Origin of the sequence: Halalkalicoccus sp. NIPERK01 (assembly GCF_030287405.1) — an archaeon.
Lineage (GTDB): Archaea > Halobacteriota > Halobacteria > Halobacteriales > Halalkalicoccaceae > Halalkalicoccus.
Map to the genome: position 1 here is coordinate 69340 of NZ_JASVVV010000004.1, position 52666 is coordinate 122005.

Genomic DNA, 52666 nt, shown 5'->3' on the forward strand with positions numbered 1-52666 from the left:
GCGGGTACTCCTCGTCGGCGGGTTCGGGAACTCCGTGAGGAGTGCCGACCGAGAAACGCGCTCTCCCCGAGGGTGTCTCGAAGCTCCAGCCGTCGTCCTCGTGGTAGCGATAGCCGCCCGCGCTCGTTGCATTGGGGGCGGGCCACCGGACCGCGAGTTCGGCCTCCAGACGGGGATAGCTGATCCCCGAGAGGTCGGCGGGCGTCCCGCGGGTGAGCGCGGCGAGTTCCTCGAACACCCGTTCTGGATCGAGCGGCGGCCGGTCGAAGCTCTGGGGGGCGAGTTCGCGCCCGATCGCACCCACGATGTCGAGGTCGGATCGGACCCCGCTGGGCAGGTCGGTCGCGGCGCGCACCCGCGAGACCGTCCGCTCCATGTTCGTCGCCGTTCCCTCCGATTCGCCCCACGTCGCCGCCGGCAGGACCACGTCGGCCAGTCGCGTCGTCTCCGTCTCGAAGGCGTCCTGTGCGACGAGGAACGTGTCCGAAAAGGCTTCGCGGGCGCTCGCGGCGTCGGGAAGCCCGGCGACGGGGTTGGTCGCGACCGCGTAACACAGCTCCACCTCCCTGTCGGCCATCGCTTCGGCGATCCCGACCGGTCCCGGTCCGGAGTCGTCGGGCAGCCTCTCGACGGGGACGTTCCACGCCTCGGCGACGACCTCGCGGTGGCCAGGATCGGAGAACTCGCGGTGGCCGGGCCACGTCCCCTTCGAGGAGCAGACCCGCGTCCCCATCGAGTTAGCCTGCCCCGTCAGCGAGAACGGGCCCGCGCCCTCGCCCATGTTCCCGGTGGCGAGACACAGGTCGATCAACGCGCCCACGGTGTCGGTCCCCTGCGTGCTCTGGTTGACGCCCATCCCCCAGTAGACGAGCGTGCGTTCCTCGAAGGCCGCCGCGAGCGTTTCACACTCTTCGAGCGAGACACCGGCTGTGGCGGCCGCCTCGCGCTTTGTCGGCAGACCGGCGACGAGGTCCGCGAAGCCCTCGGTGTGTTCGGCGACGAACTCCCGATCGATCCGGTCGGTCTCGATCAGCCGGGCGAGCACCGCCCGCGCGAGCGCGAGATCCGTCCCGGGCTCGGGCGCGACGTGGGCGTCGGCGTGGTCGGCGCTCTCGCTCTCGACGGGGTCGACCACGATCACCCTCCCGTCTGCGTTCCGGATCCACCGGAAGAGGACCGGATGGGCGACCGCGGGGTTGGCCCCCCAGATCAGGTGGACGTCGGCGTGGGGGATGTCGTCGTACGTCGGCGGCGGGGCGTCGGAGCCGAACGCGTCGTAGTAGGCGGTGACGGCGCTCGCCATACACAGCGTGGTGTTGGCGTCGTAGCGGCGGGTACCGACCGCCCCGCGAGCGAGCTTTCCCAGCAGGTAGGCCGCCTCGTTGGTCTGCTGGCCGCTTCCCAACACGGCGACCCGGTCGGGATTCCGCGCCCGGGCCTCGGCGAGGCGCTCCGCGACGATTCCCAAGCCAGTGTCCCAACTCGTCGGCATCAGCTCGCCGTCCTTTCTGACGAGCGGCCGGGTGAGCCACTCGCCGTCCGGCTCCGCGGTCTCGCGTAGGCCGCGCCCGCAGGCCAGCCCCCCGCTCGTCGGATGGGCGGGGTCGCCGCTGATACCCGCGAGGCCGTATCCCCTGTCGGCCCCGTGCTGGAGGTGGCCACAGCCGACCGCACACCGCATGCAGGTCGTCGGAACCGGCTCGCTCATCCGACAATCACTGGCCGATCGTCCAGTTCTAACTGAGTACTGCGAATGTTCATCGTTCCTATTCGTATAGAGAGGAACATCAGCGGAAAAGTATACCCCTTCAACGGTACGATCGTCCTAGAAGTCCTAGGACCTCCGGATCGCCGGAGTGGAAGGCGGATCTCAACTACGCGGGCTCGATCGCGACGATCGCGTCGTGGGGGACGTAGGCGACCTGCTCGCCCGCCTCGTCGTAGAGCGCGACGCCGTAGACCAGTTCCTCGAACCCGTAGCACTCGACGCGTTCCCTGTCCTCCCCCTCGAAGTCGGTCGTGTAGGTCGCGACCAGCGGCGTCTCCGAGAGGGTCGGCCCTCCCTCCCGGAGGGCCGCGAGTTCCCGCTCGATCTCGCGGATCCGGGTCTGGTAGCGCTTTCCCCGTCCGCTCCGCTCACGGCCGCGTTTCGTGTCGGGCATACCTTCCAGTACGGCGGACGAGGGCTTAACCGTCGAGGTAGGCCACCGCCTCCCCGTCGGGCGCGCGCTCGAACGAGCGGCGAGCGCGCCCGACCGCGCCGGAGTCCGTCGTCGGCGGGATGGCGTCCCGACCGTACACGAACCGGAATCCGACCGGCCGGCCGAGGGGAGCGTGTTTTTGGCCCCCTGTCACGTCTCCCCCACATGGAGGTGAACTGTGCGGGCTGTGCGGGCTGCTGTATCGACTGGCGCGCGCTCTCGCCGGTCGAGGGCGACCACGAACGGCGTGGCCCCCGCGAGCCGCTCGACGATGCCTACAACCTCGTTCCGCTCACCCGCGACGACGTCCGGGACTTGGTCGAAAACGGGCTGGGGGACGCCATGACCCCGCGCCTCTGGGAGGGCGACTCGGACGTCGACGTCGACGGAACGACGCTGGCGGCGGTCGACGGGAAGCCCGCCTTCTTCGTCGGGCTACGAAAGCCGCCCAAACCCGTCTCCCCGTTCGATACCGCGCCCGGGTGGCTCCCGACGTGTGCCTTCCTCGATCCCACGACGCTGCAGTGTCGGATCCACGACTCGGAGACCTACCCCGAGGAGTGTGCGGAGTACCCCGGCCACAACCTCGCGCTGGCGGTCGAAACCGAGTGCGAGCGCGTCGAGGCGGCCTTCGGCGGCGAGCGCCTGCTCGACGACGGGGTCCCCGAGGGGCTCTCGGGGCTGCTGTTGGGCCCGCAGGCGATCGGCCAGAAGGTGTTCGTCCACCCCGATCCCGACGAACTGGGTGGCGTGATCGAGCGCCTGCGGGCGGGGCGGGCGACCGACGCCGACCGCGCGGAGTTCGTCGCGTGGGCGCTGGCTTCCTCGCCGGGGACGACGGACCACGACCCGAAGACCTACGAATGGGGCAAAGCGCGGGTTCTCGAAACGAGTTCGTGGGTCGGCGAGTCGATCGCCGAGTGGGAGGCGAGATCGGGAGACGACCCGGACCCGACGGCAGCCCGCGAGGTCGAGGAGGCACGCGGCGCGCCGGAAACGCCCGGCTGGGACGGGTGACGGGATGGGGGCTTCCGACGGCCGGCCCACAGTATAAGGACCGCCCGCCCGACGTTTCGGTATGCACGTGCTGGTGACGGGCGCGACCGGGTTCGTCGGCGAGCGACTGGTGGAGCCGCTGCTTTCGGCGGGCCACGAGGTCCGGGTGTTCGTCCGCGACGCCGCCGACTACCGTGGGCCGCGGGGGGTCGACGTCTACGAGGGCGACCTCCTCGAACCCGAGACGATCCCCCCGGCGCTTTCGGGGATCGACGCGGTCTACTACCTCGTCCACTCGATGGGCGGCGGCGGCGAGTTCGAGGAGATGGACAGAAAGCTCGCCGCGAACGTCCGCGACGCGGTCAGCGACGCCGGGATCGAGCGGGTGATCTACCTCGGCGGGCTGGGCGACGAGCGCGACGAACTCTCGGGGCACCTGCGCTCGCGCCGGGAGGTCGAGTACGTCCTCGCGGAGGGGAGCTACGACCTGACGGCGCTTCGGGCGGCGGTCATCATCGGCGACGAGAGCGCGAGCTTCGAGCTGATCGAACAGCTCGCCGCCCGGCTCCCGGTGATGATCACCCCGCGGTGGGTCCGCACCGACTGCCAGCCTATCGCCATCGACGACGTGATCGCCTATCTGGTGGGCGTCCTTGAGGTTCCCGAGACCGTGGGCGGGACGTTCGAGATCGGCGGGCCCGACGTGGAGACCTACCAGTCGATGCTGCAGGTCACCTCGGAACTGCTCGGAAAGCGCCTCCACATCATCCCGGTCCCCGTGTTGACGCCGAGACTGTCTGCGTACTGGGTCAGTCTCGTCACGGACGTCGACCGGGACGTCGCCCACGCGCTCGCGGCGGGGCTGAAGAACCCCGTCGTCGTCACCGACGACCGGATCCGCGACCACCTCCCCATCGAGCTGACGCCCTTCGAGACGGCGGTCTCGCGCGCGCTCGGGATCGAGTAGATGGACCCGGAGTTCGGCGAGACGTGGACCTACGAGAGCATCGTCAGCGCCCTCCCGGGGATCGACCTCTCGGATCGGGTGGCCGTCGCGTTCCAGTTCGGGCTCTTCGAACTGGGGGTGCTCGTCTTCGCGGCGGTCTACGACGCGTGGTCGGCCGCCCTCGCGGGGACGGCCGCGGTCGTCGTCGCCGCGGGCGGCAGCGTCGCCATGCTACGGATGGGTACGCTCGTCCGGTCGGTTCGGGTCTCGCCCGCCTACCGAAAGATGCTGTTCGGATCGAGCATCGAGGTCGTTCTCAGCGTTCTCGCCTTCATCGCGCTCGTGACCTACCTGCTCGTGGTCGATCCCCGCCAGTCGCAGACGCCGCTGTTGAACGGCCTGTTTGGTCCCGAGCCGCCGACGGTGCTGGTGTACTTCACGCTGCTTCTGTGCTGGGACCTCTGTTACCGCATCGGGACGAGCTGGTGGGTCGGCGTCGTCTCGCTGTGGCGCGCGATCCGCTATCCGGTCGATCCCGAAACGGCGTCGACGCTCGGACGGGTCGACCGGCTCAACGTCGGGTTCGGCCTGCTACAGGTGATTCTCGTCCCGTTCGTCGTCGACCACCCGTCGCTGCTCGCCGCCCTCGCGGGGCATATCCTCGCGGTGGTGACGTTCTCGGGGCTGTCGTACCTGATCGCCAGAAGGCGCTAGCTCGATTTGATTCGCCGGAACTGATCGAGGAGGGCTTCCGCGGAGTCGCCGGAGTCGAACTCGAGTGTTCCCTTATACTCGGAGCGGTCGTCGTCGAAGTCCGTGTCGACGGTCGCGTTCTTCTTCTCTCGGCGCTCGTGTTCGTCTTCGTCGTATGCACCCATTGACATTGCGAACCACACTCAACCTTGGAAACCCCGGATAATCAATGTAACGGATAATCACACGGACGTGGGTCGGAACGCTAAACCGGACCGGCCCCCTGAGAGGGGGTGTGGCCCGCCCGCTTCGCTTTCGACGCTCCCTCCAGTCGTGGTCGGTAGAGCGCCTCCATCGAGACCTGTTTCGCCCGCTCGACGACGCCCTCGGCGCGCGCTGTTCAACCCCGTGGTACCGGCCGCCCGGCGGGTACGAGGCCCGCCGCTTCGACATGGACAACGGCGATACGGCGCTGTTCATCTGGGACGACGAGGAGGCCTACTGGCTCGGCAACACCCAGACGCCGGAGGCGCTCTGGCGCACCGAGAAGTACACGTTCGACGAGGTCCCCTACCCCGTCGCGCGGTGGGCACAGCGCGAACTGCTCGCCGAACTCCACGAGGCCGAACCGTGGCTCGCCGCCTACCCCCACCTCTCGTGGTTCTTCCTCCCCGTGTTCTGCTCGAAGGACGGCCGCGACACCACGCGGGCGTTCTTCCGGGACCACGCCGCGGGCTTCCCCGACGCCACCCGCGAGGAGGCCTGCGGGTTCTACGAGGCGCTGCTCCACACGGGCGTCCTCGACGAGTACCGCTACGTCATGGCGAGCAAACTCGGGACCAGCGACCGCCTCGACCCCGTCCGCATGAGCGCGACGATGAGCGAGTTCACCGTCGCCCACCTCCTCACACGGGCGGGCTACGAGATCACCCCGGAGATCGAGGTGACGACCGGCCACTCGATCGACTACCGGGCCGAGAAGGACGGAACCGGAACCCTCGTCGAGGTGACCCGGCCCCTGCCGCCGACGCGGCGGGCGGCGAACACGGCGGTCGCGGCCGTCAAGGAGACGGCCCGGACGAAGACATCGGGCCAACTCGCGAAACACGGCGGCGGGATCACGCTCTTCGTCGACTGTTCGTCGTTTCGCGACGACGAGTGGGCGCGGGTCCGGGGCGAGAAACCGTCGGTCGGCCACCGCCCCGCGGTGGTGTTTCGGGCCCGTCCCGACGGACGGATCGAGGCCTACGGCAAGGGTTCGCCCCCGGTAGAACTCGACGACGTCGAGTGGTTCTAGAACGAGACCGGGACGTGGCCGTTGGTTCCGGGCGGTTCGGGGTCCCGGTCGGTGTAGCCGACGCGGCCGATCGCCTCGCTGCCCATCCCGGCGTAGACCGCGTACCGGGCCTCCTCCGCGCTCTCGAACGTCTCCTCGCCGGCCACGCTCAGGACCTCGCCGACCGTCTGCGAGCCGCCGGCCAGTTCGAGGGTCTGCTCACCGTAGCGCTCGATCAGTTCGCGGGTCGTCGCCGGGTAGCTGTGGTCGTCGAACAGCGCGTCGGTGCTGGTGTAACACATCGTACCCCTACCTGGATGAACGATGATTATAACGATTGTCCATAAACGACCTTTGACTCCTCTAGGCGTATAATGCACAAGGACTTCGACCGAGGAACCGTAGGGGAGGTATGGTGTACGCCGACCTCCACGTCCACACGACCGCCTCCGACGGCGCGATGGCGCTCGTCTCCGTGCCCGCGGCGGCCCGTGTGGCGGGCGTAGAGGTCGTCGCGATAACCGATCACGACCGGGTCCACCCCGGCCTCGAGGCACCCCTGACCGAACGCGAGGGCGTGACCCTCGTCCGGGGGATCGAACTCCGGGTCGACTCCCCGAAGGGGGCGGTCGACCTGCTGGGCTACGGCGTGCGCGAGACCCCCGCCCTGGAGGGGCTGGTCGAGCGGATCCAGACCAGCCGGATCGAGCGCGGCGGCGAGATCATCCGCCGGGTCGAGGACCGGTTGGGGATCGAACTCGACCTCGAACCCGCCCGGGGCCTGGGCCGGCCACACATCGCGCGCGCCATCGCGGAACACCCCGAGTCGGGGTACGACTACGAGAGGGCGTTCGCGGAGTTGATCGGGGCGAACGGCCCGTGTTACGTCCCGCGAGAGATCCCCGACTTCGAGCGGGGCGTCGCGGCGCTGCGCGAGTCGTGTGCGCTCGTCGGCCTCGCCCATCCCTTCAGATACCCCGATCCGGAACGCGCCCTCTCGCTGACCGCTCGCCTCGACTGCGTCGAGCGGTGGTACCCCTACGGACGGCCCGTCGACACCGACCTCGTAGACCGGGTGATCGAGGAGAACGGGCTGCTCCCGATGGGGGGCAGCGACGCCCACGACGACCGGCTGGGACGCGCCGGATTGGACGAGTCGACCTACAGAGCGGTCGAAAAGCGGCTGTCGTAAACGGAGCCTTCAACCGTGTGCGATTCCTACGAGAGGTATGCGCTGTCACTACTGCGACCGCGATGCGGCCGTCAGCGCGGAGTCGGACGGGGTGCGGGTCGGTCTCTGTGAGGACCACTTCCAGGAGCGACTCGAGGAACTCGCCGAGTCCGAGGAACTCGCCGAGCTACAACAACGCCTCGACGTCGACCGCGAGCGCTAGCCCGGCCGGACGACGCTCCCGCCGCGAGCGCGACTTCTTCCCGCCGGTCCGGGTCCTCGCTCCCTCTCTCGACTTTCTCGTGAGTCCGGTCGAACGCCGGATCGAGCGCCACGGCCCGCGACGAACGTCGAGGGGCCGGCGGCGCGATTCCGCAGGTCTATGTCGGCCGGCCGCGACCGCAGGGGTATGGCGCTTTCGCTGCCGCCGAACGGCCTCGGCTCGCCCGGTCCCCGAAGAGACGACCCCGACGCAGCCCGCGGAGAGAGCGAACGAGACGGCCGACGGAGCGAGCACGGGGGCGTACCGTGGTAGTGGCGGTTCGCGCCCCGCCGCGGCTCGTCTACGACGACGACTGCGGGTTCTGTACGTGGTGTGCCGAGTACGCCGACTCCAGGGGCGTGTTCGAACTCGTCGGCTTTTCCGAACTGACGCCCGACCAGCGCGCCCGGCTCCCCCGCGGGTACGAGGGCTGTGCCCACCTGCTGACGGACGACGCCGTCTTCTCGTGTGGCCACGCCGTCGAGGAGATCCTCGCGCGCCTCGGGCCACGCGAACGCACCGCGATCAAGCTCTTTCGACTGCTCCCGGGCCACGAACGCCTCAGGGAGCCGCTCTATCGAACGCTCGCCGACCGCCGGGCGCTGTGGGGACGGGTCGTCCGGGGATAGCGTCGCCTCGCGGGCGATCGCGATCAGCGGAGACGTACCGCGTCAGTCGATCGGTTCGACCGATTCGGCCAGCGTCACGATATTCGCTTCCTCGTCCGTGATCCGCCGTGGATGGCCGCCGAGCAACACCACCAGATCGTCGTCGGTTTCGGCGACGCCGAGGTGGAGACGGACGTCGATGGGCTGGCCCTCCAGTTCCGTTTCGGCCTCGAACGTCGAGAGATCGACGTCCTCGTCGAGGACGCTGATGACCTCCGTACTGATCTCGTCGCGGATCGTCACCTCGCCGTACCGTGATTGGAACTCCTCGGCGAGCTCCCGGTTGTCCATGTCCTCGATCGGATTGAACGTCCGACCGCCGACCTCGGCCTTCGGCGTCGAAGCGACGACGAACAGGGCGCTACGCTGGGAGCCGAGTGGACCCATGTCGATCGCTTTGTCGTACTTCGAGACGACGGTGTCGGCTCTGACCTCGCGGGAGACACCGCCCACTTCGAACTCCTTCGTAAACGGCACCGTCTCGGTGGTCCGATGGTCGTAGCCGGTGTCCTCCACCGCGGTCTCACTCGCGCGGATTTCGGTCGCCTCGAAGGTCAGCGGGCCATCGCCGGTCGCGGCCTCCATGCAGCCGGCAGTGGCGGCGGCCGTTCCCGCTACGAGCCCGCCGAACGCGCGTCGTGTCATCTTCATGTCTTTTAATACCCTCTCCCTAAACATATATATTTTTATGTTTTTGGAATGGTGTTTCAGGCCGGCCGTTCCGCGTCGAACGAACGACCGGAGAGAATCGCACGTGAGGGTGGGTCGGTTGCCGGGGGCGTACGATTCGCGCGCGACCTCGAACTGCCGTCGTTCACTCGAACGCGGCGATTCCCGTCAGATCCTGGCCCAGGATGAGGGTGTGGATGTCGTGGGTGCCCTCGTAGGTGTAGACCGTCTCCATGTTCGCCATGTGGCGCATCGGCGAGTAGTCGGTCGTGATCCCGTTGCCCCCGAGCATCTCCCTCGCGACCCGCGCCTGATCGCGGGCCATCCGGACGTTGTTCCGTTTCGCCATCGAGACGTGCTGGGGGCGGAGGTCGCCGCGTTCTTTGAGGTCGGCCAGCCGATGGACGAGCAGTTGGCTCGTCGTGATCTGGGTGGCCATCTCCGCGAGTTTCTCCTGTTGGATCTGGAAGCTCCCGATGGGCTTGCCGAACTGCTCGCGGTCGCTCGCGTACTCGCGGGCGGTCTCGAAGCAGTCCCGGGCCGCGCCGACCGCGCCCCACGCGATGCCGTAGCGCGCCTGCGTGAGACAGGAGAGGGGACCCTTCATGCCCGATACGTTCGGAAGAACGTTCTCCTCGGGGATTCGGACGTCCGAGAGGCCGATCTCGCCGGTGATGGAGGCGCGCATCGAGAGCTTCTCGTCGATCTTGTTCGTGCTGACGCCGTCGCGGTCGGTCTCGACCAGAAAGCCCCGGACGGGCGAGCCCTCCGCAGAGACGTCGCGCGCCCAGACGACCGCCACGTCCGCGACCGGCGAGTTGGTGATCCACGTCTTCGACCCCGAGAGGACGTACTCCTCTCCGTCCTTCTCCGCCCGGGTCTCCATGCTCGCCGGATCCGAACCGTGTTCGGGTTCGGTGAGGCCAAAGCAGCCGATCGCCTCGCCCTCGCCGAGTTTCGGGAGCCACTCCTCCTTCTGCTCGTCGCTCCCGAAGGCGTGGATGGGGTACATCACCAGCGCCCCCTGGACGCTCGCGGCCGAGCGGATCCCCGAGTCGCCGGCCTCGAGTTCCTGCATCAACAGGCCGTAGGCGGTCTCGCTCACCCCCGGGAGGCCGTAGCCCTCGAGGTTGGGGGCGAAAAAGCCCAGTTCGCCCATCTCGGCCATCAGCCCCTCGGGGAAGGTCCCCTCCTCGAAGTGCTGGCCGATCTCGGGTCTGATGCGGTCGTCGACGAACTCGCGGGCCGTATCGCGGATCATCCGCTCCTCGCGCGCGAGGTCGGCCTCCAGTTCCACGTAATCGAGCATGCGTGTGGGTCGACCCCGACCCCCAAAAGCGCTCCCATCCCCGGTGGATCGGCCAACGGTGGTCGTTTCGAGCACGCAAAGGGAAACCGGTGGAAGACGAGAGAGACGAGTCTACCGGAGAGAAGGGGACCGAGACGCGTCCCCGTCAGTCGGCGGCGACGCGTCGGGCGCGGAGTTCGTCGACGTACTCGGTGAAGTTCTCGAAGACGAGTTTCGCCTCGCAGGCGGCGGCGTAGTTCTCCTCGGTGATGCCCGCGAGCACCTCCCGTCGGCGCTCCTCCGTGATGTCCTTGCGTCGGGTGAGCCGTTCTGCGGTGTCGATGTCGTACTCGGGGTGGAACTGGAGGCCGAAGACGCGGCCCTTGCGGAAGCCGTGGTTCGAGTACTCGTTCTCCGCGAGCGCCTCCGCGCCCGGCGGGAGGTCGACCACGGCGTCCGAGTGGGTCGTGAAGGCGAGGAACTCCCGGTCGATCCCCGAGAGGAGCCGCGAGTCGCCGGAGTGGGCGATCCGGTTGTAGCCGATCTCGTAGACGCCCATGTCCTCGACGGTGCCCCCGAGGACGTCCGCGAGCAACTGGTGGCCGTAACAGATCCCGAGGAACGGGAGGTCGCGGTCGATCGCCTCGCCGATCCATTCCTTCAGGGGGGCGATCCACGGCTCGTCCCAGTAGACCGACGAGCGCGAGCCGGTGACGACCGCGCCGTCGTAGTCGAACGAATCGGGGAGCTGTCCGGCGGTGACGTCGAACTCCGTCAGGGAAGCGTCGAGTTCGCGTCGGAAGTTTCGTTTCGTGTTTCTATCGCCGTGTGACGCGTCGAGAACCGCAAGACGTGGAGGACTCACTACCGTGGTTACGTAACCCACGCCAAAAACGGTTGCGAAACGGACAGCTCTCGCCTGATCGACGATGAACCTTTGGCGTCGGCCCCCGTGGCCCGGGACATGGACGCGATCGAACGGGTCGAGGCGGCCTTCGAGACGCACGTCGAGGCGGGCCTCCACCACGGCGCACAGCTCGCGGTCTACCACGAGGGCGACCTCGCCATCGACCTCGCGGGCGGGACGACCGGCCCCGAGGGCGAGGAGACCACTCCCGACCGAAAACACGTCCTCTTCTCGTGTACCAAGCCGTACGCGGCGGTCGCGCTGCACCGCTGTGTCGAGGACGGCCTGCTCGACTACGACGACCGCGTCACGGACCACTGGCCGGGGTTCGCCGAGGGCGGGGAGAAAAGCGAAATCACCGTCCGCCAGGTGCTCTCGCACCAAGCGGGGCTCCACGAGACGGCCTTCGACGCCGAGTTCGAGCGGTGGGCCGACTGGGAGGCGGCCGTCGCCGCGATGGAAGAGGCCGAAACGACGTTCTCGCCGGGCGAGACCGCGGCGTACCACTCGCTCTCGTTCGGGTTCCTCGTCGGCGAACTCGTCCGACGGGCGAGCGGAGTACCGATAGACGAGTTCGTCGACGAGCGCGTCTTTGCCCCCTTGGGAATGGCCGACACCGACCTGGGGATCCCCGAGGGCGAACCCGACACCACCGCGGCGCTCGTGGGTTTCGAACCCGGCGAGCGCGCCCGCGAGACCGGGGCGGGCCTCGACGCGTTCTCGAACGCCGAGGCCGCGGCGCTGTTCGGCGAGGAGTGGCTCCACCGGGCGGTGGTCCCCGCGGCCTCCGCGACGGGCACTGCGAGGGACATGGCGCGATTCTATAGTTGTCTCGCGAACGGCGGCAAGTTGGACGGGACGACGGTTCTGGCGGAGGAAACGGTCGAGGAGATGACCGCAGAGCAGGTCGCAGTCGAGCGTGACGGGACCCTCGGGGTGCCCCGTCGCTACGGGCTGGGGGTCGTCCTCGGGGGCGGCGCGTGGGACAAGTTCGGGACGATATCCCCGAGGCGGGTCTTCGGCCACGGCGGGCTCGGCAGCATCGTCGGCTGGGCCGACCCCGACGAACGGCTGGCGTTCGCCTACGTCACCAACGGGATCCGCGAGGAGTTCGAGCACGCCATGCGAGCGAACGCGCTGGCCGACGCGGTGCGGGTCGCGTTCGCGTGACGGCCGTCCGGTTTTCCGATGGCGGTACGGTCGGTTCGAGCGCTACTGTCGGTCCTCGACCTGTCCCAGTCCCGGAATGGCGACGCGGCGCTCGACGTGGTTCATCGCTCTCGACGCGCTCAACACCAGACAGAGGTAGATCGCGCCCACGGTGATGAACACCGCCGTGTACCGGAAGTTCGAGGAGGCGATCGACTGGGCCCGCCTGAACAGCTCGGGGACGGTGATGAACGCGGCGAGCGAGGAGTACTTGATCAGGTAGACCAGTTCGTTCGTCCAGCCGGGGATCGCGTAGCGAAGCCCCTGCGGGAGCACCACGTATCGGATGCCGCCGAGCTTCGAGAGCCCGACCGAACGGGCGGCGGTCAGCTGGCCGCCCTCGACGCTCTGGAGGGCCGCCCGAATGTACTCGCCCTGATAGGCCGCGCTGTTGATCGTAAAGCCGATGATCGCGACCCAGACGGCCTGACCGGGGATCGCCCCGTAGCCGATGTAGGGCAGTTCGCGGATCCAACTCGAGAGGCCGAGCCCGTAGTACAGCACGAACAGCTGGGCCAGAAGGGGCGTCCCGCGGATCAACTCGGTGTAGACGAGCGCCGCGCGACTCGACCAGCGCCCGTAGACCCGCGCGACGCTCAGCGGGACGGCGATGAGAAAGCCAAGAACCATCCCGCCGACCGTCAGCACGACCGTCAGCCAGATCCCGCTCGCGAAGGTCGGAAGCAGGGAGAGGGCGAAGCCGATCGGTTCGAGTGCGCCCCCGAGGAGCCCGCTCGATTCGAGCCACGCCAGCGGTGGCAGGGGCTCGCCCCGCGGGACGCCCGCGCCCACCCGGACGAGCACCCAGTCGTTGAACCAGCGCACGAGCAACCAGCCCCAGAACAGGACGCCGCCACCGAGGAGCGCCAGCCGGCGAACCGGGTAGCGACCGCCGGTCGCGTGGGCCGCGTCGCCGCTCACCGACCTGCCCTCCCGAACCGGATGGACGAGCCCACGTCAGGCCTCCGGTCCGTCGTCGGTGAGCCGACCGAGAAACGCCTTCGTCCGGTCGCGCTCGGGGCGATCGAAGAGCCGTTTCGGCGGAGCGGTCTCGACGACCCGGCCCTCGTCGAGAAAGGTCACCTGCGAGGCGACCGAGCGGGCAAAGCCCATCTCGTGGGTCGCGACGAGCATCGTCATGCCCTCGTCGGCGAGCCGGCGCATGACTTCGAGTACCTCCCCGACGAGTTCGGGGTCGAGCGCGCTGGTGGGCTCGTCGAACAGCATGAGCTCGGGCTCCATCGCCAGCGCGCGGGCGATCCCCACGCGCTGTTGTTGGCCACCGGAGAGCTCGGCGGGATAGGAGTCGGCCTGTCGTGCGATGCCGACCTGTTCGAGTTGCTCGTCGGCGACCCGGCGGGCGTCCTCCTTGCTCATCCCGCGGACCCGTCGCAGCCCCAACTCGATGTTGCCCCGGGCGGTCAGGTGCGAGAAGAGGTTGAAGTCCTGAAACACCATGCCGACCTTCCGGCGCAGTTCGTCCACGTCGGTGTCGGGGCCGGAAACGAGGTCGCCGTCGAGGTAGATCTCCCCGCCGTCGATCTCGGTGAGGCGGTTGACGCAGCGAAGCAGCGTCGACTTACCGCTCCCGCTGGGGCCGATCAGCACGCCGACGTCGCCCCGGTCCATCGTCAGGCTCACGCCGTCGAGGGCCGTCTCCTCGCCGTAGCGTTTGACCACGTCCTCGATTTCGAGGAGAGAGCGACTCACGCGGTCTCACCCCCGGGAATCGCGTACGCGTCGGCCAGCCGATCGAGCGCGCGGTTCGTCGAGAACGTGAGCACGAAGTAGATCGCGCTCGCGAAGAGGACGATCTCCAGGACGGCGGTCGTCTGCTGGACGAACAGGTCGTAGGAGCGACTCAGCAGTTCTGCGAGTCCGATCGCGAAGGCGATGCTCGTGTCCTTCAGGACGATCGTGAACTCGTTTTGAAAGCCCGGCACGCTCCGGCGCAGCGACTGGGGCACGACGACGTGCCTGATCGCTTTCAGTTGGCTCATGCCCACGGACCGGGCGGCCTCGATCTGGCCCGAATCGACGCTCTGGATCGCACCCCGGAAGATCTGTGACTGGTAGGCCGCGCTCCGGAGCCCGAGCCCGAGGATCGCGGCGAGAAACGCGCTGTCGATCGAGACGACGAAGAACAGCACGATGAGGATGACGAGGATCGGCGTGCCCCGAAGCACGACGCCCGCGGTCGAGACGACGCCCGCGGAGTAGCGCCCGCCGTAGACCTCGATCGCGCCCGCCGGAAACCCCACCAGGAAGCCGAGCAGGACGCTCGCGACCGTCAGGACGATCGTGATCGCGGTCCCGCCGAGCAGGTAGCCCGCGTTCTCGAAGACGAACGCCCAGTCGCCGGCCTGGAGGGGCGTCGCCACGAATGAGAGCCGTTCCATCCGCGATCAGTTGCCGAACCACTCGTCGACGAGTTCGTCGTACCGACCGCTGTCCCGAACGGTCGCGAGCCCGTCGTTGAGCGCGGTCTGGAGCTCCTCTTCGCCCTGACGCAGCCCGAAGCCGTACTGTTCGTTGGTCTCGTGAGTGAACGCGACCGTGACCGCCCGCTCGCTCGCGAACGTTTCCGCGACGGGGACGTCCAGCACGAGCGCGTCGACGTTGCCGTTTTCCAGGTCCTCGACCCCGAGGACGTAGTTGTCGTAGGTGTTGTAATCGCCCTGTGCGATAATCCCCGGCTCGATCAGCTCGCTTTCGACGACCGACTCGCCGGTGGTGCCGCTCTGTGCGCCGACGGTCGCGCCTTCGAGGTCCTCGAGGGACTGCCAGTCGACGCTCGCGTCCTCGCTGACCAGCACCGACTGGTTGGCGTCGTAGTAGGGATCCGAGAAGGCGATCGTCTCCTCGCGGCCGGGCTCGATCGTCATCGCCGCCGCGATCACGTCGATACGGTCGTTCTGGAGCGCGGGGATGAGCGAATCGAACTCGAACTCCTCCCACTCGTCGGCGAGCGTGTAGTCGGTCTCCTCGACGACGGCCGAAAGCAGGTCGACGTCGAACCCGACCAGATCGCCCCCCTCCTTCATCTCGAACGGCGGGAACCCCGGCGCGGTCCCGGCGACGATCTCCGAGTCGTCGCCGCCGCCGAGTCCGCCGAGACAGCCCGCAAGCGAGATCCCGGTAACCGCCCCACCGGTCGTCTTCAAATACGTCCGTCTGTCCATACACTGATGTACGAAGCGGACGTTTATAACTACCTTTCGATGACACCTAGCGCCTTCGATCGCTACTCGGGGATCGATTCGAAAAAGCCCGACAGGCGATCGTTGACGGGGCGAGAGCGCTCGATCCACACCCCGTGGCCCGCCCCCTCGTAAACCTCGCGGGTCGCCTTCGGGAGCCCCTCGGCGAGTAGGCGGGCGTTCTGGACGGGGACGATCCCGTCGTCCTCGCCGTGGAGGACGAGCGCCGGAACTGTCACCTCGTAGAGCCAGTCGCTCGCGTCGAAGGTCTCGAAGGCGGCGTTCTGTGCCTCCCAGCCCGCGCGCGCGGCGTCGCCCGCCGCGCGCCACTCGACGATTCCCTCGATCACGTCGGGGTGCTCGGAGACGAAGTCATCGGAAAGGAGCGCCGAGAGCGAGTCCCGCAGCGCCTCGGGGTCGGTAGGCGGCGCGAACAGCTCCTCCCGGGCCCCCTCGGGCAGGTCCGCTCGCGGCCCGCCGGGGCTCGTCCCGATCAGCGTGAGGCTCCGCGCGCGCCCGTACTCGCGGGCGTACTGGAGCGCGACCATCCCGCCCAGCCCGGCACCGACGAGGTGCACACGAGGGGAGCCGTGATCCGCGAGGACGGCCTCCAGATCGGCAGCGAAGTCCCCGACCAAGTAGGGACCCGGCGGTGCGTCCGAACGGCCGGTCCCCCGCATATCGTAGACGAGGGCCTCGTAGGGACCGGCGAGTGCGGCGTGCTGCCAGCCCCACTGCCACGCGCCGAGTCCGATATCGCCGAGAAATGCCACCGTTTCACCCTCGCAGTCGACTTCGTAGTACAGCGAAACCCCCTCGCGGTGTGCGCTCGCCATCACCGACGGTATCGTCCGGCGCAGGGTAAGGTGCTCGGTCATTGATTCACGAACGATGATCTAAATTTACAATTATTGTAGATAAATCGAGGGATTCGTAACGATATGGTTCCGAGACACGGAAACGATCGAAAATGAGTGTACGAGACGGGGCGGGCCTCGTCGGAGATCGCAACCGATTCGTCGTGATCACCGCCGCGCTGGCCGCGCTGAACGGGCTGTTGTTCGGGTTCGACACCGGCGTCATCTCGGGGGCGCTGTTGTACATCGGTGAGACGTTCCCCGCCTTAGAGGAGTCGGCGTTCCTCGAGGGGGTGGTCGTCAGCGGCGCGCTGGTCGGGGCGGCCATCGGCGCGGCGATCGGCGGCCGACTCGCCGATCGAATCGGTCGGCGGCGGCTGATCATCCTCGGGGCGTGTATATTCTTCGTCGGGTCGCTGGGAATGGCCACGGCCCAGAGCGTCGCGTGGCTCATCGCCGCGCGGGTGTTCAACGGGATCGCGATCGGCTTCGCCTCGATCGTCGGGCCGCTCTATATCTCGGAGATCTCCCCGCCCGAGATCCGCGGCTCGCTCGTCTCGTTCAACCAACTGGCGATCACCAGCGGCATCCTCGTCTCGTACGTGGTGAATTACGCGCTGGCGAGCCAGGGGGCGTGGCGGCTCATGCTCGGGGCGGGGATGATCCCCGCCCTCGTGTTGCTCGCCGGGATGTACTTCATGCCCGAGAGCCCCCGCTGGCTCGTCGAGCAGGGTCGGGAGGAGGAGGCCCGTTCGACGCTCTCGCGGATCAGGAGCGGGGCGGGTCTCGACGAGGAGATCGCCGAGATGAAACGGATGGCGGCCGTCGAGGACGGCGATCTGGGCGAGTTGGTGAAACCGTGGATCCGCCCCGCGATGGTCGTCGGGATCGGCCTCGCGGTCTTTCAGCAGATCACCGGAATTAATACAGTCATCTACTACGCGCCGACCATCCTCGACTCGACCGGGTTCGGGAGCGTCGCCTCGATACTCGCCACCGTCGGCGTCGGCGTCATCAACGTCGCCATGACGGTCGTCGCCATCCTGCTTCTCGACCGGGTGGGCCGTCGGCCGCTGCTGATCGGCGGCATGGTCGGCATGTTCGTCATGCTGATCGTGCTCGGCGGGGCCTTCTACCTGCCCGGGCTGGGCGGCGCGCTCGGGTACGTCGCGACCGGCAGCCTGATGCTCTACGTCGCCTTCTTCGCCATCGGCCTCGGGCCGGTGTTCTGGCTGCTCATCTCGGAGATCTACCCGCTCAACGTCCGCGGGACCGCGATGGGCGTCGCCACGGTCGTCAACTGGCTCGCGAACCTCGCGGTCGCCCAGCTGTTCCCACAGCTGTTCGAGCTGATCGGGCCCGCATTCACGTTCTGGCTGTTCGGCCTGCTGACCGCTGGGGCCGTCGTGTTCTCTCACTACGTCGTCCCCGAGACGAACGGCCGGACCTTAGAGGAGATCGAGGCCGACCTCCGCGAGACGGCGCTGGGAAGCGAGCAGCTATCGATGGCCGAGCGGGCCCGGGAGTCCGAAGCCGACGACTGAGGCGAGAACTAGAAACCGATTCCGATCAGTCGGGCCGCGTTCCCTCCGCTCGTTTCCGCTCAGCCTCGCGTTTCGCCTCCTCGATGAACTCCTCCTTGAACCCCTCGGTGAGGTCGTCTCGGCCCACTCCTCTAAGTCGTCGTTGTCGGTCAACAGCATCCAGAGGCCGACGATCAGGAAGGCGGTGAGGATGCCGGGTGTGGCCATCCAGACGGTGTCTCTAACGAACGCCGGAGAAAGTAGGAAAGACCCATATGTATGTAGATTCTCAGGATTCCCCCCGAAAAACACGGATATTACAAATGGTATACCATATACGATTGAGATAGCCGGATAGAATATGAAACTCAATAACGGTCCACCTCGAGCGAAGATGAACGCGATCGAGAAGTACGCGAAGCAAGCGACTCCGGCGATCGTTGCGGATTGTCGACGAAGAGCGGTCGCTTCGGGTGCTTCGGAAACCGCCACCTCGACACCGCCCATCAAGAGGTCGAGACTCGCGAAATAGACGCCAGCGCAGACGACCACTCCACCGATAGCGGTGAGCCCATGTTCGAATGGTGACTGATCTGCGAACCCGTGGAACGTCGGTGGTATAGTCATTTCAACCGATCACTACGGCAGTGCTTCGATCGCATTTCTTATCTCTTTCTTGATGTTTTCGAGGATATATAGAAGTTCCTGCCGCTTCACGCTCGGTTCGCAGGTCGTGAGTGTATGTTCTATCGCGTCAGCTAGGTTTCGTGCCGCGTCCAATCGGTTGTTCACCGAATGTATCGGTTGACGTTCGTCCTCAAGATCGTCCGAGATCGACTCCAGCCGATGTTGGAGAGTTCGAACCTGATTTCTCAACCCGTTACGTCGTTTCCGACCTTCCATCGAATCGAGCATAATTTCGAAGGATCCTACGAGCCGAGTCGTTTGATCGATGAGATTTCCTTTCGTGAGGACGCGAACAGTGAATCGAAACCGGTCATTCGTCTCCCCGGTTGCCGTAACGAATACGGTGAAATCGCCGCCAGTAGACGGCGATAGCTCGACACGAATTGTGGCGGTCTCGTTTTTGCCGAGACTCTCGAGGACCGAGGGAGTCACCTTTGTCGGTATATCGCTTTCAGTATCGATGACGATCGAATCGGGATGGGAACGACCGATGGTAGAGAGAGTTAACTCCATGCTGCCGACCGCACCTTTCGGAATTTCGATGTCCGGATCACCCCAGACGACCAATAACGGCGGTATTGGAGCGTCTGAAACGTCCGTTTCTAGCGCCGCTATCTTCTCCTTCGACTCTCGATATGCTTCGCTAACGGTATCGACGGATTTGATAAGCGTCGATGACGAATCCTCGCCCTGGACGTACGCGAGTGTCGACCGTTCGAGTTCGATACGCCGCTGTTCGAGTTCGGAGATCGTCTCGCGGTACTCACTCTTTGCATCGTCTCCATCCGAGTCATCTCTCAGTTGATCGAGAAGAACAGCAATCGTGTCGAATCGTCGATGTTCGAAGCGCTGCTGTTCAAGCACCGCGTCGAGACGTTCGGTCGATGCCATAACAGCGATTCGATCGTCGCGTTCGGCCGCTGCTCGTAGCGTGTCGAGTTCATCGGGAATCATCGGCTCACCACCTGTTCGACGGGATCGAGTGCAACGAGCTCGACGACGGCCTCGTCGTGTCGTTTCGCGGTCCAAACAAGAAAGGCAGTTCCGACGAAGGAGATCGAGACAGTCAACGCGAGGGAGATCGTCCCTAGCGCCGCAGCACAGGCCTTCAGTTTTGCTGCGATCACTGTCATGGCAGCACTGACCGCGAGACCAATACCCGTTGCTCCGACACAGATCCCAATTGTGAAAAGACCAAGAGATCCAATAGCAGTCAACAAACTGATTGATCCAGTACGATTTGCTTCATCCTTGGCTCTCCTCATCCCCTTCACGAACGCCAGCTCCGCGTGCCGGATCTCCTCACAGACCTGCTCCGAGGCCGTACCCCGCTCCTCGCTTCATTTCCCACGTAACGAACCGGCGTCGATCCCGTCGGAGACCGTCCCCATCGCGTCCTCGACGGCGACGTTCACCCCCGGGATCCCGACGTCGAGGTCGCCGACCGTCATCTCGGGGTCGAACTGGAACGTCCCGTAGAAGATCCGCTCGATCACGCCGGTGAACCTCTCACGGATCCGTCCCAGCGTCTCGAGCACCTTCTCGGGGAGGAGATCGACCGCGGCCTTGATCGAGGTGGAGAGCAGCTTCTCGCCGATCGCCTCGATGTCCGTTCGGTGCGTTTCGAGCAGGTCGGAGACCCGGCGTTCGATCCCGGCGAGCGCGCGATCCAGCTCCCGGCGTCGCGCGAGCGGGAGCACCGCCCGTCCGGTGATCGCGTCGAGGGTCCGACGCGCCATCGAGGCGATCGTCGAGAGGATCGACGCGATCCGTCGAGCCGCCCATCCCATTCCCCGGAGCGTTCGGCCGGTGATCCGCCCCATGGCCTCGCCTAGCCCGAGGTCGACCGTGGCCCTCGCGATTCGTCGAACGGGTTCGACCCCGCTTTCGGTCGCCGCCGCGGTGACCTCCTCGGCGGCGACCATCCGGTCCAGCGCCCGCTCGTACTGCGTCCTCGTTTGCGCGTCGGCACGGTCGAGCCCGTCGTCCATCCCGTCGAGCAGCCGTTCGGCCCGCCGGTCGATCCGTTCGACGTTCCGGTCGTCGAGTACGCGTCCCGCCTCGGACCGGATCGACTCGATCAGCGTCGTCTTCCTCGCCACGAGCGAGCGGACGCGTTCGCTCGGATCGGGGCCGTTCGTTAGCGTCCGTCCCTCGCCCTCCTCGAGTTCGTAGTGGACCAGCCGCCCGTCGATCGCGGTCGCGTCGTTCACGTGAACCGCTTCGTCGGTGACGACGTACCGGTCGTACTCGACGCGCGTTCGCGTCCCGCTGTAGCGGCCCATGACCCTGAACCGGCTGGCGGCCGTCCAGCCGCGGCCGTGGTAGTAGCTCCGACCGACGCGCCGTCCGTCGACGTACGCCGTGTACGTCCTCGCCCCCGCGTCGAGCACGACGCGGATACGGTGCCACCGACCGTCCTGTAGGTCGCCGCGGTAGACGACGTCGCTCCCGCCGAACGGGTTGCGAAACCACATGCCCCGCCCGGCGACGCCGTTCGTGAACGCTCGAAACCCGCGTGAGGCGCTGTTCTCGTCGTTGAACGCGTAGGCGAGGCCCCGACCGGAGCGATGTCGCCAGTGGAAGTCGATCGTCAGATCCCCCGCCGTTCCGGGGCGAGACCCCACGTCGACGCCGCCGCGGTCCTCGAGTTCCAGCGCGTGCTCGCTGCCGGTCCGCGGGGCGCCCGACGGGCGCCAGGCGTACCGCTCGGAAGCGACCCGCCCGTCGGGTCGGGACTCGGCTTCGTCGGCAGCCGTTCGCGTCGTGGTCCACGACGCGACGGTGACCGTCGCCGCGGGCGCGTCCGCGCTCTCCGCCTGCCTCTCATCGATCGGGTTGCCGTAGTCGTCGACCGGTTCGGACGCGGCGACGGCGTTCACGCCACAGAGCAGGCCTCCCGCACCGAGCGCGCCGCCACAGCGGAGGAACCGCCGTCTGTTCACCATGGTATCGGATGATCGATCCATGGCCCGGGCTGGGCTCGTTCCGGTATGTAAACGTTCGCGCGATTCGTCGACGAGAGGAGGGTCCGGCTACGCGTTCTGTACCTGTCGGAGGATCTCGGGGGCGGATTCGAGCGCCTCGTCGAGTTTCCCGGCGTCGGGACCGCCGCCCTGTGCGAAGTCGGGCGGGCCGCCGCCGCCGCCGCCGACCTGCGCGGCGAGCCGACCGACCACCTCGCCCGCGTTGATCGGGACGCCGTCGGGGACCGCGACGACGAACTTCGCGCCGTCGGCGCCGCTCCCGAGGACGGCGACCTTGCCCTCGCCGACGAGCGCGTTCGCGGTCGCCCGGAGTTCGTCGCTGTCGGCGTCGAGGCGCTGGATCACGACGGTCGCCTCGCCCAGTTCGACCTCCTCGCCCTCGCTCGTCCGAAGCGCGGCGAGTTCCTCCGTGAGCGCCTCGATCTCCTTGCCGCGCGCCTTCCACTCCTCGAAGAAGCGCTCGGCGGTGGCGGGTACCTCCGCGGGCGAGACGTCGAGGACCGCCGCGGCCTCGTACAGCGAGTCCTCGGTCTCCTGGGTGGACTCGATCGCGGCCTCGCCCGCGGCGAAGACCAGCCGTTCGACCCCGTCCTGGATGCGCTCGGTCGTGAGCACCTTGATCGCACCGACGTCGCCGGTCCGCGAGACGTGGGTGCCGCCGCAGGCCTGAACGTCCTCCGCGACGTGGATCAGGCGGATGCGCTCTCCCGGCGGGATCCCGCCCTGATAGAGGTCGAAGCCGTGTTCGGCCTCGGCCTCGTTGCGGTGGGGCCACTCCTCGGTCACGGGGACGTTGTCACGGACGAGTCGGTTCGCGATCCGCTCGATCTCCTTCACCTCGTCCCTGTCGACCCGCTCGTAGTGGCGCACGTCCAGCCGGGCGCTCTCCGTGCCCTTCTGTGCGCCGGCCTGGCGGATGTGCTCGCCGAGCACCTCGCGGGCGGCGTGCCCGACGATGTGGGTCGCGGTGTGGTGGGCCATGAGGCTGCGCCGTCGCTCGGGGTCGATCCGCCCGCGGACGAACGCGCCCTTCTCGGGCTCCTGGCTCACCCGGTGGAGGACCACGCCCTCGCGCTCCTGAACGTCGGTGACGGCGTAGCTGCCGTCGTCGGTCGAGAGCGACCCGTGATCGGCGGGCTGACCGCCGCCCTCGGGGTAGAACATCGTCTGGTCGAGGACGACGTCGTAGCCCTCCGCCCGGTCGATCACGTCGAGGATCACCGCCTCGAACTCCGTTCGGGTCTGGTCCTCGTAGTAGAGCTTCTCCGTGTCCGGCAGGTCCGTGACGCGCTCGTCGCGCTCCTCGACGTCGACCATCGCCTCGCCCGCGTCGTGGCGTCCCGCGACCAGCGAGTAGAAGTCGTCGGGGACCTCCACGACTGCCCCGGCCTCCTCCGCGATCTCCTCGACCATGTCGGGCTGGATGCCGTGCGAATCGTAGAGTTCGATCAGTTCCTCGGCCGGGATCGGCTCGTCGCGTTCGGCGTACTCCTCGGCGAGCCCCTCGACCCGCCGGCCGCCCCGCTCGAGGGTCTCGCGGTACTTCTCGACCTCCGTGCGCACGATGTCGCGGATCGTGTCGCGGTTCTCGTAGTCCAGCCGCTCGGCCTGCATGTCGACGAGTTCGTCGAGCGGGGCGTCGACGCCGACGGTGTCACACAGGCGTTTCGTCCGCCGGAGGACCATTCTGGTCAGGTAGCCCGTCGCGACGTTCGAGGGGACGATGCCGTCGCCGAGCATGTATGCTAGAGTACGGCAGTGGTCCGCGATGGCGTAGACGGCCTCCATGGGCTCCATCAGGGCTTCGAGGCGCTCTACGGGAACGCCGACGCTCCGGGCGATCTCGCCGCGGGCGCTCTCCATGTCCTCGGCCTCGTCGATGTCCATGTGGCCCGCAAGCTTCGAGGCGTCGTGGAGCAACTCGGCCTCCTCGTCGGTGTGTGAAATGCCGGCGTTGTCGGTGAGGAAGTCGATCATCTCGGGGTAGATCGCCTCGTATACGGTAGGAGTTCCCTGGGACACCCACGTCCAGCGCTCCAGCCCGTAGCCCGTGTCGACGATGTAGGTGTCCATCTTCGAGTAGCGGTTGCCGTCCTTGAGTTCGTACTCGCCGTCGGGGTCCTGCTCCATCGACATGAAGACGAGGGTGGCGAGTTCCACCCCCCGGTAGATGACCTCGATGGCGGGTCCGGCGTTTCCGCCGCCGACCCACGGGTCCTCGATGTAGGTGACCTCGCCGGGATCGGCCCCGAGGGAGGTGAAAAAGTCGTCGCAGTACTCGACGGTCTCGTCCTTCCAGTAGACCTCGCCCTGGTACGCGTACTTCTCGGGGTCGTCGAGGTCCTCGCGGGCGTTGAACGCGTGGTGGGCCATCATCTCGAAGGCCATCGTGTGCCGCCCGGTCTTGCCGACGTTGTCGATGTCCTGCATCCGGATACACGGTTGCGAGATACACAGCGGGTTCGCCGGCGGCGGGGTCTTCCCCGAGGTGACGAGCGGCTGGAAGTCGTAAATGGAGGCCTGCGTCAGCAGGACGTCGTCGCGCCAGCGGTTGGCGGCGACGGGGTAGGGCTCGATCCGCTCGTGGTCGTTCTCCTCGAAAAACGAGAGGAAGTTCTCGCGCATCTCCTCCAGGGTGTACTCGCCCTCGAACCCGGGGTTGTCGATGAACGAGTAGTCGACACACGGGGGCTCCCCGCACAGCACCTGCTCGTGATCGCGCGTCCAGAAGTGGGCCCCACACTCCGGACACTCCCGCCTGACGAAGTCGTTCTCCTCGAAGTAGTCGAGGCGGTATTCGGCCTCAAGCGCACTCATGATACCGCTAGTGGCCAATCGGCGCGTAAAACTGTTGCGCAACACCCATCGGAATGGCCCGTCGGCCGGCGTCGGCCGTCAGGCCTCGATCCGGCCGTAGTCGAACCGCTCGCCCAGCGTCGCGAGTTCGTCGAGTGCGTCCTGTTCCTCGCGCATGTTCCGCTCGAGGGTGTCGGCGGCCTCGTCGAGGCCGAGCTGGTCGGCCATCGGGGTGAGGTTGCCGTAGCAGGCGATCTCGTAGTGCTCGGACTTCTGGCCGGCGGCGATGTTGAACCGGTCGAGCGCGCCCTCGCTCGGCTCCTTCTCGACGAACTCCTCGTGGGCCTCGATCATGCCCTCGACGACGGGGTCCTCCGCGGCCTCGGGCTCCCGGCCGACGGCCTCGAAGACCCCCTCGAGGCGCTCGACGTGCGTCTGGGTCTCCTCGCGGTGTTCGGCGAAGGCCTCCGCCAGTTCCTCCTCGCTGGAGGTGCTCTCGAGTTCCCCGAGGGCATCGAGCAGTCGCTGTTCGGTGTAGTAGACGTGCTGTAGCCCCTCGACGAACAGGTCCTCGGTGTTCTCGACTGTCATCGTGATCTCCGCGTGGGACGACACTCGGTATTTCAATAAACGGTCGGCTTGCACATGTGAGGTGGCCGTATTCCCCCGATTCGGCCGACGAAAACGTTGCGACTGACGGGCGAAGGGTTTTGAGAGGTGAACCGGAACGCCGGGGAACTGCCGGACTCCCGCGTCCACGTCTTCATCGAGGGGAACGCCCAGGACGTCCACTTCAGGGACGACGCCCACGAGACCGCCCGCGCCCACGACCTCACCGGCTGGATCCGCAACCTCGACGACGGCCGGGTCGAGGGGGTCTTCGAGGGCTCGGAAGAGGACGTCGAGACGATGGTCGAGTGGTGTCGCGAGGGACCGATCGAGGCCGACGTCGAGGACGTGGAGATCGAAGAGGGACCCCACAGGGCGATCTGGAGGACTTCGAGAAGCGGTAGCTACTCCTCGTCCGCGAGCGCGAGCGAGGCGAGAAACGCCTCCAACTGGATCCGCTCGTTCGCGCCTTCGGTGATGCGATAATCTGTCTCGCCGATCCGATCCAAGGTGCGCACCGCCTCCCGGTCGCTGAGCCCGAGGTCCCACACCGAGCGGTGTAGCTGGTCGATGATGTCGCCGCCCGAAAGCCCCTTGTTCGTGAGGAGGTCCTCCAGGGTGGCTCGCGCACCCGTGAAGTCGCCCGAAAGGGCCTTCGTGACCATCGCCTCGATCTCCTCGGGGCGGGCGGTGGCGGTGATGGTGTAGACGGCGTCCTCGTCGACGGTCTCGCCCATGACCGCGGCGGCCTGCAGCGAGTTGACCGCCCGGCGCATGTCGCCGTCGGCGGCGTACACCAGCGCCTCGACGCCCCCGTCGGTGATCTCGATCTGTTCGGTGTGGGCGATCTCGCGGATCCGCTCGCCGACCGCCGCGTCGTCGATCTGCGTGAACCGGAACACCGCACACCGCGACTGGATCGGGTCGATGATCTTCGAGGAGTAGTTACACGAGAGGATGAACCGCGTATTCGAGGAGAACTGCTCCATCGTTCTCCTGAGCGCCGACTGGGCGTCGGAAGTGTTGTGGGTCAGGATTCCGTTAGCGAGCATGAAGTTTGGCGTTCCCTCCATGCTGATGTTGTACGCCTTCCCACGGTGGCTGTATTCGATCCGGTGGATCTTCGTCGTCTGAACGGTTCGTACTCCGCCATCGGTGACGAGTGCAGGCTCGAATTCGTCCCTCTCGTAGTGTTCGTGATGGGGAAGCGCACTGTCACCAACGACAACGAACGTGTACTCGTCACCGTAGGTTTTCAGGAACTCTTCGACCTTCTCAGGTTGTCCCCACAGCTCAGCGACTCCTTTGACTTCGATCACGGTATCGTCCAACAGGAAGTCGGGGTGGTACACCGAATCGGATAGCTCGAACGTCGGTTCGTACTCATAGTCGATTCCGGCGTCCTGCAACGCCTTTGCGACTTCGTACTCCCAGTCGGACCTGACGAGGTGGCCGAGTTCGTCACTGTGTCTGATATTTCCACCGGTGGGTTCGTGTCCGTTCAGGGCTTCCGAGACTTTCTGTACGACTTCAGGGTCGCGCATCGGGTTGTTGTCTCCAGTGATATCACAGACCGGGTACTCACAGTTCTCGGTGCTCTTTTGAATGAGCGTTGTCTTCTCGTCGTCGTCCAGACCGGCCCACCACTCGGAGGCGGAATTCCCGATGTCTTTTTTGACGGTTTCGGGGTCAGCATCGACAACCCACTCCTCCCAGGGGGTCCCGGACCGCATCTCGCTGATCCCTTTGCGGACCCGTTCGACGGTCTCTTCGTCCATTTCCCAGACGTGAACACCATGGAACTCGCCCCCGTAGTTCGGATTATTTTCACCATTCAATCGCCCGTCTGAAAGTGTCTCGACGATTTTTTCCCGGCGCTCGTCCGACCACTCCGTCCCGTACATCGGGTTCCCCTCATCCCTCATCTCACGACTGTGACCCTCGTTCTTGCAGTCGACGGAACAGAACCGCCCTGCAGTCCAGGCGTCACAGATCTCGCACCGTGACACGCCTACGTCGTCTTTGAAATCCACGATCTCGTCCCCTGGCGACAAGTCTCGTAGCTCCTTCTCGACGAGTCTCCCATTCTCACCAACCACGAAGAACGGATGGGTGAGGCTTGCGAGAATCGTTCGGTCGTCCTCGAGTTCGATCTCGAAGAAGTCTGCAACGCCGGAATCTACGAGGCTGCCCATGTCGGACTGTATCTCGTTCGTCTCGAAATCGACGGACGGGATCGGTTCACCATCGTCACTTACCTCCTCTATCGGTTTCACTTCCGGTGATGACGGATACCCGGCGACGACTTCCGTTCCGGGTGGCACGCACAACGAATCGGCCTCGTCGAGGAAGATGATTCTGTAGGAATAGCCCCCGAAGCTCGCGCGCGCGAACTCCTTGATCCGCCCCCTGACGACGTCGATCCCCCGGTCGTCCGAGGCGTTGAGTTCGAGGAAGTTATCGCGCCAGTCCTCGCCGTAGACCTCGCGGGCGATGGCGGTCGCACACGTCGTCTTCCCCACGCCCGCGGGGCCCGAAAACAACAGGTTGGGAAGGTCGTCGCGCTCGACGTACCGCTCCAGACGGCTGGTGATCTCCTCCTGGCCGATCACCTCGCCCAGACTCCGGGGCCGGTACTTCTCGACCCAGATCTCGTCGCGGCCGGGTCCCGCCGTCTCTGTCTCGCTCATACCCGATGCACGCGCCCCGGCCGTGATAAACTCCCCGAGACGGCGGACGGCGCCGGACGTCCCGTCGTCGGTCACCTATTTGGCAAATGGCGACGACGGGTCGGGCATGGAACGGGCGTTCACGGTACTGCTGGTTCTGGTGGTCGTGACGGGCCTCTGTTCGGGAGTCGCCGCCGCGGGGGAGACCCGGTCGGGGGAGACGGTCGTCGTCGGGGAGGGCGAGACCGTCGAGGGCGACCTGACCACGTTCGCGGGCGCGGTCGTCGTACAGGGGACGGTCGACGGCGACCTGACCGCCTTCGGCGGCGACGTGCTGATCGAGGGCGAGGTGACGGGCGACGCGGAGGCGTTCGCGGGCACCGTCCGCATCGCCGGCGACGTGGGCGGCGAGGTGAGCACCGCGGCCGGCAACGTCGTCGTGGGCGAGGGCGCGAGCGTCGGCGCGCTCTCGGCCGCCGGAGGGAGCGTCACCATCGACGGCACCGTCGCGGGCGACGCCGAGGCCGCCGCCGGCAGCGTCAGCCTCGGCCCCGCCGCCGTCGTCGAGGGCGACCTGACCTACGGCGAGGAGCTGACCCGCCATCCCGACGCGCGGGTCGCCGGAACCGTCAGCCAGGGGCCGACCGCGACGCCCGCTCCCGTCGGCGAGATCCCGGCGATCCCGTGGTGGGTCGGTCGGCTCTACTGGCTCGTCGTGAACCTCCTGCTCGGCGCCGCCCTGCTCGTCGTCGCGCCCGCCTTCTCCGAGGGGGTCGCCGCCACCGCCCGCGAGGAGGCGCTCGAAAGCGGCGGCGTCGGCCTGCTCGCGCTCGTGGGGACGCCGATCGCGCTCGTCCTGCTCGCGATCACGGTCGTCGGGATCCCGCTGTCGATCGCCGGGGCGTTCGTGTTCGTCCTCGTGCTCTGGGTCGCGAGCGTCTACGGCGGCCTCGCGGTGGGGCGGTGGCTGCTCTCGCTCGCGGCCGTCGAGAACCGCTGGGCCGCGCTGGTCGTCGGGCTGGTCGCCGTCGCGCTCGCCGGCCTCGTCCCGATCCTCGGTGGGGTCGTCGGGTTCGTCGTGCTCGTCCTCGGGTTGGGCGCGCTCGTGCTCGCGGTCCACGGGTGGTATACCGACCGGGAGGCGCGACACGCCGAACGGGCCGCCTGATACCGTCGGTCACACCGCCGTGAATCGGCCGGTGGCAGAGCGCGAGTCACTCGCGCGGTGGCCCGTCACATCAGGGACGTGCCGTTGAACGTCCCACGACCGACAGTATGACGACACCCTGAAACCCACCGCGCGGATAGTCGGGGCATGGACGTCACCGTCGAGGTCGTCGGCGAGGGCACGCACGACCTCACCCTCCAGGAACCCACCTACGCGGACCTGCTCTCGGAACTCGACCTCAGCCCCCACGAGGTGTCGGTGATGGTCGACGGCCGGCCCGTCCCGGAGGACCAACCGGTCGAGGCCGACCGGGTACGGGTGCTCCGGCTGATCACGGGCGGATGATCCGGGAGGCCCGCGGGGACGAGATTGAGGCCGTGCTGCGGGTGCTCGAGGGTGCGCTGTTGGAGGTCGACCCCGCCGAGGTGCGCGAGGCGATCGGCAGGGGCGACGTGCTGGTCGCCCGCGAGGAGGGCCACGTCCGCGGCGCGCTCGTGCTCGACGGGAACCACGTCGAGGCGATCGCGGTCACGCGCCCCCACAGGGCGACGGGGATCGGCTCGGCGCTGATCGAACGGGCCGCCGAACGCGGGCCGCTCTCGGCCGGTTTCCGCCCCGCCGTCCGACCGTTCTACGAGTCGCTGGGGTTCGAGATCGAGTGCGTGGAGGGTTCGGAAGGTGATGAAACGCGGTGTCGGGGCCGGCTCGCGGGTCAGGACTCGTAGGCCATGTCGAAGAAGGCGACCTCTAGGTCGACGGTCCGGGAGAACAGTTCGGCCACCCGACGCTGTCGGCGCGCCGAGAGTTCCGGACCGTACGTATCGAATTGCTCGCGCAGCCACTCGACGTAGGCCTCGAACTCCTCGACGGTGTGGATCTCGATCCACTCGTCGAGATACCAGCGCTCGGGCCCGCGGTCGGCGACGTGGCGCGCCCAGTCGAGGTAGACCCACTCGGCGGCGAGCGTAGTGGAAAGGGTCTCCTCGTAGCCGCCCTCGTGGGCCGCCCGGAGCACGAAGTCCGTGAAGGCCCGCGTCGTCGGTTCGAGGGGCGGCTCGCGCCACTCCGCCTCGGGGACGCCCAGTTCCGCGAACGCCCGCTCGAAGTAGTCGTTCTCGCTCCCCGTGAGCACCGAGAGCTGTTCGCTCAACCGGCGCATCTCGTCCATCGAGGGGGCCTGCGCGACCGCGAGCGCGGTCGTCCGCGCGCCGAGTTCGAGGAAGGCGTAGTCCTGGACGAGGTAGCGCCGGAAGACGGCCTCGTCGAGGGTGTCGTCGCCCAGTTCCGCGACGAATCGGTGGCGCGTCGCCTCGGTCCACGCGGGTTCGGATCGCTCGCGGAGCCACTCGCTGAACCGGGCGTCCCCGCGCCCGTCGGCGTACTCCTCGAAGCGCGCTGGGGTCGCGTCGGGTTCGTCTCCCATGGGAGAACGGGGCGCGCGAATCGCCATATAACCGGGCGGTGGCGCTACCGCCGGGCGTCGTCCACGAGCTCCCGGCCCGACTCGAGCAACGCCTCGACGCGGGCCTCGCTTTCGGCCTCCGCGTAGACCCGGAGTTTCGGCTCGGTCCCGCTCGGACGGACCAACAGCCATGCGCCGCTCTCGAGCAGGAGTTTGAACCCGTCGGCGGTGTTCACGTCCTCGACGCGCTCGTCGGCGACCGAATCGGGAATGGCCTCCGAGAGCGAATCCAGGGTGTGAGCCTTCTCCGCGTCGGGGCAGTCGACGCTCACCCGCGACTGGTGGATCTCGCCGAGTTCGTCGAGGAGTCGGTCCACACGGGCGTCGAGCGACTCCTCGCTATGGGCCGCCGCGGCGAGCAGCGCGAGCAACACGCCGTCCTTCTCTCGGACGTGGCCTCGCATCGAAAAACCGCCCGACTCCTCGCCGCCCATCAGCGCGTCGTGCTCGGCCATCGCGTCGGCGACCCACTTGAAGCCGACGGGCACCTCGATCGCCTCCTCGCCGTGGGCCGCTGCGATCCGGTCGATCAGGAAGGTGGTCGAGACGGTTCTGATGGCCGGTCCCGAGTCGGTTTCGAGCAGGTAGTCGTAGAGCGCCGCGTAGAGCAGGTTGGCGTTCAGGAGGCCGCGCTCGGGCGTGACCACCGCGATCCGGTCGGCGTCGCCGTCGTTCGCCACCCCGAGGTCGGCCTCGCCCCCGGTGACGCGCTCGACCAGTTCGTCGAGGTTCTCGCGCGTGGGTTCGGGCGAGACGCCGCCGAAGGCCGGATCGGCCTCACAGCGCAGGCGGGCTACCTTGGCGCCCGCCCGCTCGAGCAGCGCGTCGGTGACGCCGCGGCCGCTGCCGTGGATCGCGTCGTAGGCGACCCGGAGGTCGAGGTCCGCCTCCACCAGATCGAGGGCGTGGTCGGCGTGACTCCCGGCGAAGTCGACCTCGCGCACCGTGCCCCACTCGGCCTCGGGCAGGGGGTCGGGTTCGGCGAGGCTCGCCTCGATGGCGTCGGTGACCTCGGGGAGCGCGGGGGCCCCATCGGACGGGATGAACTTCACGCCGTTGTACTCCGGCGGGTTGTGCGATGCGGTGATCATCAGCCCGCCAGCGAGGTCGCGCTCGACGATCGCCCACGAGAGGAGTGGAGTAGGTCGGTCGCGCTCGGGCATCACGACGTCGAAGCCGTTCGCACACAGCACGCGCGCGAGTTCCTCGGCGAAGCCCCGCGAGGACTCGCGGGCGTCGTAGCAGATCCCGACCGGGCCGGCGAGGCCCTCGCTATCGAGGTACGTGGCGACGGCCTGCCCGACCATCCGGACCCGAGGCGCGGTGAACGTATCGAGGGTCGCCCGCCAGCCGTCGGTCCCGAAGCGAATCTCGTCCATACCCGAAAGTCACGGTCGAGGGGGAAAAATCGGCGGGTCTTCGGTGGCGTTTTCCTTCCTCGTCCCCTCGTTCGGGCATGAAATCCCCACGCGTCGTCGCGGTGGCCGGTAGCCTCCGGGACGGCAGCTACACCCGCCTCGCCCTCGGTCACGCCCTCGACGCCGCCCGCGAGGCCGGCGCGTCCGTGGAACTCCTCGACCTCCGGGAGTACGACCTCCCGGTCTACGATCCCGACGCCGGGGAGGTCGCCGACGCCGAGCGGCTGATGGCCGAGATCCGCGAGGCCGACGCCGTCCTCCTCGGGACCCCGGTCTACCACGGCACGATCTCCGCGGCGCTGAAGAACGCGCTGGATTACTGCGGGTTCGACGAGTTCGAGGACACCACGACCGGCCTGCTCGCGGTCGCGGGCGGCGGGACCTACGGTCCGACCCTCGAACACCTCCGCGCGAGCGTCCGCGCGGTCCACGGCTGGACGCTCCCCCACGAGGTGGGCATCCGCAACGCGAGCGAGCAGTTCGACGAGCGCGGAGAGTTCCTCGACGCGTCGCTCGAGGAGCGCGTCCGGAAACTGGGCCGACAGGCCGTCGAGTACGCCTTCATCGACCCCGAGCCGATCACCGAACACACGGTTCAGTAGTCGACCAGCCGCTCCTTCTCCGCCCGCGAGAACCGTTTGATCGCGTACTCGCGGGCCATCGCCGCCGACCGGCTCGCGAACGATTCGGTGTAGAGAAGCGTGACCGGCGTCCGGCCCCGGGTGTACTTCGCGCCGTCGCCCGCGTTGTGTTCCGCGAGGCGGCGCTCGACGTCGGTGGTGTAGCCGGTATACAAACTGCCGTCGGCACATTCGAGGACGTAGACGTGGTGGGTCATCGGAAAGGGCTTCGCGTGGTGGTTTGGTTACGGTACGGGTAGCCGCAGGGCGAAGTTATGCGTTTCGCGCACGGAGCCTCGCGGCCTCCGCTATCCCCGCGTTCGCCGAACAGCTCGGACAGGCGAAGATGCGCCCGTGTTCGTCGGCGAACACGCGCTCGAACCGCTCGGAGACGTGCGCTTCGCAGTGGTCACAGTGTGGCATCGCGTTCATCCCGGCAGGACCGCCGTGCCGGTAGGTAGCACTATGGGAGGAGCCGATAAATACTCTTTCCAAAATCAGTCCGTAATTCGGTATTCGACAACATTAGTTCACGATCCGTGAAGACGAAGGGATGAGAGGAAAACTAGAGGTTCGGGAGACGGCGTTTCGGTTGTGGATCCGCGAACTACTCCCGGGCGTCGGCGACCGCTCGGGCGATCAGCCCCGCCTGTGTGCCCGCGACGAAGCCCGCGTCGACGTTGACAACCGACAGGGTGGTACACGACTGGAGCATCCCCCGTAGCGCCGCGTCGCCGTCGCCGCCGAACCCGTAGCCGCTGGAGACCGGCAGCCCGATCACGGGCGTGGAGACGAGGCCGGCGACGACCGTCGGAAGCGCCCCCTCGCGGCCGGCGGCGACGACGAGCACGTCCATCCCGCGCAGGCGGGGGAGCTGGTCGACGATCCGGGTGAGGTTCGCCACGCCCACGTCGTCGACGCGCTCGACGCTCGCGCCGATTTCGCGGGCGATCACCGCCGCCTCGCTCGCCGGCAGTCGGTCTGCGGTCCCCCCGGTGACGATCCCTACCGTGGCACCGATCTCGGGGGGTTCGAACCCCGGTTCGTGGGCGACGAGGCAGCGCGCGCGCTCGTGGTACGTCGCGTTCCCGTCGAGGGCCGATTCGAGGTCCGCGGCGTCCTCGCTCCCGATCCGCGTGACGATCGCCCGTCCGGTCGTCTCGAGGGCGGTCCCTGCGAGCACGGTGATCTCCTCGACGGTCTTCCCGGGGGCGAAGATCCCCTCGGGGACGCCGCGCCTGCGCTCGCGGGCGGCGTCGAACCGGCCGGCGTCGGTGGTCGCGTAGCCTGCGAGGCGCGCCTGCGCCTCCTCCGGGCTTAATTCGCCGGAAGAGACGTCTTCAAGAATGTCTCGAAGTCCCATATTCGGGGGGTAGACCCCCAGCTATTCCTATTCATCGCCTTCAGAACGCGCCGATTTACGAAAGCTTATAAAGGCGGCCGGAAAAGGGCCGTTCGTATGGCAGACCTGATCGTCAAAGCCGCCGTAAAGGAAGCACTGTCCGACCACAACGTCTCCTCCGACTTCTACGACGCGCTCGACGAGGAAGTCGAGGAGCTCCTCAACGACGCGGCGCGACGCGCCGAGGACAACGACCGGAAGACGGTCCAGCCCCGCGACCTGTAGGGCCGACTGCCACGCCTTCCTCAGTATTTTTCGCACCGATCAGCGGCGGCGCTCCTCGACGCCCTCCTCCGTGCCGACGAACACGGCGTCGGCCAGCCCGACGAACAGGCCGTGTTCGAGGGCGCCCGGAATCGACGCCAGATCGCCCGCGAGGTCGGCGGGCTCGTCGATCCGTCCGAAATCACAGTCGAGCACGAGGTTGCCGTTGTCGGTGACGACGGGGCCGTCCTTTCGCTCGGCGGCCCTGAGGGCGGGTTCGCCGCCCAGCCCTTCGATCGCCTCGGCGACGGGGCGGCGCGCCGAGGGCAGGACTTCGAGCGGAACCGGGCGATCGAGGGTCTTGCCCTCCTTCGAGGGATCGGCGACGATTACCAGCCGATCGGCGGCGCCGTCGACCAGTTTTTCCCGAGTGTGAGCCGCGCCGCCGCCCTTGATCAGGTCGAACCCCGCGACCTGATCCGCGCCGTCGATGGCCAGATCGGGAAGCGCGTCGTCGAGGGTCGCGAGTTCGATCCCCGCCTCGCGGGCGAGGTCCGCGGACCCATAGGAGGTGGGGATCCCCCGAATCTCCAGTCCGTCCTCGACCCGCCGGCCGAGCGCGCGGATCGCGTGGGCCGCCGTCGAGCCGGTGCCGAGGCCGACGACCTCCCCGTCCTCCGCGAGTTCGGCGGCCCGCTCGCCCGCCCTGCGTTTCGCCTCCTCGCCCCCGCCGGTGGTCTTCATGCGCGTGCGGTCGCTCCCCGAGGAAAAAAGCGTTTCAATCGGGGTCGTGATCCGATCGCACGAGCGCCGGCCGGGTTCGGAATCGAAAGCGTTCGCGGGCGGATCGGGGGTGGCTCGCTCGGCCTCGGAGACGGAGGCGGAGACGCGTTCTCAGGAGACGCGCGAAGACGGCCGGCTCGAACGCCGAGGAGGGCGTTCTCCGCCGACGCCGTCGGCATCGGATTCCGAAGCGAGCCCGGCCGAGAGGGCCGGCTATCGCAACCGAAATCGAGGAAACACACGCCGTCGTATCGCTACGTGCGATGGCACTCACCGAGATCGAACACCTCGACGACGAGATGGCGGAGTGCATGGACAACTGCCTCGACGCCGCACAGGCCTGCGAGTGGTGTGCCGACGCCTGTGCCGACGAGGGCGAGGGGATGGCCCGCTGCATCCGGCTGTGTCGGGACGTCGCGGACATCGCGACGCTTCACGCCCGGTTCATGGCGCGCGATTCGGGCTACCACGCGGCGCTCGCCGGGATCTGTGCCGACGCCTGCGAGGAGTGCGCCGACGAGTGCGAACAGCACGACCACGAGCACTGTCAGGTCTGTGCGGAGGTCCTGCGCGAGTGCGCCGAGACCTGCCGCTCGATGGCCGCCTGAGACGGGCCGTCGTCGGTACGACAAGAGTCATAGCGCTCGCGACCGCTCTAGTTTTTCGTGGACGCCAGCCCGGACGAGCCAGCGGTGGTCCTCGACGACGTGACCAAGACCTACCGGATGGGCGAGCCCATCGACGCGCTCTCGTCGGTGTCGCTGTCGATCCCGCGGGGCTCGTACACCGCGATCATGGGCCCGAGCGGGTCGGGAAAGAGCACGCTGATGAACCTCGTGGGCTGTCTCGACCGGCCCACCGACGGGCGGGTGCTGGTCGACGGGCGGGACGTCGGCGCGATGAGCGACCGCGAGCGGACGGCCCTGCGGGGGCGAACGGTCGGGTTCGTCTTCCAGACGTTCAACCTCATGGCGCGCCTGTCGGCGCTCGAGAACGTCGCCCTGCCGCTGGTCTTTCAGGGGGTGGGACGGCGCGAACGCCACGCTCGCGCGCGCGAACTGCTGGATCGGGTCGGCCTCGCCGAGCGGGCGGACCACCGTCCCAACCAGCTCTCGGGCGGCCAGCGCCAGCGCGTCGCCATCGCCCGCGCGCTCGTGGCCGATCCGGCGATCGTGCTGGCGGACGAGCCCACCGGAAACCTCGACACCGCGACCGGGAACGACGTGCTGGCGCTCTTTCAAGAACTCTACGAAGAGGGGCGGACGGTGGTGCTCGTGACCCACGAGCGCGACGTGGCCGAACGCGCCGACCGGATCGTCCACGTCGTCGACGGCGAACTGGAGGGGATCGAGGCGGTCGCCGGCGCGAGGCGGGAGGCGTGAACCCCCGAGAGGCGCTCTCGATGAGCCTGCGGGCGATCAGGGGCCACCCCCTCAGGTCGGGGCTGACGGCGCTGGGCGTGTTGATCGGCGTCGCCGCCGTGATCGTCTTCGTGATCCTCGGGGCGAGCCTCCAGGCGGCGGTGATCGGCGAGGTCGGCGGCGAGGACGCCGAGCGAATCTACGTCTGGAACGGCCCCGAGGACGCGCAGGGCCCGCCCGGCGCCGGCGCGCGTGCCGTGTTCACCGAGGACGACATCGACCGACTGCACGCGATCGAGGGCGTCGACGGGGTGGCCCCCTACGCCTCGGTCGACGCGAACGGGTTCGAACACGGGGGCGATACGATCGCGGGCGGCGACGCCGTCGCCACCGGTCCCGAGTACTTCACCGACGACGCGATCGCCGAGGGCCGGGCGTTCGAGTCCGGCGAGAACGAGGTCGTTCTGACGCCGCTCGCCGCGGAGGCGTTCGAGGAAGACGTCGCCGTCGGGGACCGGGTGACGATCACGTTCGATGACGGCTCCGAGGCCGAGATGACCGTCGTCGGGATCCTCGACGGGTCGGGGCCCCGGAGCCCGTTCGACGGGTTCGGCGAGGACGCCCGCGTCTACGTTCCCGCCGATCCGTTTCACGGAACGACGACCGAGACCGCCGACGGCGACCAGCGCGTCTACCCGTACGTGGTCGTGACCGCCGACAGCCCGAAGAGCGTCGACGGCGTCGAGGAGGCGGTCAGGACCTATCTAGAAGACGAATCGGACGCGAGCGAGGCGCTCCCGGCGACGTTCGTCGTCGAGACCCAGACCAACGAGGACCTCCTCGAACAGGTGAACGACCTGCTCGCGACGCTGACGGGCTTCATCACGGGGGTCGCGCTCATCTCGCTGCTCGTCGGGTCGATCGGGATCGCCAACGTCATGCTCGTCAGCGTCACCGAGCGCACCCGCGAGATCGGGATCATGAAGACCGTCGGCGCCCGGAACCGCGACGTCCTCCAGCTGTTCCTGACCGAGGCCGCCATCCTCGGGATGCTGGGTGCGGCGGCGGGCGCGCTCGTCGGGTTCGCGGGCGGCTACGTGGCGACGCGCCTCCTCGAGTTCCCGTTCGTCGCGCCGCTCGAGTGGGCGGTCGTCGCGGTCGTCACCGGCGTCCTCGTGGGGGCGCTCGCCGGGCTCTACCCGGCGTGGAACGCCGCCCGGACCGACCCGATCGACGCGCTTCGCTACGAGTGATCGCGGGTCACTCGAGGCGGTCGAGGATCGCCCCGGGATCGTACGCCAGCGAGAGCTGTCGCGAGCGGCCCCGGCCCTCCATCCCGTCGTAGGAGGTCTCGACGATCCCGAGCCGGTCGAGTTTGTTGACAATCTCCGAGTAGCGGGTGTAGCCCAGATCCGTCTCCTCGGCGAACGCCTCGTAGACGTCGCCCGCCTGCTCGCCGTCGTGGTCGACCAACACGCGAACCAGCGCCGCCTCGCTTCCCGAGAGCCCCCGCAGGCTGCGCGAGAGGTGGACGTACTTCGACTGCTCGTAGGCCTCCTCGACGTCCTCCGTGGTGACCGTGCGGCTCGCGCGCATCTCGGCGTTCAGTCCCGCCCGGCGAAGCAGGTCGATTCCCACACGTAAATCGCCGCTCTCGGCGGTGAGCTCGGCGACCCGGTCGAGCACCGTCGGGGAGACGACGCCGTCGTGAAAGCCGCGGTCGACGCGTTCGGCGAGGATGTCGACGATCTCGCCGGCGTCGTACACCGGAAAGTAGACCTCCTCGGGGCGGAAGACGCTCTGCACCCGCGAATCGAGCTCCTCGATCGTGTCGAGCGCCAGATCCGAGGAGACGACGATCACGCCGATCCGCGTTCCGGGGTGGGCCTCGTGGGCACGCAACAGGGAGTAGAGGGTATCCGAGGCCTCGTTCTCGTAGAAGAGGTAGTTCACGTCGTCCAAGGCGACCACGAGCACCTCCTCTGCCTCGACGAGCCTGTCTGCGACCTGGCCGAACAGCTTCTTGAACGACACCCCGCTAGAGGGCGGTTCGTACTCGAAGATCCCCTCGAACAGTCTGGAAAACACCGCGTATCGGGTCGAGTCGACCTGGCAGTTGACGTGGACGGTTCGCACGCCCGAGTGCCCCGAGAGCTCGGCGAACAGCTTCTGTACCGCCGTGGTCTTGCCGGTGCCGGGCGGGCCCTGGACGAGCGCGTTCAGCGGGCGCGAGCCCCGCACGGCGGGCCGCAGGGCGTACTGGAGGCTTTGTAACTGCGTATCGCGGTGCTCGAACGTCTCGGGCAGGTAGTCGATCTCGAAGACGCGTTCGTCCCGGAAGACGGACTCGTCCCACGACAGCATCCCCTCCTCGGAGTCGTCGACCATCACTTTCACCACGCTCGCCGGCCTATTTAACCGTTCGCCACGGCTTATTCCCCACGCCACGAGGGCGGCGCGAGGTCGAGGGAGAACACGACGAGAACGTAGCACACGCCGACGACGAGCGCGACGAGGAGTTCCTGCCAGAGCTCCGTGATCCCGGCGGCGCGTGCGAAAAACAGCGCGAGGTAGGCGAGGCCGACCACCGCGGCGAAGTGGAGGACCTCGTAGAGGGTGCCCTCCCGGTTCATGACTCGAACTTCCCGAGCAGGCGGTCGTAGATGGCCGTCCCCTCCTCGCGGGCGAGTTTCTCGACGATCAGCTCCGGCGTCGACCGGGCGAGATGATCCCGCACCGGCGAGCGGTTCACCACCAGGTCGCCGTCCACCAGTCCGACCGCCTCGATCCCGTCGACGCGGATCTCGCAGTCCGCAGCGGTGCGGATCTCGCGGGCGAGATGGGAGACGAAGATCGCCGTGGTATCGGTCTCACAGAGCGCCTCGAGGATGCCGGCGATGATCTTCGCGCTCGCGCCGGGTTCGGTGATGCTCTCGAGTTCGTCGACCAGCACCAGCCGTCCCTCGCCCCCCGAGGCGAGGCCGGCGAACTCCTTGACGGTGCCCTCGAACGCCCCCGCGTCGAGCGTGCCCTGGGTCTTCGCGTGGTAGTGGACCTCCGAGAACCGTTCGAGGCGGACGCGATCGGCGGGGACGGGGAGGCCCATCTGCGCGAGGATCACGACGGCGCAGACCAGATCCAGCGTCGAGGTCTTCCCGCCGCTGTTTACCCCCGAGAGCAGCGTCACCCCCGAGACCGAGTAGTCGACGGGCTCGATCGCCTCGAGGGGTTCGGAAAGCAGCGGCGAGCGCCCGCCCTCGATCTCGATTCCCACCCCGGAAAAGTCGGGCATTGTACAGTCGAACTCGCGGGAGAAGCGCGAGAGCGCGAGTTCGACGTCCAGGTCGAGGGCGGCCCGGACCAGCGCCTCGGCCGGTTCGCGCAGGTCCGCGAGGTCGGCGGCGAGTTCGCGCTTCCCCCGCATCGCCCGGCGCTCCTTCGCGGCGACCAGTTCCTCGCGCAGGCGACCCACCACGCTCTCGTCGTGCTCGACCGGAAACGTCGGCTCCTCGGGGAAGGCGTCCCGAGCGATCTCGCTCTCGCCGGAATCGAGCGCGAGCGCGTCGATCAGGTGCTCGCGGGCCGCCTCGACGGCGGCGGCGTACTCGTCGGCGAGTTCCCGCGAGAGCAGCGAGTCGATGCCCGCGCCCCGCTCGGCGAGCGAGAGCAGGTCCGTGCCCTCGATGGTCACGTCGCGTTTCTCGATCGAGTTCTTGAGAGAATCGTTGGCGACGCTCTCGGCGGTGTGGACGCTCGCGTCGAGATCGTCGACGGCGCGGGTGAGCCGTTCGAGTTCGGCGTCGTCTTTCACCTCGCCGTCGGGGCCCAGACGGGAGAGCGCGTCGTCGAGTGCCGCCAGATCGCAGGGTGGATCGAGGCCGGCGGCGCGGTGGACGGCGATCGCCGCGCGGATCGACGCCCGATTGGCGGCGAAAAACGAGAGGGTTCGTTCGGGAACGACCTCGGCGGGATCGGAGAGGGCGTCGGGCCTGACCCGAACGTCGCCCTCCACCTCGACGCCGGTGAAGGCCTCGTCGAGCGCGATCACCGTCGAGTAGCCGCGCGCGAGGTCGGCCAGCCCGCGGGCATCCTCGACGACCTCCACGGGGAGTTCGGGGATCGCCTCTCGTGCCGCCGCGAGGGTCTCCGCGTCGCTCGTGACCAGACACCGCTCCCGGACCCGGACCTCGCGCGGCGCTTCGAGGGGTTCGACCCCCGCGAGCGCCTCGCGCACCTCGGGGTCGGGCTCGCGTTCGAGCGCGCGCTCGGCGAACCCCCGTACCTCCTCGATTCTCGATCGTGCGGCGCTCGGGTAGAACGTCTCGAGGCGGCGTTTCGCATAGGAGGTGACCGCCCGGTCCTGGAGCAGGGCGAGCAGTTCGCGGTGGATCTCGCGGGCGCGGTCGGTCCGCAACAGCCGGCTCGAATCGTCGTGTTCGCGCCGGATCGCGCCGCGGGCGATCCGAGCGGCCCGGCCCTCGCTGATCCCCGGCGCGCCCGCGAGGGCGGCGACGTCGCCCTCGCGGAGCGCTCGTTCGGCGTCCTCGACCTCGGCGAGCGCGCTCGCGGTCTTCGCGCCCACGCCGGGGATCGACTCGAACTCCATCAGTAGGCCGAATGCCGGCGCGAACGCAAAAACGTCCCGGCCGCGGTCAGTCGCCGAGGTCGTGGTCGAACTCCTCGCTTGCGAGGTCCTCCAGCAGGTCCTCGACCTCCTCGACGGTCTCCTCGTCGACGTCGTCGATCGCCTCGACGCCGTGTGCGCCGCCGTGGGCCGTCTGCAACGCGTTCAGGTTGAGGTTCCCCTCTGGATCGACCACCGGGAGTTTCAGGTCCGAGAAGTTCTCCGGCGGGAAGCCCGAGGCCGAGAGCAGGAAGTGGTCTGCGACCTCGCCCAGGTCGTCGGTCTCGAAATCGTTGAGTTGCGGGTCCTCCCACTCGTCGTCGGTCGTGCCCGAGTACTCGGGTTCGTGGACGGCGTAGTCGGTCATGTCCGAAGGGTGAACGGCCACGGGCATGAACGGCGGGCCTGAGGCTGCCGGGGTCGTCGAGGACCCACACGCCTTTTGTCCGCGGGCGCGCAAGGGCGGCCATGTCCGCAGAGGAGAAACTGGCCGCCGCCCGCGAGGAGCTCGCCGGCGAGGAGGGGGTGCTCGTCGCCTTCTCGGGCGGGGTGGACTCGAGCGCCGTCGCCGCCATCGCCCACGACGCGCTCGGGGAGGACGCGGTCGCGTGCACCGCCAAGAGCGAGACGCTGCCCGAGGCGGAACTCGCGGACGCCAGACGGGTCGCCGAGGAGATCGGCATTCGCCACGAGGTCGTGGAGTTCTCCGAACTGGACGACCCCGAGTTCGTCAAGAACGACGGCGACCGCTGCTATCACTGCCGGTCGATGCGACTCGGGAGGATGTTCGAGAGGGCGGAGGAACTCGGGATTCCAGTGGTGTGCGACGGAACGAACGCCGACGACCCCGGCGAGGGCCACCGGCCGGGCCTGCAGGCGGTCGCCGAACTCGACGCCCGGTCGCCGCTTCTCGACCACGGGATCACCAAGGCCGAGGTGCGCGAGATCGCCGATATGTATGACCTCTCCGTGGCCGACAAGCCCTCGATGGCCTGTCTCTCCTCGCGGATTCCGACCGGGATCGAGGTCACCGAGGAACGGCTCACGCGGGTCGACAAGGCCGAAGCCCTCCTTCGAGGGTGGGGCTTCTCGCAGTTCCGGGTGCGCGATCACGACGGCCTCGCACGCATCGAGATCGCGCCCGAGGAGCTAGAGGAGGCCCTCGACATCGAGTTCGTCCGGGCGACCCGCGCCCACATGAAGGACCTCGGGTTCGAGCACGTCACCCTCGACCTGCACGGCTACCGGACGGGGAGCGTCAGCCCCGAGGGGGAGGCGGAATCGACCGCGGAAGCGGACCTGCTCGACGCGCAGTACCCCACGGCGGAGTAGACGGATCAGTCGGTCGCCGGGCGCTCCTCGGCGTCGGCCTCGCGTCGCTCCTCGACGACGTCGATCGGGATCCCCGCGGGGTTCTCGTCGCGCTCGCCGAAGCCGGCGCTCAGGATGCGCGTCAGCGCCTCCTCGACCGTTTCGTCGGTCTCGATGACGTCCTCCTCCGCGACCTCGATGACGAACCCGCTGGTGATGTTGGGCGCGGTCGGTAAGAAGAGGAGTTTCCGGCCGTCGGGCGCCTCGCGGCCGGTCTTGAACGCCGTCATCCGGATGTCGTGCCACGTCTCGACCTTCACGGGGGTCTGGAGGTCGCTCGTCCCGGTCAGCGCGGTCTCGACGGCCATCTTCGAGGCGTTGTAGACCACGCGCAGGCCCGGCACGCTGTTCATGACGGCGTCGATCCCGGCCTCGACGAGCGAGCCGATCGCCGTGCGCATCAGGTAGCCGACGGCGAAGACGAGGAGGACGAAGACGACGAGCGTGATGAACACGCGAAGCGCGGGGTTGCCGATGGTCTGGGTCAGCGGGAGGTTGGCGATGAAGCGAAAGAGCCAGTAGACCACCCAGACGGTGACGATGATCGGGACGAGGACGATCAGCCCGCTCGCCATGTCCCGCTTCCAGGTCGACATCGCTCGCCCCTTACGCCGCCGACCTAAAAGAGTTGTTCATCGGCCCAGAACCGCCCGTAGCGCGAACCCTGCGTTTTCCTTTCTCTCCATCAGTCGGCGGTAGAAATACGAGAGCCACTTCCCGCCGTAGGGCGCGTACTGCCAGACCTCGTACTCGCGCGCGAGGTCGGTCTGGGCGTCCTCTCGCACCCCCATCAGCATCTGGATCTCGAAGGGCGTTCCGTGAGTATCGTGGAGTTCGCGCGCCCGGTCGATCATCACGGGGTCGTGGCTGCCGACCGCGATCCCGCCGTCGTAGGCCTCGAACATGTACTCGAGGTACTCCTCGTAGAGTTCGTTGACGCGCTCCCTGCCCTTGTGAGCGATCGCGGGCGGTTCGTCGTACGCGCCCTTGACCAGCCGTATCTTCCCGGGGACGTCGGCGAAGCGCTCGACGTCGTCGCGGGTGCGTTTGAGGTTCGCCTGCAGGCAGACGCCCATCCCCCCTCCTCGAGCCTCGACGAACTCCTCGAAGGCGTCGAGCGTCGCGTCCGTGGTGGTGTGGTCCTCCATGTCGAGCCAGACGAACCGGTCGTGTTCGTCCGCCACGTCGACGATCCCCCGGAGGTTGTCGCGGAACCGGGCCTCGCTCACGCCGAGGCCGATCTGCGTGGGCTTGATCGAGATACAGGCGTCTACCCCCGCGTCGGCGAGGTCGGCGAGCAGCGCGGCGTAGGCCCGGGCGTCGTCGTCGGCCTCGACCGGGTCGTCGTAGTGCTCGCCGAGCAGGTTGAGGATGACCTTGACGTTCCGACTGTTGCACTCTCGGGCGTGTTCGAGGGCGGTCGCGGGGGTCTCCCCGGCGACGAAGCGGCGTGCGATCGGCGGGAGCATACCCGTCCCTTCGGCGCGGCCGACTTTAATGGTGGACGTGCGCGAGCGAACCGTGGGACATTAAGCCGACGGACCGTTGCCTGTCGGTATGGGTCCGCTCGAACTCCTCGTCGTCGCCTTCTGGGTGATGCTGCCCGCCTACGTCCCGAACAACGCCGCCGTCCTCGCGGGCGGGGGCGCGCCGATCGACGGCGGCCGAACGTGGAAGGGGCGGCGGATCCTCGGCGACGGGAAGACCTGGCGCGGGACGATCGTCGGCACGCTCGTCGGCGTGGGGGTCGCCTACGTGCTCAACGTCTTCCAGCCGACGGCCGTCTCCGCGCTCGGGTTCTCGGTGCCGACGTTCCCGCTCGCGGCCATGATCACCCTCCCGCTGGGCGCGATGCTCGGCGACATGACCGCCTCGTTCGTCAAGCGCCGCACCGGACGGAACCGGGGCGCGCCGCTCCCGGGCGTCGACCAACTCGACTTCGCGGTGATGGCGCTCGCGTTGACCGCGATCGTCGCCTGGGAGTGGTTCGTGGCCGTCTTCACCGTCGCGCTGCTCGTGGTCGTGCTGATCGTCACGCCGGTCCTCCACGTCGTCACGAACGTGCTGGCGTACCTCTTCGGGTTCAAACACGAACCCTGGTAACTGCGGGAACCGCTCGTCGCGAAAACCGCCGAGGAGACCGCCCACGAGCGGACGTCAGCGATCGGCGAACTAAAGCCCCCGTCGGGAGAACCCCCCGCCATGCGCTCGCTCGAACACGCGACGATCGGCGCGCTCTGTAGCGCGCTGGCCCTGTCCGTCCTCGCGCGCGGTCGCTCGCTCCCCGAAAAACTCGCGCTCTGGATCTACGGCCTGCTCCTCAGCGTGTTCATCGACCTCGATCACTTCGTCATCGCCCGCGCGAAGACCGGCAGTTGGTCGTACCTCACGCGGGCGGTTCGCCACCCCGTCTGGGCCTTCACCGACCAGACGGAGGTGTTTCCCGACCTGGATATGGCGCTCGAACGGCTGGCGAGCCACGTCGTCATCGGCGGCGCCCTCGTCGCCGTCCTCCGGCCGGTCAGCCGCCCCCTCGCGGCGTTCAGCGCCGTCGTCGTCTACGCGCACGTGCTGGCGGACCTCCTGCGGGAGCTAGACCTCGCCTGATGGGCGTTTCTTCGCCTTGATCAGGTACTCCGCGCGCCGGTCCTCGATGTGCTCGATCTCGAACCCGAGGTCCGCGAGCGACGCCTCGACGGCCGCGGGGCTCGACCCGTAGTCGGCGGGCGAGCGCCGCTGGTCGCTCTCGCGGTGGACCTCGCAGTAGACCAGCCGACAGTCCTCGTGGGCGAGCGATTCTGAGAGCCCCTCGACGACCAGCGGTTCCGCGCCCTCGACGTCGATCTTCACGACGGTCGGCCGGGGAACCTCCCCCGCGGCGACCAACTCGTCGCCGGCCCGCGTCTCGATCGAAACGGCGGCGGCCCCCGGATCCGTCGTGAGTGAGGGGGTCCCCTGCCAGCTGTCGCGCTCGCGCGCCGGGTTGTCGAGCGCCGCGGTCCCCGTCGAATCCGAGAGGGCGCACTCGAACACCCGCGGGGCGGTCCCGAGGGAGTCGAGGCGGCGGTGGAGAATCTCCCTGACGTCGGGGTTGGGTTCGAACGCGATCACGCGTCCGTCGTCGAGGACGGCGCTCGCGAAGCAGGTGTAAAAGCCACCGGCCGCGCCGACGTCCCAGAAGACGTCGTCCGAACGAAGCTCCGCGAGGAGGTCGGCCAGCATCCGCCCCTCGATGTCGAGGAATCGCCGGAGGAACCGTGCGTCCTCGCGGTCGTCGAGTCGAAACAGGACCGAGACGCCGCCGACCGTGACCGGACGCCGCCCGCGCGCCGCCCAGTAGCGATCGCTCGCCCGCCGACGGGCCGACCGGCCGGCCTTCCGGACGAGTTCGAAGACGTCCCCTTCCCACTGAATCCCGGCCACTCTATCGTGGATGGCCATCGTCGACGGTACTACAGTGGGAGATATAAACACACGTGTGTCGTGTTGGGTGGGCTTCACGAGCGGGGAGCGCGGTATCGGCTCTACCGGCCGTCGGGCGTCACGGCGGGTCGACGCCGCTCGCCGCTCACTCGCAAAATCTGGACCAAAAAACAGGAAGTCAGCCCTCGAAACCGTCCTCGAACCGGAAGGTGCCGTCCCGCTGGACGACCTGCTCCCACCTTTTGTCTCGTTCGCGGCATAGCCGCTCACTCGCAAAATCTGGACCAAAAGGCAGGAGTTCAGCCCTCGAATCCGTCCTCGAACCGGAACGTCCCGTTTCGCTGGACGACCTCGCCGTCGACCTCGATTCTGGAGTCCTCGCCCATGTCGATGATCATGTCGACGTGGACCGCGCTCTCGTTGGCCTCGTTGTCCTCGCCCACACACTCGTCGTAGGCCATCCCGACCGCCATGTGGACCGTGTCGCCCATCTTCTCGTCGAACAGCATGTTGTAGGTGAAGCGGTCGATGTCGCGGTTCATCCCGATTCCCAACTCCCCGAGTCGGCGCGCGCCTTCGTCGGTGTTCAGCACCTCGGTGAGGAGGTCCTCGTTCTGGCCCGCCGAGTGCTCGATCACCTCGCCACCCTCGAACTCGAGGGAGACGTCGGTGATCTCGCGACCCTGGTGGTACAGCGGTTTGTCGAAGAGGACCGAGCCCTCGACGCTGTCGGGAACGGGTGCGGTGAAGACCTCTCCCCCCGGTAGGTTCTTCTCGCCGTAGTCGTTGAGCGTGGTGTTGCCCGCGATACTCATCGTTACATCCGTTCCCTCGCCCGAGACGATCCTGACCTCCTCGGCGGGGTCGAGGATCTCGACCATCCGAGCCTGGAACTCGCGCTGTTCGTCCCAGTCCTTGTTGATCGCGTCCCAGACGAAGTTCTCGTAGGCCTCGGTGCTCATCCCCGCCAGTTGGGCGTTCGCGGGCGCGGGGAACTGCGTGAGACACCACCGCTTCGAGAGGCGCTCCTGTCTGATGGGCTGTTGGGCCACCGAGTAGGCGGCGGTGGTCTCGGGGTCGACGTCGCTCGTCTCGGTGGCGTTCTCGTTGGCCCGCAGGTGGATGAACGCGTCCGTCTCCTCCATCAGCGCCCGCTCGTGGCTCGGCGTCTCGAACTCCGCCGAGGAACGCAGGAAGGCCCGCTGGACGCGCTCGTCGGCGGAGAGCGAGATCGGGTTCGCGCCGCGATCGCCCAGCACCTCGAAGAGCGCGACCACCAGGTCGCTCGCGACGGCGGGCGCGCTGACGATGACGTTGTCGCCCTCCTCGATGTCGGTGGAGTGCTCGACGATGATCTCTGCGTGTTCGCGGATGCGCGGGTCCATATCGGGACTGGAGGGCGGCCGACCAAACCCGTTTGGGTTCGGTACAGCAGCGAGAGGACGCCGAACCGGACCGGAAGCGGGAGGAGGATCGGCGGCAGATCCCGCGAGCGAGACGGGCAGGGTTTTGCCCGCCGGTCCCGAAGCCGGCGTATGATCGACCTGCGAAGCGACACGGTGACGCGACCCGACGACCGGATGCGCGAGGCCGCCCGGGAGGCCGAGGTGGGCGACGACGTCTACCGCGAGGACCCCACGGTGAACGAACTCGAACGACGGGCGGCCGACGTAGTGGGAAAGGAGGCGGCGCTGTACGTCCCGACGGGGACGATGGGCAACCAGGTCGCGGTGCGCACGCACACCGAACGCGGCCAGGAGGTGCTCGCGGAACGCGAGAGCCACGTCGTGAAGTGGGAACTCGGCGGGATGGCCCAGCTCTCGGGCCTGCAGGTGCGCACGATCGACGGCGACGACCGCGGCGTCGTCGCGCCCGAACAGGTGCGGGAGGGCTACGTCGCGGAGGACCTCCACCGGCCGGGGACCGGCCTGCTCGCGCTCGAGAACACCCACAACAGCAAGGGCGGGGCGGCGATCGAGGCAGAGGTGATCGCGGCCGCGGCCGAGGCGGCCCACGGCCTCGGTGTGCCGGTCCACCTCGACGGCGCGCGGGTGTTCAACGCCGCGGCGGCGCTCGGAACGGACGTGAAGGAGCTCGTCGACCCGGTCGACTCGGTGATGTTCTGTCTCTCGAAGGGGCTGGGCGCGCCCGTCGGCTCGATGCTCGCCGGGAGCGAGGGGTTCGTCGAGCGGGCGCGACGCAACAGGAAACTGTTCGGCGGCGGGATGCGCCAGGCGGGGATCATCGCCGCGCCCGGCCTGCTGGCGCTCGAGAACCGCCACCGGCTGGACGAGGACCACGAGAACGCCCGCCGGCTCGCGGCCGGGCTCGACGGGATCGCGGGACTCTCGGTCCCCGAACCGGAGACGAACATCGTGCTGGTCGACTGCGAGGGGACCGACCACACCGCCGAGGAGTTCCTCGCGGCCTGCGAAGCGGAGGGCGTCCTCGGGGTCGCGTTCGGCGAGTACCGGGTCAGGTTCTGCACGCACCGGGACGTCGCGAACGGAGACGTCGAGAAGGCGATCGCGGCGGTCGAGCGGGCGCTCTAGCGCCGCCCGCTCTCGAAGCCGTCCCGGAAGCCGAACAGCACCTTCCGGACGAACAGGTACGAGCCGCCGACGAAGAAGACCAGGATCCCGACGAAGACGAGGTAGACGGGATCGATCTCGATGAACATACCCCCCTATCGGGGACCGGGGGAAAGAGCGTTTCGGCCGACGGGGACGACTTAGTTCGCCTGCAGTCGCCGACACAACCGCTTACTGATCCCTCGGCACAACGTCGGATGTCATGGACCACGACACCTTCATCGGCGAGGTACAGAACCGTGCCGAACTGGCGTCCCGAGGCGAGGCGCTCAGCGCGACGCGGGCGACGTTCCAGACGCTCGCCGAGCGGATCGATGAGGGGCAGGCGACGAACATCGCCGCCCAGCTCCCCGACGAACTCGCCCGAATCATCGAGGAGGAGGCCGATACCACCGAGTCGTTCGGCTTCCAGGAGTTCGTCGGCCGTGTCGCCGAGCGCGACGAGAACCTCGGCAGCGAGGACGACGACCGCTCGGCGGCAGCGCTCCACGCCCGCGCCGTGATCGACGTACTCGACGAGGCCGTCACCGAAGGACAGATAGAGGACCTCCGCGATCAGCTCCCCGGGGAGTACGACGACCTCTTCGAACTCGCCGAGGCCGACGGGGCCCCCGGCCAGCCCTAGAGGGAGAACTCCTCTACGACGGTTCCGTCGGGCCGACGGAGCCGTCCGCGGACCCCGTCTCGAGTGGCTTCGAGTTCCGCGTGCCCGGGGCGGTTGCCCCGCGGTTGTGCGTGGCTCCCGGGGTTCAGCAACAGGAGGTCGTCGGTCCGCGTGACGCCCGGGCGGTGGCTGTGGCCCGAGATCACGAGGTCCGCGCCGCGTTCGCGCCCGAACATCGCGAGTCCCGTGGGGCCGCCGTCCCGACGGTGGGTGAGGGCGATCCGCAGGCCCTCCCACTCCAGCGTTCGGGCCGCGGGGAGGCGCTCGCGGACCGCCGCGGCGTCGGCGTTGCCGTGGACGGCGTCGAGACGGGCCGCCTCCTCGTGGAACGCATCCAGCGCGGAGACGGTCGTGAAGTCGCCGGCGTGGACGACGCGCTCCGCCTCCCGCACCGCGTCGAGCGTTCGACCGGCGAGGGCGTGACCCTCGGTGCTGTGGGTGTCGGAGACGACGGTGAGCATACCCCCACTCGAACGCGAACGGTGCTGTAGGTTTCGCCCGTAGCGACCGGCGTCCGGGGCGGCGTCGGAGCGTACCCCAAACGGCATTACCCCCCGACGAGTAGCGGGTTCGATGGCAGGAGAGAGCGTCGGCGTGGTGCTGGCCGCGTTGGTGGCGAACGGGGCGATCGCGGGGCTGAAGTTCGGCGGCTTCCTGCTGACCGGGAGCCCCGCGATGCTCGCGGAGACGTACCACTCGGTCTCCGATACGGGCAACCAGGTGTTCCTCCTGGTCGGGATCTACTACGGCCGGCAGGACCGGAACCGGTCGCACCCGTTCGGCTACGGCAAGGCCGAGTTCTTCTACAGCTTCCTCGTGAGCGTCCTGCTGTTCGGGATCGCGGGCTGGGAGAGCGCGAAGGGCGGATACGAGGCGCTCGTCCACGGCGAGGCCCACCTCACCGAGGGGTCGATCACCCTGCTCGGGACTACCGTGCCGGGGGTCTACGTCAACTACGCCGTGTTGCTCGGCGCGATCGCCTTCGAGACGTACGCCTTCCTGAAGGCCCGCGCGGCGATGCGCGCCGAGATCGACCAACGGGGCTGGAGCGGCTACCGCGAGGCGTTCAAGAAGACCAGCCGGACCACGGTGCTGACGGCGCTGACCGAGGACACGGTCGCGCTCGCGGGCCTCGGAATCGCGCTCGCGGGGATCTACCTCACCCGCGTCACCGGCAACCCCGTCTACGACGGGGCGGCGGCGCTGTTGATTGGGCTGCTGTTGATGGGTTTCGCGCTCGCGCTGGCCTGGGAGAACAAGCGCCTGTTGATCGGCGAGAGCCTCCCGAAGGCCGACGAACAACGCCTGCGCGAGGTGATCGCCGGCTGGGACGGGGTCCGCGAGGTCGCCGGGTTCCGGAGCGTCCACTTCGGGCCGGAGTACGTGCTCGTGGCCGCCGACGTCGGGTTCGATTCGGACCTGAACGGCGACGAGATCGACGAGCGCGTCGGCGGGATGGAGCGGGCGCTCCAGGGGGTGAACGACAGCGTCAAGAGCGTCTACATCGAGCCCCAGACGGCCTGATCCGAGCGTTTTTATCCGATCAGGACCCAGGATCGGTGTGGCGACGACCGATCCCTCGCGGTTCTTCCCGTACGACGCCCCTTACGAGAACCAGCGCGAGGCGATCGACCGGATCGAGAACGCCCTCGCGCGCGGCCAGGACGTGCTCTTCGAGGGGGCCTGCGGGACCGGCAAGACGCTCTCGGCGCTCGTTCCCGCCCTCTCACACGCCCGCGAGACCGACAAGACCGTGGTGATCACGACGAACGTCCACCAGCAGATGCGCCAGTTCGTCGAGGAGGCTCGCGCGATAACGAAGGAGGAGGCGATCCGCGCGGTCGTCTTCAAGGGGAAGGCCTCGATGTGTCACATCGACGTGGGCTACGAGGAGTGTCAGGTGCTTCGCGATACGACACGCGACCTCGCCGAATCCGAGGTCGATAGGGCCCAACTCGAACGCAAGCAGGACGAACTCCTGGAGGAGAGCCAGGCGGGCGATCGGGGGGCCGCAGAGGCCCGAAGCGCCGTGATGGACGAACTCGAATCAGTCGACGAGGAGGTTTCCGATCTCCGTGAGGAACCCACCTGCGAGCACTACTACAACAACCTGACCGGCGACACCGACGAGTTCTACGCGTGGCTCTTCTCGGACGTGCGCACCCCCGACGACGTCTACGAGTACGCGGAACGCGAGGGGTTCTGTGGGTATGAGTTGTTGAAGGAGGGAATGGAGGGGGTCGATCTCGTGGTCTGTAACTACCACCACCTGCTCGATCCCGCCATCCGCGAGCAGTTCTTCCGGTGGCTGGACCGCGACCCCGAGGACGTGATCTGCGTCTTCGACGAGGCCCACAACATCGAGGACGCCGCCCGCGACCACGCGACCCGCACGCTGACGGAGAACACCCTCGACAGCGCGCTCGACGAGTGCGAGGACAGCGACGACCCCCGAAGCGGGGACGCCTTCGCCGTGCTCGCGGCCTTCCGCCGCGCGCTCGTCGCGACCTACGAGGACTCCTTTGGCTTCGGCGAACGGGAGGGAGTCGGCGAGAACTGGGAGGACGTCCCGATCGCCAACGAGTCGGGCCGCGACGACCTCACGCTCGCCTTCCTCGAGGAGTATTCCGGCCGGGGGATCGACCGGGACCTAGAGAGCGCGCTGGCGTTCGGCGAGGAACTCGACGAGCGCTACGAAGAAGCGTATCGAAACGGCGAGGCCCAGACGCGTGCGGAGTGTCAGACACTGCAGGCCGCCGTGTTCGTCGAGGGCTGGCTCGACGACGGGGCGACGCTCGGCCAGTACCCCGTGATCTCGGTTCGTCGGGACGAGAGCACGGATGAAGTCTACGGCCGGGCGGAACTCTACACCTGTATCCCCCGCGAGGTCGCCGCGAGCCTCTTTTCGAGCGTCCACGCGAGCGTGCTGATGAGCGCGACGCTGCGCCCGTTCGACGTCCTAGAGGACGTGCTGGGGCTCGAAGAGCCGATCCAGATGGCCTACGGGCTGGAGTTCCCCGAGGCGAATCGGCGGACGTTCACGGTCGAGACGCCCGCGCTGTTCGCCAGCGAGCGCGACGATCCCGGGGTACAGGAGACGATCACGCGCGTGATCGAGGACGCGATCCGGATGACGCCCGGCAACTCCCTGATATTCTTCCCGAGCTACTACGAGGCCGAGCGCTACTACGGCCGGGTCGAGACCCGCGCGACGCCCTACCTCGATCGGCCCGGGGTGCGCGCCGAGGAGATCCGCCAGGAGTTCACCGGGAGCGAGTACGCCGCGCTGTTCACCTCGCTGTGGGGCACGCTCACCGAGGGGGTGAGCTTCGACGGCGACGACGCCCACACGGTGCTCGTCGTCGGGGTTCCCTATCCCCGTCTCGACGAGCGAATGGACGCCGTCCAGGACGCCTACCAGTCGGTCTACGGCGACTCGAATCCCGACGCGGGCTGGGAGTACGCCGTCGAGATCCCCACTGTCAGGAAGACCAGACAGGCGCTCGGACGGGTGCTTCGCTCGCCCGAGGAGGTCGGCGTGCGAGCGCTCGTCGACAAACGCTACACGCAGACCGCCGAACGCGAGATGGGAAAATACAGCGTCCGGAGCGCGTTCCCGCCCGAGGAGCGCGCCGAACTGATCGACGTCGCCCCCGAGAAACTCCAGTTCTCGATGCTCAACTTCTACGGCGATCACGACGCCTACGACGAACCACCGGAACCGCGCTTAGACGGGTAGCGAAAAGCGAGTGGCGACCTCCTTGTACGTCGCGTCCCAGAGGACGAGTTCGTTGACGGTCCACGTCACCGGTTCGATCGCCCACTCGCGGAGGCGTTCGCGCTCGGCGGCGGTGCCGCCGTGGGCCAGCGTCACGTGGGGGACGTACCCCTCGCCGTCGATCCCCTCGATCGGCTCGAATGTCTCACAGAGGCGTTCGTTGAGCGCGTGGAGCGCGGGGCT

The 52666-nt window shown here is 67.9% G+C and carries 61 protein-coding genes and 1 pseudogene (2 of these 62 running past the window's edge); 26 read left to right on the forward strand and 36 right to left on the reverse strand.

Annotated elements, in window-relative coordinates; translation table 11 throughout:
* The 3 genes from nasA to QRT08_RS12530 all read right to left on the reverse strand — a co-directional run.
* Nucleotides 1–1708, reverse strand: partial view of an assimilatory nitrate reductase NasA gene (gene nasA, locus QRT08_RS12520; RefSeq protein WP_286046304.1) — the 5' portion only. 362 nt of this gene lie to the left of the window's left edge; 1708 of the gene's 2070 nt are visible here — the first part of the coding sequence; it begins with the start codon at nt 1706–1708; its stop codon lies beyond the left edge, outside the window.
* 166 nt (nt 1709–1874) lie between these two features.
* Nucleotides 1875–2162 carry a hypothetical protein gene (locus QRT08_RS12525; protein ID WP_286046305.1) on the reverse strand — a complete coding sequence of 96 codons (288 nt, stop codon included), beginning with the start codon at nt 2160–2162 and terminating at the stop codon, nt 1875–1877.
* A gap of 25 nt (nt 2163–2187) precedes the next feature.
* Nucleotides 2188–2355 carry a hypothetical protein gene (locus tag QRT08_RS12530; RefSeq protein ID WP_286046306.1) on the reverse strand — a complete coding sequence of 56 codons (168 nt, stop codon included), beginning with the start codon at nt 2353–2355 and terminating at the stop codon, nt 2188–2190.
* A gap of 11 nt (nt 2356–2366) precedes the next feature.
* Here QRT08_RS12530 and QRT08_RS12535 point away from each other — a divergent pair, with 11 nt between their 5' ends.
* The 3 genes from QRT08_RS12535 to QRT08_RS12545 all read left to right on the forward strand — a co-directional run bounded on the left by QRT08_RS12535 (nt 2367) and on the right by QRT08_RS12545 (nt 4857).
* Complete coding sequence (locus QRT08_RS12535; protein WP_286046307.1) at nt 2367–3218, forward strand: YkgJ family cysteine cluster protein; 852 nt, start codon at nt 2367–2369, stop codon at nt 3216–3218.
* A 61-nt stretch (nt 3219–3279) separates the two neighbouring features.
* Nucleotides 3280–4164: an NAD(P)H-binding protein gene (locus tag QRT08_RS12540; protein ID WP_286046308.1), complete on the forward strand. Its 885-nt coding sequence runs from the start codon at nt 3280–3282 to the stop codon at nt 4162–4164.
* Nucleotides 4165–4857 (forward strand): DUF7530 family protein, encoded by a 693-nt coding sequence (locus tag QRT08_RS12545; RefSeq protein WP_286046309.1) that lies wholly within the window; start codon nt 4165–4167, stop codon nt 4855–4857.
* Here the strand turns inward: QRT08_RS12545 and QRT08_RS12550 are convergent.
* Nucleotides 4854–5027, reverse strand: a complete 174-nt coding sequence (locus tag QRT08_RS12550; RefSeq protein ID WP_286046310.1) for a DUF5786 family protein — start codon at nt 5025–5027, stop codon at nt 4854–4856. The two genes, QRT08_RS12545 and QRT08_RS12550, sit on opposite strands and share 4 nt — an antisense overlap.
* 104 nt (nt 5028–5131) lie before the next feature.
* Between QRT08_RS12550 and QRT08_RS12555 the strand changes: the two genes are divergently transcribed.
* Complete coding sequence (locus tag QRT08_RS12555; RefSeq protein WP_286046311.1) at nt 5132–6133, forward strand: DUF5784 family protein; 1002 nt, start codon at nt 5132–5134, stop codon at nt 6131–6133.
* On the opposite strand, the gene QRT08_RS12560 is transcribed toward QRT08_RS12555, so the two are convergent.
* Nucleotides 6130–6414, reverse strand: a complete 285-nt coding sequence (locus QRT08_RS12560) for a DUF5789 family protein (protein ID WP_286046312.1) — start codon at nt 6412–6414, stop codon at nt 6130–6132. The genes QRT08_RS12555 and QRT08_RS12560 overlap by 4 nt on opposite strands.
* A 110-nt stretch (nt 6415–6524) precedes the next feature.
* Here QRT08_RS12560 and QRT08_RS12565 point away from each other — a divergent pair, with 110 nt between their 5' ends.
* The 4 genes from QRT08_RS12565 (at nt 6525) to QRT08_RS12580 (ending at nt 8174) form a co-directional block, all read left to right on the forward strand.
* Entirely contained in the window at nt 6525–7304 is a 780-nt protein-coding gene (locus QRT08_RS12565) for a PHP domain-containing protein (protein WP_286046313.1), read from the forward strand.
* A gap of 37 nt (nt 7305–7341) precedes the next feature.
* On the forward strand, nt 7342–7506 hold the full coding sequence (locus QRT08_RS12570; RefSeq protein ID WP_286046314.1) for a DUF6757 family protein: 165 nt from the start codon (nt 7342–7344) through the stop codon (nt 7504–7506).
* A 186-nt stretch (nt 7507–7692) separates the two neighbouring features.
* Nucleotides 7693–7818 carry a hypothetical protein gene (locus tag QRT08_RS12575; protein ID WP_286046315.1) on the forward strand — a complete coding sequence of 42 codons (126 nt, stop codon included), beginning with the start codon at nt 7693–7695 and terminating at the stop codon, nt 7816–7818.
* Complete coding sequence (locus QRT08_RS12580) at nt 7812–8174, forward strand: DCC1-like thiol-disulfide oxidoreductase family protein (protein WP_286046316.1); 363 nt, start codon at nt 7812–7814, stop codon at nt 8172–8174. The genes QRT08_RS12575 and QRT08_RS12580 overlap by 7 nt, the downstream gene beginning before the upstream one ends.
* A gap of 42 nt (nt 8175–8216) precedes the next feature.
* Here the strand turns inward: QRT08_RS12580 and QRT08_RS12585 are convergent, their stop codons facing one another.
* The 3 genes from QRT08_RS12585 to QRT08_RS12595 all read right to left on the reverse strand — a co-directional run bounded on the left by QRT08_RS12585 (nt 8217) and on the right by QRT08_RS12595 (nt 11035).
* Nucleotides 8217–8864, reverse strand: a complete 648-nt coding sequence (locus tag QRT08_RS12585) for a DUF6517 family protein (RefSeq protein WP_286046317.1) — start codon at nt 8862–8864, stop codon at nt 8217–8219.
* Nucleotides 8865–9027: 163 nt separating this feature from the next.
* Nucleotides 9028–10191, reverse strand: a complete 1164-nt coding sequence (locus tag QRT08_RS12590) for an acyl-CoA dehydrogenase family protein (RefSeq protein WP_286046318.1) — start codon at nt 10189–10191, stop codon at nt 9028–9030.
* Nucleotides 10192–10336: 145 nt separating this feature from the next.
* Complete coding sequence (locus tag QRT08_RS12595) at nt 10337–11035, reverse strand: type 1 glutamine amidotransferase (RefSeq protein WP_286046320.1); 699 nt, start codon at nt 11033–11035, stop codon at nt 10337–10339.
* Nucleotides 11036–11134: 99 nt separating this feature from the next.
* On the opposite strand from QRT08_RS12595, the gene QRT08_RS12600 reads away from it, so the two are divergent.
* Nucleotides 11135–12247, forward strand: a complete 1113-nt coding sequence (locus QRT08_RS12600) for a serine hydrolase domain-containing protein (protein ID WP_286046321.1) — start codon at nt 11135–11137, stop codon at nt 12245–12247.
* A 42-nt stretch (nt 12248–12289) separates the two neighbouring features.
* Here QRT08_RS12600 and QRT08_RS12605 read toward each other — a convergent pair whose 3' ends face one another.
* From QRT08_RS12605 to QRT08_RS12625, 5 genes are all read right to left on the reverse strand, one after another.
* Nucleotides 12290–13207 carry an amino acid ABC transporter permease gene (locus QRT08_RS12605; protein WP_483299959.1) on the reverse strand — a complete coding sequence of 306 codons (918 nt, stop codon included), beginning with the start codon at nt 13205–13207 and terminating at the stop codon, nt 12290–12292.
* Between the two features lie 36 nt (nt 13208–13243).
* Entirely contained in the window at nt 13244–13996 is a 753-nt protein-coding gene (locus QRT08_RS12610; protein ID WP_286046322.1) for an amino acid ABC transporter ATP-binding protein, read from the reverse strand.
* The gene (locus tag QRT08_RS12615; protein WP_286046323.1) at nt 13993–14685 is read right to left on the reverse strand and encodes an amino acid ABC transporter permease; all 693 of its coding nucleotides are present in this window, start codon (nt 14683–14685) and stop codon (nt 13993–13995) included. The genes QRT08_RS12610 and QRT08_RS12615 overlap by 4 nt, the downstream gene beginning before the upstream one ends.
* A gap of 6 nt (nt 14686–14691) precedes the next feature.
* Entirely contained in the window at nt 14692–15468 is a 777-nt protein-coding gene (locus QRT08_RS12620) for a basic amino acid ABC transporter substrate-binding protein (RefSeq protein WP_286046324.1), read from the reverse strand.
* Between the two features lie 62 nt (nt 15469–15530).
* Nucleotides 15531–16322, reverse strand: coding sequence for an alpha/beta fold hydrolase (locus tag QRT08_RS12625; protein ID WP_286046577.1), 792 nt, complete (start codon nt 16320–16322; stop codon nt 15531–15533).
* A gap of 134 nt (nt 16323–16456) precedes the next feature.
* On the opposite strand from QRT08_RS12625, the gene QRT08_RS12630 reads away from it, so the two are divergent.
* A complete protein-coding gene (locus tag QRT08_RS12630) occupies nt 16457–17887 on the forward strand; it encodes a sugar porter family MFS transporter (protein WP_286046325.1) in 1431 nt (476 codons plus the stop codon).
* A 618-nt stretch (nt 17888–18505) separates the two neighbouring features.
* On the opposite strand, the gene QRT08_RS12635 is transcribed toward QRT08_RS12630, so the two are convergent.
* From QRT08_RS12635 to QRT08_RS12655, 5 genes are all read right to left on the reverse strand, one after another.
* Nucleotides 18506–19507, reverse strand: a complete 1002-nt coding sequence (locus QRT08_RS12635) for a COG1470 family protein (protein ID WP_286046326.1) — start codon at nt 19505–19507, stop codon at nt 18506–18508.
* Nucleotides 19504–19686 (reverse strand): hypothetical protein, encoded by a 183-nt coding sequence (locus QRT08_RS12640; RefSeq protein ID WP_286046327.1) that lies wholly within the window; start codon nt 19684–19686, stop codon nt 19504–19506. Before QRT08_RS12640 ends, QRT08_RS12635 begins: the two co-directional genes overlap by 4 nt.
* 207 nt (nt 19687–19893) lie before the next feature.
* A complete protein-coding gene (locus QRT08_RS12645; RefSeq protein ID WP_286046328.1) occupies nt 19894–21522 on the reverse strand; it encodes a hypothetical protein in 1629 nt (542 codons plus the stop codon).
* A 66-nt stretch (nt 21523–21588) separates the two neighbouring features.
* On the reverse strand, nt 21589–24357 hold the full coding sequence (alaS, locus tag QRT08_RS12650) for an alanine--tRNA ligase (protein ID WP_286046329.1): 2769 nt from the start codon (nt 24355–24357) through the stop codon (nt 21589–21591).
* 78 nt (nt 24358–24435) lie between these two features.
* Nucleotides 24436–24927 (reverse strand): YciE/YciF ferroxidase family protein, encoded by a 492-nt coding sequence (locus QRT08_RS12655; RefSeq protein WP_286046330.1) that lies wholly within the window; start codon nt 24925–24927, stop codon nt 24436–24438.
* A 147-nt stretch (nt 24928–25074) separates the two neighbouring features.
* On the opposite strand from QRT08_RS12655, the pseudogene QRT08_RS12660 reads away from it, so the two are divergent.
* Nucleotides 25075–25349 (forward strand): annotated as a pseudogene (locus QRT08_RS12660) (acylphosphatase).
* Here the strand turns inward: QRT08_RS12660 and QRT08_RS18845 are convergent.
* Nucleotides 25350–27635: a replication factor C small subunit gene (locus QRT08_RS18845; protein WP_369684842.1), complete on the reverse strand. Its 2286-nt coding sequence runs from the start codon at nt 27633–27635 to the stop codon at nt 25350–25352.
* A gap of 106 nt (nt 27636–27741) precedes the next feature.
* Between QRT08_RS18845 and QRT08_RS12680 the strand changes: the two genes are divergently transcribed.
* The 3 genes from QRT08_RS12680 to QRT08_RS12690 all read left to right on the forward strand — a co-directional run bounded on the left by QRT08_RS12680 (nt 27742) and on the right by QRT08_RS12690 (nt 29507).
* Nucleotides 27742–28782, forward strand: coding sequence for a DUF8173 domain-containing protein (locus tag QRT08_RS12680; protein ID WP_286046331.1), 1041 nt, complete (start codon nt 27742–27744; stop codon nt 28780–28782).
* 147 nt (nt 28783–28929) lie between these two features.
* Entirely contained in the window at nt 28930–29127 is a 198-nt protein-coding gene (gene samp2, locus QRT08_RS12685; protein ID WP_286046332.1) for a ubiquitin-like small modifier protein SAMP2, read from the forward strand.
* Nucleotides 29124–29507 (forward strand): GNAT family N-acetyltransferase, encoded by a 384-nt coding sequence (locus QRT08_RS12690; protein ID WP_286046333.1) that lies wholly within the window; start codon nt 29124–29126, stop codon nt 29505–29507. Before samp2 ends, QRT08_RS12690 begins: the two co-directional genes overlap by 4 nt.
* On the opposite strand, the gene QRT08_RS12695 is transcribed toward QRT08_RS12690, so the two are convergent.
* Both QRT08_RS12695 and QRT08_RS12700 read right to left on the reverse strand, forming a co-directional pair.
* Nucleotides 29495–30205, reverse strand: a complete 711-nt coding sequence (locus QRT08_RS12695) for a TenA family protein (RefSeq protein ID WP_286046335.1) — start codon at nt 30203–30205, stop codon at nt 29495–29497. The genes QRT08_RS12690 and QRT08_RS12695 overlap by 13 nt on opposite strands.
* A 44-nt stretch (nt 30206–30249) precedes the next feature.
* Entirely contained in the window at nt 30250–31623 is a 1374-nt protein-coding gene (locus tag QRT08_RS12700; RefSeq protein ID WP_286046336.1) for a phosphoglucomutase/phosphomannomutase family protein, read from the reverse strand.
* A 77-nt stretch (nt 31624–31700) separates the two neighbouring features.
* On the opposite strand from QRT08_RS12700, the gene QRT08_RS12705 reads away from it, so the two are divergent.
* Entirely contained in the window at nt 31701–32264 is a 564-nt protein-coding gene (locus QRT08_RS12705; RefSeq protein WP_286046337.1) for an NADPH-dependent FMN reductase, read from the forward strand.
* On the opposite strand, the gene QRT08_RS12710 is transcribed toward QRT08_RS12705, so the two are convergent.
* The 3 genes from QRT08_RS12710 to larB form a co-directional block, all read right to left on the reverse strand.
* Nucleotides 32258–32500, reverse strand: coding sequence for a GIY-YIG nuclease family protein (locus QRT08_RS12710; RefSeq protein ID WP_286046338.1), 243 nt, complete (start codon nt 32498–32500; stop codon nt 32258–32260). The two genes, QRT08_RS12705 and QRT08_RS12710, sit on opposite strands and share 7 nt — an antisense overlap.
* Nucleotides 32501–32555: 55 nt before the next feature.
* Nucleotides 32556–32705: a DUF7563 family protein gene (locus QRT08_RS12715; RefSeq protein WP_286046339.1), complete on the reverse strand. Its 150-nt coding sequence runs from the start codon at nt 32703–32705 to the stop codon at nt 32556–32558.
* 184 nt (nt 32706–32889) lie between these two features.
* Nucleotides 32890–33645 carry a nickel pincer cofactor biosynthesis protein LarB gene (gene larB, locus QRT08_RS12720; RefSeq protein ID WP_286046340.1) on the reverse strand — a complete coding sequence of 252 codons (756 nt, stop codon included), beginning with the start codon at nt 33643–33645 and terminating at the stop codon, nt 32890–32892.
* 96 nt (nt 33646–33741) lie between these two features.
* Here larB and QRT08_RS12725 point away from each other — a divergent pair, with 96 nt between their 5' ends.
* A complete protein-coding gene (locus QRT08_RS12725; protein WP_008418816.1) occupies nt 33742–33909 on the forward strand; it encodes a DNA-binding protein in 168 nt (55 codons plus the stop codon).
* A 39-nt stretch (nt 33910–33948) separates the two neighbouring features.
* Here the strand turns inward: QRT08_RS12725 and rpiA are convergent, their stop codons facing one another.
* On the reverse strand, nt 33949–34632 hold the full coding sequence (gene rpiA / locus QRT08_RS12730) for a ribose-5-phosphate isomerase RpiA (protein ID WP_286046341.1): 684 nt from the start codon (nt 34630–34632) through the stop codon (nt 33949–33951).
* A gap of 302 nt (nt 34633–34934) precedes the next feature.
* Between rpiA and QRT08_RS12735 the strand changes: the two genes are divergently transcribed.
* The 3 genes from QRT08_RS12735 (at nt 34935) to QRT08_RS12745 (ending at nt 37285) form a co-directional block, all read left to right on the forward strand.
* Nucleotides 34935–35279: a four-helix bundle copper-binding protein gene (locus QRT08_RS12735; RefSeq protein WP_286046342.1), complete on the forward strand. Its 345-nt coding sequence runs from the start codon at nt 34935–34937 to the stop codon at nt 35277–35279.
* 117 nt (nt 35280–35396) lie between these two features.
* Nucleotides 35397–36053 carry an ABC transporter ATP-binding protein gene (locus tag QRT08_RS12740; RefSeq protein WP_286046578.1) on the forward strand — a complete coding sequence of 219 codons (657 nt, stop codon included), beginning with the start codon at nt 35397–35399 and terminating at the stop codon, nt 36051–36053.
* Entirely contained in the window at nt 36050–37285 is a 1236-nt protein-coding gene (locus tag QRT08_RS12745) for an ABC transporter permease (protein ID WP_286046343.1), read from the forward strand. Before QRT08_RS12740 ends, QRT08_RS12745 begins: the two co-directional genes overlap by 4 nt.
* Nucleotides 37286–37292: 7 nt before the next feature.
* On the opposite strand, the gene QRT08_RS12750 is transcribed toward QRT08_RS12745, so the two are convergent.
* From QRT08_RS12750 to QRT08_RS12765, 4 genes are read right to left on the reverse strand one after another with little or no spacing between them, the layout of a single operon-like run.
* Nucleotides 37293–38420 carry an ORC1-type DNA replication protein gene (locus tag QRT08_RS12750; protein WP_286046344.1) on the reverse strand — a complete coding sequence of 376 codons (1128 nt, stop codon included), beginning with the start codon at nt 38418–38420 and terminating at the stop codon, nt 37293–37295.
* 44 nt (nt 38421–38464) lie between these two features.
* Nucleotides 38465–38665 carry a hypothetical protein gene (locus QRT08_RS12755; protein ID WP_286046345.1) on the reverse strand — a complete coding sequence of 67 codons (201 nt, stop codon included), beginning with the start codon at nt 38663–38665 and terminating at the stop codon, nt 38465–38467.
* Nucleotides 38662–40638 (reverse strand): helix-hairpin-helix domain-containing protein, encoded by a 1977-nt coding sequence (locus QRT08_RS12760; RefSeq protein ID WP_286046346.1) that lies wholly within the window; start codon nt 40636–40638, stop codon nt 38662–38664. The genes QRT08_RS12755 and QRT08_RS12760 overlap by 4 nt, the downstream gene beginning before the upstream one ends.
* Nucleotides 40639–40684: 46 nt before the next feature.
* Nucleotides 40685–41023: a hypothetical protein gene (locus QRT08_RS12765; RefSeq protein WP_286046347.1), complete on the reverse strand. Its 339-nt coding sequence runs from the start codon at nt 41021–41023 to the stop codon at nt 40685–40687.
* 101 nt (nt 41024–41124) lie between these two features.
* Between QRT08_RS12765 and larE the strand changes: the two genes are divergently transcribed.
* Complete coding sequence (gene larE, locus QRT08_RS12770) at nt 41125–41988, forward strand: ATP-dependent sacrificial sulfur transferase LarE (protein ID WP_286046348.1); 864 nt, start codon at nt 41125–41127, stop codon at nt 41986–41988.
* A 5-nt stretch (nt 41989–41993) separates the two neighbouring features.
* On the opposite strand, the gene QRT08_RS12775 is transcribed toward larE, so the two are convergent.
* Together QRT08_RS12775 and QRT08_RS12780 are read right to left on the reverse strand one after the other, a co-directional pair.
* A complete protein-coding gene (locus tag QRT08_RS12775) occupies nt 41994–42623 on the reverse strand; it encodes a DUF502 domain-containing protein (RefSeq protein ID WP_286046349.1) in 630 nt (209 codons plus the stop codon).
* Nucleotides 42624–42659: 36 nt separating this feature from the next.
* On the reverse strand, nt 42660–43496 hold the full coding sequence (locus QRT08_RS12780; protein ID WP_286046350.1) for a proline dehydrogenase family protein: 837 nt from the start codon (nt 43494–43496) through the stop codon (nt 42660–42662).
* 88 nt (nt 43497–43584) lie between these two features.
* Between QRT08_RS12780 and QRT08_RS12785 the strand changes: the two genes are divergently transcribed.
* Both QRT08_RS12785 and QRT08_RS12790 read left to right on the forward strand, forming a co-directional pair.
* Nucleotides 43585–44130: a CDP-2,3-bis-(O-geranylgeranyl)-sn-glycerol synthase gene (locus QRT08_RS12785; protein ID WP_286046351.1), complete on the forward strand. Its 546-nt coding sequence runs from the start codon at nt 43585–43587 to the stop codon at nt 44128–44130.
* Between the two features lie 99 nt (nt 44131–44229).
* Nucleotides 44230–44634 (forward strand): hypothetical protein, encoded by a 405-nt coding sequence (locus QRT08_RS12790; RefSeq protein WP_286046352.1) that lies wholly within the window; start codon nt 44230–44232, stop codon nt 44632–44634.
* Here QRT08_RS12790 and QRT08_RS12795 read toward each other — a convergent pair.
* Both QRT08_RS12795 and QRT08_RS12800 read right to left on the reverse strand, forming a co-directional pair.
* Nucleotides 44620–45468 carry an FkbM family methyltransferase gene (locus QRT08_RS12795; RefSeq protein ID WP_286046353.1) on the reverse strand — a complete coding sequence of 283 codons (849 nt, stop codon included), beginning with the start codon at nt 45466–45468 and terminating at the stop codon, nt 44620–44622. The genes QRT08_RS12790 and QRT08_RS12795 overlap by 15 nt on opposite strands.
* Before the next feature lie 281 nt (nt 45469–45749).
* Complete coding sequence (locus tag QRT08_RS12800) at nt 45750–46835, reverse strand: aminopeptidase (protein WP_286046354.1); 1086 nt, start codon at nt 46833–46835, stop codon at nt 45750–45752.
* A 150-nt stretch (nt 46836–46985) separates the two neighbouring features.
* Between QRT08_RS12800 and QRT08_RS12805 the strand changes: the two genes are divergently transcribed.
* Nucleotides 46986–48002, forward strand: coding sequence for a threonine aldolase family protein (locus QRT08_RS12805; RefSeq protein WP_286046355.1), 1017 nt, complete (start codon nt 46986–46988; stop codon nt 48000–48002).
* Here the strand turns inward: QRT08_RS12805 and QRT08_RS12810 are convergent.
* Nucleotides 47999–48130 carry a DUF7859 family protein gene (locus QRT08_RS12810; protein WP_286046356.1) on the reverse strand — a complete coding sequence of 44 codons (132 nt, stop codon included), beginning with the start codon at nt 48128–48130 and terminating at the stop codon, nt 47999–48001. The two genes, QRT08_RS12805 and QRT08_RS12810, sit on opposite strands and share 4 nt — an antisense overlap.
* 113 nt (nt 48131–48243) lie before the next feature.
* On the opposite strand from QRT08_RS12810, the gene QRT08_RS12815 reads away from it, so the two are divergent.
* The gene (locus tag QRT08_RS12815) at nt 48244–48666 is read left to right on the forward strand and encodes a DUF2267 domain-containing protein (protein ID WP_286046357.1); all 423 of its coding nucleotides are present in this window, start codon (nt 48244–48246) and stop codon (nt 48664–48666) included.
* On the opposite strand, the gene QRT08_RS12820 is transcribed toward QRT08_RS12815, so the two are convergent.
* Complete coding sequence (locus QRT08_RS12820; protein ID WP_286046358.1) at nt 48663–49166, reverse strand: metallophosphoesterase; 504 nt, start codon at nt 49164–49166, stop codon at nt 48663–48665. The two genes, QRT08_RS12815 and QRT08_RS12820, sit on opposite strands and share 4 nt — an antisense overlap.
* Before the next feature lie 112 nt (nt 49167–49278).
* Here QRT08_RS12820 and QRT08_RS12825 point away from each other — a divergent pair, with 112 nt between their 5' ends.
* Entirely contained in the window at nt 49279–50229 is a 951-nt protein-coding gene (locus tag QRT08_RS12825; RefSeq protein ID WP_286046359.1) for a cation diffusion facilitator family transporter, read from the forward strand.
* Nucleotides 50230–50266: 37 nt separating this feature from the next.
* The gene (locus QRT08_RS12830; protein WP_286046360.1) at nt 50267–52444 is read left to right on the forward strand and encodes an ATP-dependent DNA helicase; all 2178 of its coding nucleotides are present in this window, start codon (nt 50267–50269) and stop codon (nt 52442–52444) included.
* On the opposite strand, the gene QRT08_RS12835 is transcribed toward QRT08_RS12830, so the two are convergent.
* Nucleotides 52433–52666, reverse strand: the end of a protein-coding gene (locus tag QRT08_RS12835; RefSeq protein ID WP_286046361.1) for a 2'-5' RNA ligase family protein. The gene runs 276 nt beyond the window's last position; 234 of the gene's 510 nt are visible here — the last part of the coding sequence; its start codon lies off the right edge, out of view; it ends in the stop codon at nt 52433–52435. The two genes, QRT08_RS12830 and QRT08_RS12835, sit on opposite strands and share 12 nt — an antisense overlap.

Excerpts from the sequence above, each read along its gene's own strand:
- QRT08_RS12525 (WP_286046305.1), bottom strand. The coding sequence starts at position 2,162 with ATGCCCGACACGAAACGCGGCCGTGAGCGGAGCGGACGGGGAAAGCGC.
- QRT08_RS12535 (WP_286046307.1), top strand. The coding sequence starts at position 2,367 with ATGGAGGTGAACTGTGCGGGCTGTGCGGGCTGCTGTATCGACTGGCGC.
- QRT08_RS12540 (WP_286046308.1), top strand. The coding sequence starts at position 3,280 with ATGCACGTGCTGGTGACGGGCGCGACCGGGTTCGTCGGCGAGCGACTG.
- QRT08_RS12545 (WP_286046309.1), top strand. The coding sequence starts at position 4,165 with ATGGACCCGGAGTTCGGCGAGACGTGGACCTACGAGAGCATCGTCAGC.
- QRT08_RS12550 (WP_286046310.1), bottom strand. The coding sequence starts at position 5,027 with ATGTCAATGGGTGCATACGACGAAGACGAACACGAGCGCCGAGAGAAG.
- QRT08_RS12560 (WP_286046312.1), bottom strand. The coding sequence starts at position 6,414 with ATGTGTTACACCAGCACCGACGCGCTGTTCGACGACCACAGCTACCCG.
- QRT08_RS12565 (WP_286046313.1), top strand. The coding sequence starts at position 6,525 with ATGGTGTACGCCGACCTCCACGTCCACACGACCGCCTCCGACGGCGCG.
- QRT08_RS12570 (WP_286046314.1), top strand. The coding sequence starts at position 7,342 with ATGCGCTGTCACTACTGCGACCGCGATGCGGCCGTCAGCGCGGAGTCG.
- QRT08_RS12575 (WP_286046315.1), top strand. The coding sequence starts at position 7,693 with ATGGCGCTTTCGCTGCCGCCGAACGGCCTCGGCTCGCCCGGTCCCCGA.
- QRT08_RS12585 (WP_286046317.1), bottom strand. The coding sequence starts at position 8,864 with ATGAAGATGACACGACGCGCGTTCGGCGGGCTCGTAGCGGGAACGGCC.
- QRT08_RS12590 (WP_286046318.1), bottom strand. The coding sequence starts at position 10,191 with ATGCTCGATTACGTGGAACTGGAGGCCGACCTCGCGCGCGAGGAGCGG.
- QRT08_RS12600 (WP_286046321.1), top strand. The coding sequence starts at position 11,135 with ATGGACGCGATCGAACGGGTCGAGGCGGCCTTCGAGACGCACGTCGAG.
- QRT08_RS12615 (WP_286046323.1), bottom strand. The coding sequence starts at position 14,685 with ATGGAACGGCTCTCATTCGTGGCGACGCCCCTCCAGGCCGGCGACTGG.
- QRT08_RS12620 (WP_286046324.1), bottom strand. The coding sequence starts at position 15,468 with ATGGACAGACGGACGTATTTGAAGACGACCGGTGGGGCGGTTACCGGG.
- QRT08_RS12625 (WP_286046577.1), bottom strand. The coding sequence starts at position 16,322 with ATGGCGAGCGCACACCGCGAGGGGGTTTCGCTGTACTACGAAGTCGAC.
- QRT08_RS12630 (WP_286046325.1), top strand. The coding sequence starts at position 16,457 with ATGAGTGTACGAGACGGGGCGGGCCTCGTCGGAGATCGCAACCGATTC.
- QRT08_RS12635 (WP_286046326.1), bottom strand. The coding sequence starts at position 19,507 with ATGATTCCCGATGAACTCGACACGCTACGAGCAGCGGCCGAACGCGAC.
- QRT08_RS12640 (WP_286046327.1), bottom strand. The coding sequence starts at position 19,686 with ATGACAGTGATCGCAGCAAAACTGAAGGCCTGTGCTGCGGCGCTAGGG.
- QRT08_RS12645 (WP_286046328.1), bottom strand. The coding sequence starts at position 21,522 with ATGGATCGATCATCCGATACCATGGTGAACAGACGGCGGTTCCTCCGC.
- alaS (WP_286046329.1), bottom strand. The coding sequence starts at position 24,357 with ATGAGTGCGCTTGAGGCCGAATACCGCCTCGACTACTTCGAGGAGAAC.
- QRT08_RS12655 (WP_286046330.1), bottom strand. The coding sequence starts at position 24,927 with ATGACAGTCGAGAACACCGAGGACCTGTTCGTCGAGGGGCTACAGCAC.
- QRT08_RS18845 (WP_369684842.1), bottom strand. The coding sequence starts at position 27,635 with ATGAGCGAGACAGAGACGGCGGGACCCGGCCGCGACGAGATCTGGGTC.
- QRT08_RS12680 (WP_286046331.1), top strand. The coding sequence starts at position 27,742 with ATGGAACGGGCGTTCACGGTACTGCTGGTTCTGGTGGTCGTGACGGGC.
- samp2 (WP_286046332.1), top strand. The coding sequence starts at position 28,930 with ATGGACGTCACCGTCGAGGTCGTCGGCGAGGGCACGCACGACCTCACC.
- QRT08_RS12690 (WP_286046333.1), top strand. The coding sequence starts at position 29,124 with ATGATCCGGGAGGCCCGCGGGGACGAGATTGAGGCCGTGCTGCGGGTG.
- QRT08_RS12695 (WP_286046335.1), bottom strand. The coding sequence starts at position 30,205 with ATGGGAGACGAACCCGACGCGACCCCAGCGCGCTTCGAGGAGTACGCC.
- QRT08_RS12700 (WP_286046336.1), bottom strand. The coding sequence starts at position 31,623 with ATGGACGAGATTCGCTTCGGGACCGACGGCTGGCGGGCGACCCTCGAT.
- QRT08_RS12705 (WP_286046337.1), top strand. The coding sequence starts at position 31,701 with ATGAAATCCCCACGCGTCGTCGCGGTGGCCGGTAGCCTCCGGGACGGC.
- QRT08_RS12710 (WP_286046338.1), bottom strand. The coding sequence starts at position 32,500 with ATGACCCACCACGTCTACGTCCTCGAATGTGCCGACGGCAGTTTGTAT.
- QRT08_RS12715 (WP_286046339.1), bottom strand. The coding sequence starts at position 32,705 with ATGCCACACTGTGACCACTGCGAAGCGCACGTCTCCGAGCGGTTCGAG.
- larB (WP_286046340.1), bottom strand. The coding sequence starts at position 33,645 with ATGGGACTTCGAGACATTCTTGAAGACGTCTCTTCCGGCGAATTAAGC.
- QRT08_RS12725 (WP_008418816.1), top strand. The coding sequence starts at position 33,742 with ATGGCAGACCTGATCGTCAAAGCCGCCGTAAAGGAAGCACTGTCCGAC.
- rpiA (WP_286046341.1), bottom strand. The coding sequence starts at position 34,632 with ATGAAGACCACCGGCGGGGGCGAGGAGGCGAAACGCAGGGCGGGCGAG.
- QRT08_RS12735 (WP_286046342.1), top strand. The coding sequence starts at position 34,935 with ATGGCACTCACCGAGATCGAACACCTCGACGACGAGATGGCGGAGTGC.
- QRT08_RS12740 (WP_286046578.1), top strand. The coding sequence starts at position 35,397 with ATGGGCGAGCCCATCGACGCGCTCTCGTCGGTGTCGCTGTCGATCCCG.
- QRT08_RS12750 (WP_286046344.1), bottom strand. The coding sequence starts at position 38,420 with ATGGTCGACGACTCCGAGGAGGGGATGCTGTCGTGGGACGAGTCCGTC.
- QRT08_RS12755 (WP_286046345.1), bottom strand. The coding sequence starts at position 38,665 with ATGAACCGGGAGGGCACCCTCTACGAGGTCCTCCACTTCGCCGCGGTG.
- QRT08_RS12760 (WP_286046346.1), bottom strand. The coding sequence starts at position 40,638 with ATGGAGTTCGAGTCGATCCCCGGCGTGGGCGCGAAGACCGCGAGCGCG.
- QRT08_RS12765 (WP_286046347.1), bottom strand. The coding sequence starts at position 41,023 with ATGACCGACTACGCCGTCCACGAACCCGAGTACTCGGGCACGACCGAC.
- larE (WP_286046348.1), top strand. The coding sequence starts at position 41,125 with ATGTCCGCAGAGGAGAAACTGGCCGCCGCCCGCGAGGAGCTCGCCGGC.
- QRT08_RS12775 (WP_286046349.1), bottom strand. The coding sequence starts at position 42,623 with ATGTCGACCTGGAAGCGGGACATGGCGAGCGGGCTGATCGTCCTCGTC.
- QRT08_RS12780 (WP_286046350.1), bottom strand. The coding sequence starts at position 43,496 with ATGCTCCCGCCGATCGCACGCCGCTTCGTCGCCGGGGAGACCCCCGCG.
- QRT08_RS12785 (WP_286046351.1), top strand. The coding sequence starts at position 43,585 with ATGGGTCCGCTCGAACTCCTCGTCGTCGCCTTCTGGGTGATGCTGCCC.
- QRT08_RS12790 (WP_286046352.1), top strand. The coding sequence starts at position 44,230 with ATGCGCTCGCTCGAACACGCGACGATCGGCGCGCTCTGTAGCGCGCTG.
- QRT08_RS12795 (WP_286046353.1), bottom strand. The coding sequence starts at position 45,468 with ATGGCCATCCACGATAGAGTGGCCGGGATTCAGTGGGAAGGGGACGTC.
- QRT08_RS12800 (WP_286046354.1), bottom strand. The coding sequence starts at position 46,835 with ATGGACCCGCGCATCCGCGAACACGCAGAGATCATCGTCGAGCACTCC.
- QRT08_RS12805 (WP_286046355.1), top strand. The coding sequence starts at position 46,986 with ATGATCGACCTGCGAAGCGACACGGTGACGCGACCCGACGACCGGATG.
- QRT08_RS12810 (WP_286046356.1), bottom strand. The coding sequence starts at position 48,130 with ATGTTCATCGAGATCGATCCCGTCTACCTCGTCTTCGTCGGGATCCTG.
- QRT08_RS12815 (WP_286046357.1), top strand. The coding sequence starts at position 48,244 with ATGGACCACGACACCTTCATCGGCGAGGTACAGAACCGTGCCGAACTG.
- QRT08_RS12820 (WP_286046358.1), bottom strand. The coding sequence starts at position 49,166 with ATGCTCACCGTCGTCTCCGACACCCACAGCACCGAGGGTCACGCCCTC.
- QRT08_RS12825 (WP_286046359.1), top strand. The coding sequence starts at position 49,279 with ATGGCAGGAGAGAGCGTCGGCGTGGTGCTGGCCGCGTTGGTGGCGAAC.